The sequence below is a fragment of the Sporosarcina sp. AD_1 genome, from assembly GCF_057373025.1.
Genome location: NZ_JBPVIR010000003.1, coordinates 112,620 through 170,290 on the forward strand (window position 1 = coordinate 112,620; position 57,671 = coordinate 170,290).

54 protein-coding genes and 5 tRNA genes (2 of these 59 cut by a window edge) are annotated in these 57,671 nt (G+C 44.8%); 14 read left to right on the top strand and 45 right to left on the bottom strand.

Annotation, left to right across the window (positions count from 1 at the left end; all coding sequences use genetic code 11):
- The 27 genes from ACSW3C_RS06745 to ACSW3C_RS06875 all read right to left on the bottom strand — a co-directional run.
- A protein-coding gene (locus ACSW3C_RS06745) for a carbon starvation CstA family protein (protein WP_486561694.1) crosses the window boundary here: on the bottom strand, positions 1 to 1,027 show its 5' portion. 428 nt of this gene lie to the left of the window's left edge; 1,027 of the gene's 1,455 nt are visible here — the first part of the coding sequence; the start codon lies at positions 1,025 to 1,027; its stop codon lies beyond the left edge, outside the window.
- A 131-nt stretch (positions 1,028 to 1,158) separates the two neighbouring features.
- Positions 1,159 to 1,887 carry a LytR/AlgR family response regulator transcription factor gene (locus ACSW3C_RS06750; protein WP_486561695.1) on the bottom strand — a complete coding sequence of 243 codons (729 nt, stop codon included), beginning with the start codon at positions 1,885 to 1,887 and terminating at the stop codon, positions 1,159 to 1,161.
- Complete coding sequence (locus ACSW3C_RS06755) at positions 1,884 to 3,623, bottom strand: LytS/YhcK type 5TM receptor domain-containing protein (protein ID WP_486561696.1); 1,740 nt, start codon at positions 3,621 to 3,623, stop codon at positions 1,884 to 1,886. Before ACSW3C_RS06755 ends, ACSW3C_RS06750 begins: the two co-directional genes overlap by 4 nt.
- A gap of 158 nt (positions 3,624 to 3,781) precedes the next feature.
- Positions 3,782 to 5,206, bottom strand: a complete 1,425-nt coding sequence (gene aspA, locus ACSW3C_RS06760) for an aspartate ammonia-lyase (RefSeq protein ID WP_486561697.1) — start codon at positions 5,204 to 5,206, stop codon at positions 3,782 to 3,784.
- Between the two features lie 590 nt (positions 5,207 to 5,796).
- Positions 5,797 to 6,048 (bottom strand): hypothetical protein, encoded by a 252-nt coding sequence (locus tag ACSW3C_RS06765; protein ID WP_486561698.1) that lies wholly within the window; start codon positions 6,046 to 6,048, stop codon positions 5,797 to 5,799.
- Positions 6,049 to 6,372: 324 nt separating this feature from the next.
- Complete coding sequence (locus tag ACSW3C_RS06770; RefSeq protein WP_486561699.1) at positions 6,373 to 6,870, bottom strand: hypothetical protein; 498 nt, start codon at positions 6,868 to 6,870, stop codon at positions 6,373 to 6,375.
- 13 nt (positions 6,871 to 6,883) lie between these two features.
- Positions 6,884 to 7,279 (bottom strand): hypothetical protein, encoded by a 396-nt coding sequence (locus ACSW3C_RS06775; protein ID WP_486561700.1) that lies wholly within the window; start codon positions 7,277 to 7,279, stop codon positions 6,884 to 6,886.
- Positions 7,280 to 7,863: 584 nt separating this feature from the next.
- Positions 7,864 to 8,202, bottom strand: a complete 339-nt coding sequence (locus ACSW3C_RS06780; RefSeq protein WP_486561701.1) for a hypothetical protein — start codon at positions 8,200 to 8,202, stop codon at positions 7,864 to 7,866.
- Between the two features lie 16 nt (positions 8,203 to 8,218).
- The gene (locus ACSW3C_RS06785) at positions 8,219 to 8,407 is read right to left on the bottom strand and encodes a polymorphic toxin type 50 domain-containing protein (RefSeq protein WP_486561702.1); all 189 of its coding nucleotides are present in this window, start codon (positions 8,405 to 8,407) and stop codon (positions 8,219 to 8,221) included.
- A gap of 80 nt (positions 8,408 to 8,487) precedes the next feature.
- The gene (locus ACSW3C_RS06790; protein WP_486561703.1) at positions 8,488 to 8,781 is read right to left on the bottom strand and encodes a hypothetical protein; all 294 of its coding nucleotides are present in this window, start codon (positions 8,779 to 8,781) and stop codon (positions 8,488 to 8,490) included.
- A 117-nt stretch (positions 8,782 to 8,898) separates the two neighbouring features.
- Positions 8,899 to 9,420: a hypothetical protein gene (locus ACSW3C_RS06795; protein WP_486561704.1), complete on the bottom strand. Its 522-nt coding sequence runs from the start codon at positions 9,418 to 9,420 to the stop codon at positions 8,899 to 8,901.
- Between the two features lie 97 nt (positions 9,421 to 9,517).
- Entirely contained in the window at positions 9,518 to 9,892 is a 375-nt protein-coding gene (locus ACSW3C_RS06800) for a hypothetical protein (protein ID WP_486561705.1), read from the bottom strand.
- Between the two features lie 120 nt (positions 9,893 to 10,012).
- Positions 10,013 to 10,321, bottom strand: coding sequence for a hypothetical protein (locus ACSW3C_RS06805; protein ID WP_486561706.1), 309 nt, complete (start codon positions 10,319 to 10,321; stop codon positions 10,013 to 10,015).
- 11 nt (positions 10,322 to 10,332) lie between these two features.
- The gene (locus tag ACSW3C_RS06810) at positions 10,333 to 11,910 is read right to left on the bottom strand and encodes a ribonuclease YeeF family protein (RefSeq protein WP_486561707.1); all 1,578 of its coding nucleotides are present in this window, start codon (positions 11,908 to 11,910) and stop codon (positions 10,333 to 10,335) included.
- 407 nt (positions 11,911 to 12,317) lie between these two features.
- Positions 12,318 to 12,482: a hypothetical protein gene (locus ACSW3C_RS06815; protein ID WP_486561708.1), complete on the bottom strand. Its 165-nt coding sequence runs from the start codon at positions 12,480 to 12,482 to the stop codon at positions 12,318 to 12,320.
- 27 nt (positions 12,483 to 12,509) lie between these two features.
- A complete protein-coding gene (locus ACSW3C_RS06820; protein WP_486561709.1) occupies positions 12,510 to 13,898 on the bottom strand; it encodes a ribonuclease YeeF family protein in 1,389 nt (462 codons plus the stop codon).
- Complete coding sequence (locus ACSW3C_RS06825; RefSeq protein WP_486561710.1) at positions 13,895 to 14,200, bottom strand: YwqI/YxiC family protein; 306 nt, start codon at positions 14,198 to 14,200, stop codon at positions 13,895 to 13,897. Before ACSW3C_RS06825 ends, ACSW3C_RS06820 begins: the two co-directional genes overlap by 4 nt.
- Positions 14,201 to 14,269: 69 nt before the next feature.
- Positions 14,270 to 14,650, bottom strand: a complete 381-nt coding sequence (locus ACSW3C_RS06830) for a YwqH-like family protein (RefSeq protein ID WP_486561711.1) — start codon at positions 14,648 to 14,650, stop codon at positions 14,270 to 14,272.
- On the bottom strand, positions 14,647 to 15,174 hold the full coding sequence (locus ACSW3C_RS06835; protein ID WP_248510140.1) for a type VII secretion EssA family protein: 528 nt from the start codon (positions 15,172 to 15,174) through the stop codon (positions 14,647 to 14,649). The genes ACSW3C_RS06830 and ACSW3C_RS06835 overlap by 4 nt, the downstream gene beginning before the upstream one ends.
- A complete protein-coding gene (gene esaA / locus ACSW3C_RS06840) occupies positions 15,171 to 17,999 on the bottom strand; it encodes a type VII secretion protein EsaA (protein ID WP_486561712.1) in 2,829 nt (942 codons plus the stop codon). Before esaA ends, ACSW3C_RS06835 begins: the two co-directional genes overlap by 4 nt.
- Complete coding sequence (gene essC, locus ACSW3C_RS06845) at positions 17,996 to 22,474, bottom strand: type VII secretion protein EssC (protein WP_486561713.1); 4,479 nt, start codon at positions 22,472 to 22,474, stop codon at positions 17,996 to 17,998. Before essC ends, esaA begins: the two co-directional genes overlap by 4 nt.
- 33 nt (positions 22,475 to 22,507) lie before the next feature.
- Positions 22,508 to 23,680 carry a type VII secretion protein EssB gene (gene essB, locus ACSW3C_RS06850; RefSeq protein ID WP_486561714.1) on the bottom strand — a complete coding sequence of 391 codons (1,173 nt, stop codon included), beginning with the start codon at positions 23,678 to 23,680 and terminating at the stop codon, positions 22,508 to 22,510.
- An 11-nt stretch (positions 23,681 to 23,691) separates the two neighbouring features.
- Entirely contained in the window at positions 23,692 to 23,931 is a 240-nt protein-coding gene (gene yukD, locus ACSW3C_RS06855) for an ESX secretion system protein YukD (RefSeq protein WP_238083624.1), read from the bottom strand.
- Between the two features lie 79 nt (positions 23,932 to 24,010).
- Positions 24,011 to 24,304 carry a WXG100 family type VII secretion target gene (locus ACSW3C_RS06860; RefSeq protein ID WP_486561715.1) on the bottom strand — a complete coding sequence of 98 codons (294 nt, stop codon included), beginning with the start codon at positions 24,302 to 24,304 and terminating at the stop codon, positions 24,011 to 24,013.
- A gap of 484 nt (positions 24,305 to 24,788) precedes the next feature.
- Positions 24,789 to 25,871: an NAD(P)H-dependent flavin oxidoreductase gene (locus ACSW3C_RS06865; RefSeq protein ID WP_486561716.1), complete on the bottom strand. Its 1,083-nt coding sequence runs from the start codon at positions 25,869 to 25,871 to the stop codon at positions 24,789 to 24,791.
- Between the two features lie 165 nt (positions 25,872 to 26,036).
- Positions 26,037 to 26,411, bottom strand: coding sequence for a DUF5412 domain-containing protein (locus ACSW3C_RS06870; protein ID WP_486561717.1), 375 nt, complete (start codon positions 26,409 to 26,411; stop codon positions 26,037 to 26,039).
- A 4-nt stretch (positions 26,412 to 26,415) separates the two neighbouring features.
- Positions 26,416 to 27,558 (bottom strand): PstS family phosphate ABC transporter substrate-binding protein, encoded by a 1,143-nt coding sequence (locus ACSW3C_RS06875; RefSeq protein WP_486561718.1) that lies wholly within the window; start codon positions 27,556 to 27,558, stop codon positions 26,416 to 26,418.
- Between the two features lie 210 nt (positions 27,559 to 27,768).
- Between ACSW3C_RS06875 and ACSW3C_RS06880 the strand changes: the two genes are divergently transcribed.
- Entirely contained in the window at positions 27,769 to 28,830 is a 1,062-nt protein-coding gene (locus ACSW3C_RS06880; RefSeq protein WP_486561719.1) for an ArsR/SmtB family transcription factor, read from the top strand.
- Entirely contained in the window at positions 28,827 to 30,041 is a 1,215-nt protein-coding gene (locus ACSW3C_RS06885; RefSeq protein ID WP_486561720.1) for an MFS transporter, read from the top strand. Before ACSW3C_RS06880 ends, ACSW3C_RS06885 begins: the two co-directional genes overlap by 4 nt.
- Before the next feature lie 44 nt (positions 30,042 to 30,085).
- Here the strand turns inward: ACSW3C_RS06885 and ACSW3C_RS06890 are convergent, their stop codons facing one another.
- The 3 genes from ACSW3C_RS06890 to ACSW3C_RS06900 form a co-directional block, all read right to left on the bottom strand.
- On the bottom strand, positions 30,086 to 30,793 hold the full coding sequence (locus tag ACSW3C_RS06890) for a hypothetical protein (protein WP_486561721.1): 708 nt from the start codon (positions 30,791 to 30,793) through the stop codon (positions 30,086 to 30,088).
- Positions 30,790 to 31,602, bottom strand: coding sequence for an ABC transporter ATP-binding protein (locus tag ACSW3C_RS06895; protein ID WP_486561722.1), 813 nt, complete (start codon positions 31,600 to 31,602; stop codon positions 30,790 to 30,792). The genes ACSW3C_RS06890 and ACSW3C_RS06895 overlap by 4 nt, the downstream gene beginning before the upstream one ends.
- Before the next feature lie 98 nt (positions 31,603 to 31,700).
- Complete coding sequence (locus tag ACSW3C_RS06900) at positions 31,701 to 32,675, bottom strand: Rieske 2Fe-2S domain-containing protein (protein WP_486561723.1); 975 nt, start codon at positions 32,673 to 32,675, stop codon at positions 31,701 to 31,703.
- A 233-nt stretch (positions 32,676 to 32,908) separates the two neighbouring features.
- Here ACSW3C_RS06900 and ACSW3C_RS06905 point away from each other — a divergent pair, with 233 nt between their 5' ends.
- Positions 32,909 to 34,234 (top strand): uracil-xanthine permease family protein, encoded by a 1,326-nt coding sequence (locus ACSW3C_RS06905; protein WP_486561724.1) that lies wholly within the window; start codon positions 32,909 to 32,911, stop codon positions 34,232 to 34,234.
- A 47-nt stretch (positions 34,235 to 34,281) separates the two neighbouring features.
- Here ACSW3C_RS06905 and ACSW3C_RS06910 read toward each other — a convergent pair whose 3' ends face one another.
- Positions 34,282 to 34,476 (bottom strand): YwbE family protein, encoded by a 195-nt coding sequence (locus ACSW3C_RS06910; protein WP_486561725.1) that lies wholly within the window; start codon positions 34,474 to 34,476, stop codon positions 34,282 to 34,284.
- On the bottom strand, positions 34,460 to 35,080 hold the full coding sequence (locus ACSW3C_RS06915; protein ID WP_486561726.1) for a class I SAM-dependent methyltransferase: 621 nt from the start codon (positions 35,078 to 35,080) through the stop codon (positions 34,460 to 34,462). Before ACSW3C_RS06915 ends, ACSW3C_RS06910 begins: the two co-directional genes overlap by 17 nt.
- Positions 35,081 to 35,194: 114 nt before the next feature.
- On the opposite strand from ACSW3C_RS06915, the gene ACSW3C_RS06920 reads away from it, so the two are divergent.
- The 5 genes from ACSW3C_RS06920 to ACSW3C_RS06940 all read left to right on the top strand — a co-directional run bounded on the left by ACSW3C_RS06920 (position 35,195) and on the right by ACSW3C_RS06940 (position 41,311).
- Complete coding sequence (locus ACSW3C_RS06920; protein ID WP_486561727.1) at positions 35,195 to 35,818, top strand: hypothetical protein; 624 nt, start codon at positions 35,195 to 35,197, stop codon at positions 35,816 to 35,818.
- A 50-nt stretch (positions 35,819 to 35,868) separates the two neighbouring features.
- Positions 35,869 to 36,435 (top strand): RNA polymerase sigma factor, encoded by a 567-nt coding sequence (locus ACSW3C_RS06925; RefSeq protein WP_486561728.1) that lies wholly within the window; start codon positions 35,869 to 35,871, stop codon positions 36,433 to 36,435.
- Positions 36,413 to 37,993: a DUF4179 domain-containing protein gene (locus tag ACSW3C_RS06930; RefSeq protein ID WP_486561729.1), complete on the top strand. Its 1,581-nt coding sequence runs from the start codon at positions 36,413 to 36,415 to the stop codon at positions 37,991 to 37,993. The genes ACSW3C_RS06925 and ACSW3C_RS06930 overlap by 23 nt, the downstream gene beginning before the upstream one ends.
- 214 nt (positions 37,994 to 38,207) lie before the next feature.
- Entirely contained in the window at positions 38,208 to 38,654 is a 447-nt protein-coding gene (locus ACSW3C_RS06935; RefSeq protein WP_486561730.1) for a MarR family winged helix-turn-helix transcriptional regulator, read from the top strand.
- Between the two features lie 2 nt (positions 38,655 to 38,656).
- Positions 38,657 to 41,311 carry an MMPL family transporter gene (locus ACSW3C_RS06940; protein WP_486561731.1) on the top strand — a complete coding sequence of 885 codons (2,655 nt, stop codon included), beginning with the start codon at positions 38,657 to 38,659 and terminating at the stop codon, positions 41,309 to 41,311.
- 46 nt (positions 41,312 to 41,357) lie between these two features.
- Here ACSW3C_RS06940 and ACSW3C_RS06945 read toward each other — a convergent pair whose 3' ends face one another.
- Positions 41,358 to 42,929 (bottom strand): amidohydrolase, encoded by a 1,572-nt coding sequence (locus ACSW3C_RS06945; RefSeq protein WP_486561732.1) that lies wholly within the window; start codon positions 42,927 to 42,929, stop codon positions 41,358 to 41,360.
- A gap of 106 nt (positions 42,930 to 43,035) precedes the next feature.
- Between ACSW3C_RS06945 and ACSW3C_RS06950 the strand changes: the two genes are divergently transcribed.
- The 5 genes from ACSW3C_RS06950 (at position 43,036) to pstA (ending at position 47,915) form a co-directional block, all read left to right on the top strand.
- Entirely contained in the window at positions 43,036 to 43,476 is a 441-nt protein-coding gene (locus ACSW3C_RS06950; RefSeq protein ID WP_486561733.1) for a YtoQ family protein, read from the top strand.
- A gap of 465 nt (positions 43,477 to 43,941) precedes the next feature.
- Positions 43,942 to 44,757 (top strand): phosphate ABC transporter ATP-binding protein PstB, encoded by an 816-nt coding sequence (gene pstB / locus ACSW3C_RS06955; protein WP_486561734.1) that lies wholly within the window; start codon positions 43,942 to 43,944, stop codon positions 44,755 to 44,757.
- 236 nt (positions 44,758 to 44,993) lie between these two features.
- On the top strand, positions 44,994 to 46,004 hold the full coding sequence (locus tag ACSW3C_RS06960) for a PstS family phosphate ABC transporter substrate-binding protein (protein WP_486561735.1): 1,011 nt from the start codon (positions 44,994 to 44,996) through the stop codon (positions 46,002 to 46,004).
- 74 nt (positions 46,005 to 46,078) lie between these two features.
- A complete protein-coding gene (pstC, locus tag ACSW3C_RS06965) occupies positions 46,079 to 47,029 on the top strand; it encodes a phosphate ABC transporter permease subunit PstC (protein WP_486561736.1) in 951 nt (316 codons plus the stop codon).
- Between the two features lies 1 nt (position 47,030).
- Positions 47,031 to 47,915 carry a phosphate ABC transporter permease PstA gene (gene pstA, locus ACSW3C_RS06970; protein WP_486561737.1) on the top strand — a complete coding sequence of 295 codons (885 nt, stop codon included), beginning with the start codon at positions 47,031 to 47,033 and terminating at the stop codon, positions 47,913 to 47,915.
- Positions 47,916 to 47,997: 82 nt separating this feature from the next.
- On the opposite strand, the gene glmM is transcribed toward pstA, so the two are convergent.
- From glmM to ACSW3C_RS07030, 12 genes are all read right to left on the bottom strand, one after another.
- Entirely contained in the window at positions 47,998 to 49,350 is a 1,353-nt protein-coding gene (gene glmM, locus ACSW3C_RS06975; protein ID WP_486561738.1) for a phosphoglucosamine mutase, read from the bottom strand.
- A 39-nt stretch (positions 49,351 to 49,389) separates the two neighbouring features.
- On the bottom strand, positions 49,390 to 50,691 hold the full coding sequence (locus tag ACSW3C_RS06980) for a CdaR family protein (RefSeq protein ID WP_486561739.1): 1,302 nt from the start codon (positions 50,689 to 50,691) through the stop codon (positions 49,390 to 49,392).
- Positions 50,684 to 51,520, bottom strand: coding sequence for a diadenylate cyclase CdaA (gene cdaA / locus ACSW3C_RS06985; RefSeq protein WP_486561740.1), 837 nt, complete (start codon positions 51,518 to 51,520; stop codon positions 50,684 to 50,686). The genes ACSW3C_RS06980 and cdaA overlap by 8 nt, the downstream gene beginning before the upstream one ends.
- Positions 51,521 to 51,758: 238 nt before the next feature.
- Complete coding sequence (locus ACSW3C_RS06990; RefSeq protein WP_486561741.1) at positions 51,759 to 52,406, bottom strand: anti-sigma factor family protein; 648 nt, start codon at positions 52,404 to 52,406, stop codon at positions 51,759 to 51,761.
- Between the two features lie 13 nt (positions 52,407 to 52,419).
- Entirely contained in the window at positions 52,420 to 52,983 is a 564-nt protein-coding gene (sigW, locus tag ACSW3C_RS06995) for an RNA polymerase sigma factor SigW (RefSeq protein ID WP_207959096.1), read from the bottom strand.
- Between the two features lie 300 nt (positions 52,984 to 53,283).
- The gene (gene rocF / locus ACSW3C_RS07000) at positions 53,284 to 54,189 is read right to left on the bottom strand and encodes an arginase (RefSeq protein ID WP_486561742.1); all 906 of its coding nucleotides are present in this window, start codon (positions 54,187 to 54,189) and stop codon (positions 53,284 to 53,286) included.
- Positions 54,190 to 54,273: 84 nt separating this feature from the next.
- Positions 54,274 to 56,364, bottom strand: a complete 2,091-nt coding sequence (locus ACSW3C_RS07005) for a sensor domain-containing protein (protein WP_486561743.1) — start codon at positions 56,362 to 56,364, stop codon at positions 54,274 to 54,276.
- Positions 56,365 to 56,636: 272 nt separating this feature from the next.
- Positions 56,637 to 56,711: transfer RNA gene (locus ACSW3C_RS07010), tRNA-Gln, on the bottom strand.
- A gap of 71 nt (positions 56,712 to 56,782) precedes the next feature.
- Positions 56,783 to 56,857, bottom strand: a tRNA-Glu gene (locus ACSW3C_RS07015).
- Positions 56,858 to 56,869: 12 nt separating this feature from the next.
- Positions 56,870 to 56,954 (bottom strand) — tRNA-Tyr (locus ACSW3C_RS07020).
- 188 nt (positions 56,955 to 57,142) lie between these two features.
- Positions 57,143 to 57,218 (bottom strand) — tRNA-Thr (locus ACSW3C_RS07025).
- Positions 57,219 to 57,367: 149 nt separating this feature from the next.
- Positions 57,368 to 57,442: transfer RNA gene (locus ACSW3C_RS07030), tRNA-Asn, on the bottom strand.
- Positions 57,443 to 57,605: 163 nt separating this feature from the next.
- On the opposite strand from ACSW3C_RS07030, the gene ACSW3C_RS07035 reads away from it, so the two are divergent.
- Positions 57,606 to 57,671 carry the 5' end (the start) of a polysaccharide deacetylase family protein gene (locus ACSW3C_RS07035; protein WP_486561744.1) on the top strand. 594 nt of this gene lie beyond the right edge of the window, so the window shows 66 of its 660 coding nt (coding positions 1-66); the start codon lies at positions 57,606 to 57,608; its stop codon lies beyond the right edge, outside the window.

Here is a 57,671-nt window from a genome sequence, read left to right on the forward strand (position 1 = left end):
TCCGTGCGCTTCGGAATGCCGTATCTCCTGAAGTAATCGGCAACACGATAACGCCTAGAACTGCCAGCGTACCACCAATTGCACCTAGCATCATGGTAGACGCTTCGCTGACGATCAAACCAGGTCCGCCTGCCGTCAACATTTCGTTCAACCCATTATAACCATTGAACAAGGACATGCCAGCTGCCGCCCATATCATGGCAATAATCGCTTCCGCGATCATCATGCCGTAAAAAATCTTGCGTCCTTGGCCTTCCTTTTGTGTTGTCCGAGAAATAATCGGCGATTGTGTCGCATGGAAACCAGACAACGCACCGCAAGATATTGTCAAAAACAATAGTGGAAAGATCGGCAAATTATCAGGATGCAAATTCGCAAGTGTCAATTCTGGAATATCAACACCCTTAATAATCATCATTCCACCGACTCCGACAGCACTAATGATAAGCAAAGCGCCGAAAATCGGATAAAGCCTTCCAATAATCTTGTCAACCGGCAAGAGAGTAGCGAAAATATAATACGCAAAAATTAACGTAACGATAATCCCCATCGCCATCCAGCCGTTCATCAGTGAGTACAGCAATCCGGCAGGAGCCGAAACGAACACGGTACCTACTAGAACTAACAAAAGAATAGCAAACGCATTGACAACGTGCTTCATGAACCCGCCGAGGAACTTCCCTGCCAGTTCTGGCAAATGCGCACCCCGGTTACGAATGGAAATCATTCCAGTCAAATAATCATGGACGGCTCCAGCAAAAATCGCGCCAAAGACGATCCAGATAAAAGCGACCGGCCCGTACAGCGCACCCATGATCGGTCCAAAGATCGGGCCGACTCCTGCAATGTTCAATAATTGAATGAGCGAGTTCTTTTTCGTGCTCATCGGAACATAATCGACCCCATCTCCACTCGTATACGCTGGTGTCGCACGGTCTTCCTTCACGCCGAACATTTTCTCGATAAATTTACCGTACGTGAAATAACCGACAATCAATAATAAAATACCAAATAAAAACGTCATCATACCTATCTTCCCCTTCCCCAAATGATAGCGGTTTCATTCAGTTTAGAGGAAATCTTCCTACAATAGGACATATTTTCATAAGATGCTTTGAAATCAGCGCAACATGCCAGAATGGTAGATTATCGTGTATTTCAGGTTAGTTCCAGACGATGCCGTAAATCCCGGACATAATTGCGGCTCACCGACAATTTCTCGGCACGCCCCTCGACTTCCAGCTGGTATGCCCCATTAAACCATGGCGTCAAACGCCTGACATGAAGCAAATTGACGAGATATCCTTTATGAATTCTAAAGAAGGAATAGGAGGACAACCGGCTTTCCAGCTCCTTGAGCGTCATCCTCACGTCATATTCCTTCTGTATTGTGATGATCTTCGTCAATTTCTCATCCCGGAACATGTATAAGATGTCTTGAATCGGAATGTAATCGATTTCTCCATCGAGTTCAATGGCCAGCTTCCCCAACCGCAAATCAGGACTCTCTTTTGGCATCAGCTTCTCTTGAATGCGGATAATCGTTTGTGTCACTTGTTCTTCCTCATACGGCTTCAATAAATAATCTACGGCGTTAATTCGGAACGCTTCCGCCGCAAACTGGGGATATGCCGTAGCGAATACAACAAGCGGCACTTTTTTCAATCCAAGCAACGCCTTGGCCGCTTCCATTCCGGACATTTTCGGCATTTCCACATCCAGGAACAGAACGTCCGGCTGGAGCTGAATCGCCTTCATGATCGCCACTTCCCCCGAATCCGCTTCGCCCACAATTTGGATGAATGCATGTTTCCCGAGTAAGTATGCGAGCTCCTCGCGCGCATACCGTTCATCATCAACTACAACAACACGAATCGTCCGGTTCATACGGCCACCCCCATCTTCGGTATTTGAAATGAAATTTCCGTCCCTTTGTCTTTTTCACTTCCGATATGCAGTGCAGACTGATTGCCAAACGTCATGAGCAATCGGCGGTTGACATTGTAGAGCCCCATGCCGGTACCCGAATCGGATTCCATCTTTTCTGCGCCAAGCAGCACTCGTCTTTCCTCCGCGATTCCCTTTCCATTGTCCTGCACGATAATATCTATGGCGTCTCCAACATCCCGGATGATCAACCGCACTACACTATTTCGCTCCATATCCCGGATGCCATGTTTTATCGCATTTTCCACGAGCGGCTGCAAGGTGAGCGGCGGCACCGTTTCTTGCAGTACGGCTGGATCTACATCAATGTGGACTTGCAGTTTGTCGATAAAACGCGCTTCCTCTATTTCCAGATACGCTTTCACATGGGCCAGCTCCTGTTCCAGCGTTACCTTTTCCATCGTGGTCCCCATCAAGTTTTGACGGAGAAAATAGGATAACGATGTGAGCAGGCGTCTTGCTTCATCAGGATTTGTACGGATAAGAGACACAATAATATTCATCGAATTAAATAAGAAATGCGGACTGATTTGCGCTTGCAACGCTTTGATTTCCGCTTCCTTCGCAAGCTGGTATGCCCGATCGGCCTCCGCAATGGCGAGCTGGTTGCTTAGCAGGGCGCTGAGTCCCGATATCAGTTCAATGCTCACATCCGTAATGGCTTTCGCCGAAGGATAATACAGCTTTAACGTACCGACTGTCTCATCGCGCAATTTCAGCGGTGCAATGACAGCCGCCCCAAGCGGACAATCTTCCCTCACACAATGAATGGACATTTCATCTGCCACGACAAGCTGCCCATGCCGGAGCACTTCCTTTGTAATATGCGTCTGCAATGGACTGTCCGTCTGATGATGGTCATCGGCAATTCCGACATGCGCCATGATCTCCGTACGATTTGTCATCGCCACTGCACTCGGCTGCAGTTCTCGGAACAAAATATTACAAACCGCCAATGCCGTCTCCGAATTCATCCCTTTTCGCAAGTGCCCCACGGTTTGATCGGCAATCCGCAAGGTTTTCTGCGCTTGCATCGCCGTCGCCTTCTCCTGGTCTCCAATGACATTGTAAACAATCAGCATGAACAAAGCCGTCCCGATACCGTTCGCCAGGATCATCGGCAATCCAATCGTTTGCACGAGTGACAGCGCTTTTTCAAATGGATCCGATATTAATAAAATCAAAACCATCTGGATCGTTTCCGCAAGTGCGCCGATAGCGAAAGCAGCGACTGGTTTTGTATGCTTGCCGCGCTTATAAAACGCACTGGCAAGCAAGCCGGAAATAATGGTAGACACTCCGCAGGAAATCGCAGTGAACCCGCCAAGTGACATCCGGTGTATGCCCGCAATCAAACCGGCCCCAACTCCTAATCGGTATCCCCCTAAAAGCCCTGCAACGACAATTCCAATAACCCGAGAATTGGCGATGGCCTCGTCCATCGTCAATTCAATAGAAACGCTGTTAAAATGCAAAGTTTGCGTATTGAAAGCGACACCAAAATAGGTGCCAATAATGCCAAAAAAACCGAAAAACAGGATGGCAGTCATCTCTTGTTTCCGGTCCAATCGATCTTGGTGCACCATATTTTTAAAAAACCGGAAACGTGTTAAGATGAACGCCACCGCCACAATCGTGCCGACCCGTTCCAACATAATGACTAGTAAATCCAACACGTTCATTCCCCCAGCCGTCCATTCGTTTGTACACCATTATACGTTACCACTGCTCCGTTATAAATCATTATTTTCAGTAAACTAGTGGAAGGGCTATCTCTATCCTTTCAATAAAAAGAAGCCGTTCACCTCAAAATGAGATGGCCGGCTTCTTCGGATTATTTTAGCTGGAGATCAACTTGGTCCCGCTTTTTCAATTGAGTCATCTGGAATGGGTTCAACAACCGATCCAGTTCTTCATTCGTCAACACCTCGTAATGAAGGCAAAGTTCCTTGATTGGCACGCCTGTTTCAAACGACTCCCGCGCGATTTTCGAGGACATTTCATAGCCGATGTACGGGCTGAGTGCAGTCAATGTACCGATGCTCTTCTCCACATACTCTTTCATCCGCTCCGCATTCGCAGTAATCCCGCTAATGCAATATTCCCGGAACACCTGGATTCCGTTCTTCATAATCGTCAGCGATTGCAAGAGATTATAGACGAGCACTGGCTCCATTACATTCAATTCGAATTGGCCCGCTTCGGAAGCCAAACTGATCGTATGATCGTTGCCGATTACTTGGAAAGCGATTTGGTTCAGCACCTCAGCCATAACCGGATTCACTTTCCCCGGCATGATCGAGGAACCTGGCTGTCTGGCTGGAAGATTAATTTCACTGAAGCCGGCTCTTGGACCTGATGCCATGAGACGCAAGTCGTTGGCCATTTTCGAAAGGTTAATCATACAGATTTTCAGCGCTGAAGATAGCTCCGTATAGACATCGGTATTTTGCGTCGAGTCAATCAGATTCCCAGCCGATTGCAAAGGCAATCCGCTGATGGAGCTCAATTGATCAACTACCATTTCGATATAATCCGCATTCGCATTCAACCCGGTACCGATGGCAGTCGCTCCCATATTAACGGAAGAAAGAAGTGGTTTCGTCCGCGCGATACGCTCAATATCCCGCTCGATGACACTGCGATAAGCGCCGAACTCTTGTCCCAGGCGAATCGGAACCGCATCCTGCAAATGAGTTCTTCCCATCTTAATGATGCCGTCAAATTCCTGCTCTTTCCCTTTCAGCTCATCCACGAGCTGATCCATCGCTTCCAACAGCTCGTTCACAAGACGTTGTGCCGCAATTTTGATAGCTGTCGGAAATGCATCATTTGTAGATTGAGACATATTCACATGGTTGTTCGGACTAACGATGCTGTAATCGCCTTTTGGCTGGCCCATGATCTCAAGCGCGCGGTTGGCAATGACTTCATTCGCATTCATGTTAAATGAAGTGCCAGCGCCCCCTTGAATCGGATCCACGATAAAATGATCCACCAATTTCCCCTCAATCACTTCATCCGCCGCTTGAACAATCGCCACGACCAATTCCTTCGGCAAATCATTAACAAAGTGATTGGAGATGGCTGCCGCTTTCTTCACCACGCCGATGGCACGGATCAACTCCGGATGCATGCGTTCCTTCGTAATCGGGAAGTTCTCCGTTGCCCGCATCGTTTGAATTCCGTAATACACATCATTCGGAATCTCTTTCTCCCCTAAAAAATCATGTTCGATACGTCCAGCTAGTTCACTCATTATCCTGTTCCTTCCTCTCGATCATCGCCAAAAAGGCATTCCTTCACTATAGATGTATGATGTCTGTCCAATTCAGGCATTATCCAAATGCTTTCAGTTGGCGCATGATAGTATGATTTTACTCACGCCGCCCTTGTCTTCGTCCCTTTATCGGATCTTCGACCGGACCGCGCAAAGTCACCCCTCTAATGGTACGCCTTTTATGTTAGCAATGCCATGCTTTTTCGAAGGAAAGTGTAAAAACCATATGATATTTTTTTGAGACAATCCTAACTGCAGCAAACGCGCGAGCCAAGTTTGGTTGATTGGATAATTTAGAAGATAAAGGCTAAATATATACCCTCTATCTTTTTCATATTTTATGTTCAATTCACTTCACTTCCCAACAATTTAAAATTATTATCACCAAACTTTTCTGTTGTAGTTGGTGTTGCTACTAGAAGTATTTTCTTTTTTATCCAATCCTCGCACTAGGTATTCACCTTTCATGTGAAGCTTTAATTGTCATCAAAAGTTTCCTCTAAATATTTCATTATCTCAATCCACTAAGATAAAACTTGAAAGGCATAAAGCCAATCAAGTTAAACTCCTTAAGATTCAAATGTCATTTTCTCAGGAAATATACTGCTTTCCTTAACTAGACATCTTGCCATTCTCTGAGCCGCTCTATCGAAGTAAAATTGACTTGAATGATTAGGATTATTAATCGGTTCTAGTTCGGAGAACATTCTAGTTTCTTTGTTTAATTCAATCTTTCCCATTATCTCTTCTTTTGGGCCGAATCTATAAACCACAACTGATTCATCTTCGTAGTCTTTTAAGAGTAAAACAAAAGCTCCCATTTTTAATCACCTCTAATATAGCCAGCTTAACAAAGTGTACGTACTAAAGAATTTATTAAAACATTTTATAGGGCTTACAGGTGTTGTGTCCCTATTCTCCAAATAACAAGTGACTTATTCGGCATTCCATCCATAAAAAATACCTTAAGGAGAGTAATAGCTCTGATTATTAATTAAAGTTATGCCATTTAATTTAGCATGGTGGTTTATACTTTTAAGCAACTTAATAGACAGACAAACTGTACGGTATTTCTCTGTGGTTATCAGGGAATAGGTTTCATTTAAAAAAAGCCTTAAAGGAGAAAGACCTTTAAGGCTTATTGGTCATGGAATTAGTTTGCTTAAAGCCGTATTCAGAGAAAATGAGTCGTCTGAAATTTCAACCAGGCAAGTGTCATCGTCAGTTGCTGATTCGTAACCTATTCGTATCTTTGGGACATTGTATTTCTCCTTTATTTTAGACAAATGTTCTAAAAGAGAAACACACTTGTTCCTGACTGTTCTTGCATCCCCTTGTAATAAACTGGAATCAGGGAAATTTATAACGATCTCGCCATCATTCTCGTTGAAAGAAAAAGTGATCACTACATCCTCTAAAACAATTCCTTGTCGTAATTCTTTAAGAACAATACTGCCTGTACCAGTTGGAGAAAGAATTTCAGCAATACTTTGAATTTGATAATATTCCCTGTCTTCCTCAATACGTTGATCATAAAAATGGGAGGACTTAATATCTGAATCTCTAAAAGACATATTTTCTCTAAAAAACTCATCGACATCTTGTTTACAAATATCCAAATATATTATCTCTATGTTCTCCATCTTTTTCTCTCCTCTACTGATCAATAAAGCCTTTAAAGGTTCCATCCATATTTAGTCTTACTCCACGCCCATCAGAAAGTTTCTTCTCAAGGAATTGTATTCCGTAAGGATTCGTGACTTTTGTGAATCCACCAGGAGCGTTAATAATCTCCTCAAGATGTTTCAGAGCAGATTGATTTATTTGATTTGGTCCACCTTTGACTTTTCCCCATATACCTGGATTTCTTCCGGCATGCTTTTGAAAAGCGTGACCAACTACTGTCTCTCCACCTTTTTTGGCGGCTGTTGCTGAGAAAATTATTGTGTCATTATTGACTTTAATAATGTTACCCTTCCCCTTAGTCCCTTCCAACCCACCAGTCTTCTTCGGCTCCTCTACCTTTTCAACCTTCTTAATCTTCCCTCCCATTGCTTTCCTGCTCAATTTATAAGTTTTTCGGCTACCCTTGAGGATCTTTCCGTAGGGAGTCAGGAAAAAGGCAGCGGTCGCTTTTTGCGTGAATGTTGTGTCATTGTATGATAGTTTTAACATCTTCATGGATCAGGAAGTCAAGGGCACCTTTAACTGCACCTAGCACGACTCCGCCAAACCCAGGCGGGATCATGCCGCCGTCAATAAATAAAAGGCCGTTTATTCGACTCTAATGAATAAGCTATTTGAATATCAATAGTTTATAGGATTTTTTCTAATTGTGAAATTATTGAAACATAAAATAAAAACCCCCTTGATTTATTAAAAGGGGGAGTAGTATTCCAAAACAACTTTTACCTTATTATAACGCTTGGAGTGTATGTCGTTAGTTTCTATTACATCATTTGGTGTAATAAACACATAATGTCCAGCTTGGTTTGGCTCATAAATACCAGAACTTTCTTGAAGAAACCAATTTATATACTCGGTGTTTGTTAATTTTCCAGATCACTCTAAACATTTCTAAACAAAAAACCTTGAAAGGCTTTAGCCCATCAAGGTATATGTTTAAAGTAACATTTTTATTTTTGACTATCCCTTTTCCATACACTTTCTCCGTCAGTTAAAAAAACTGCACTTGGGGGATCATCATAAATTGAAATTTCAACTAATGAACCTTTCTTTTGTATTAACCAATTATATAAACTACTTTCTTCACTAGTAGGATGCGCTAAAATATCAATTACTTGAAATGTAACTGCATAATATTCGGAATAATTCACATCAACGTCATCCAACCCATTGTCTGTTTCAAAGAGTGTGTCTGGTTCACCAATAATCTTTAATCCACTATCCCACTCTATTATCAAGTCCCTATCTTTATACTCTTTTAACGCTTTTATTAACGGATCATATTCCATGTATATCCTCCTCTTATTACCTCTGTAATGGTTCTGAAGGCACTATATGCGCTCCGTCTTTTCCGAAATGAATCATTCCTCTAGTAGTTTCAAGGTATTCACCAGTATCACGATCACAGTATTTTCCAATCGGTTTACCAAAGTCTACTCTTTCTTTTTTACCGTTTGGCAGTAGTTGACCTTTCCCTGCAAACTTATCAAGCAATTCTTATGCTGTTTTATTAGCACCACAAACAAAAAAGAAACCTTGAAAGGCATCATACCAATCAAGGTCTGTAATTCATTTTAAAAGTTTATATATTTATTTCCAACTTTCTCTTTAACTGGGGTTGCCGCATTTTTAATTTTATGAATAAACTCATTTCTGTCTATTTCTTTAGTAAACCCTTTAAATTCAAAGTTATTAGCTTCATTTTCATACAATGCATCATATATACTTTGTATTTCTTCAAACATATTATTAATTTCTGTATCATTTTTAAGTTCCTCAACTAAATCATTTTCTACCAATTCATCATGTTCGTTATACACCCACATCGGAAAACATTTGTATTCTAATAATATTTTTATTTTTCCCACTCTCAAACTCCTTATGGTAATGATGTTGGATTATCACCCACTCTTACTCCTCAATGTCTTTACAGGTTGTGTGGTTAGATAATAAAGAAACCTTGAAAGGCAGGTACAATATAGTTTTTATAGATTTGCAGTCACATCTAAAGTTTTAAATGTTGATGGTGCATTTGCTTTAGAAGCATATAATTGAGGACTTTCCAAATTTGACATATTGAATATTTCACCATTTTTTAAGTCTATGAATTTTTTCAATCCCGCTATTAATTCTTTATAGTCAATTTTTGTATATATCTCAATAGGTAACGTGATTATTATATGTGAATATTTTAATCTATTCGTCCTACATATATATGCATTATAATCATAAGCAGCTGTTTCAAAATTATCCGGAAGACTATATATAGATAACGATGAAATTTCTTCTTTATTTTCAATTGCACTCAATAAGTTCTTTTCTTCTCTTCTTATAGGAGAAATTTTGCTACTTTTAACTGATCTACTAGAAACCGCCATATAATTCGGAACCAAATTTATTGCCTTAATAAAATTTAATACATAGTTATAAAATTCTAACCATTTATTAGAATCTAAGCAATCAATTTTACCATATAGTACTATTGATGTTGTTAACCTTTCAACCATTATATAACCTCATCTTTCATTATTTTTGTAGAAAAACTTGTAAGTATTTATCAAAAAAACCTTGAAGACAGTAAGCATTCAAGATTTATATACAGTCCTATTCCTCCAATTTTACATTGGTACATACTACTGACAACCACGGTTTCGAGTAATCAGCGGTAAAAATTCCTAAATGTTGTTGCTCGACTGAACTCCCTGTCAGTTCTTTAAAAAGAACAATCGTAAAGAGACTTTCTTTGTTTACTGAATCGAGGCATAAGGGAATTTCGCCGCTAATTTGGAAATCAACTTTTTGGCAGCCTTCAAAAATAATCTTCAATATTCTTGTAGTATCATACCCATCCTGAATATCCCAATAATAATCAACATTAACTATCAGGTCCATTAGGTTGTCAGACCATCTCACTTCAGTAACCACGCTATCCGTAAGGTCGAAATTTTTAATAATCTCTTGGAAGCTTGCAGCCAACACTTTCTCTCACCTACTTTTTAAAAAAAGAAATGCGTCGCGTCTCTTAATTCTTGCCTTTTAATTCTTCACCATTTATAAAACCTTGAAAGGCATCAAACCAATCAAGGTCTGTAATTTATTTTAAAAGTTTAATTTTTTTTCGATTATATATTTATTTCCAACTTTCTCTCTAACTAGGGTTGTCGCATTTTCAATTTTATGAATAAACTCATTTCTGTCTATTTCGTTAGTAAACCCTTTAAACTCAAAGTTAATAGCATCATCTTCATACAATCCATCATATATACTTTGTATTTCTACAAACATATTATCAATCTCAGCATCATTTTTAAGTTCCTCAACTAAATCATTTTCTACCAATTCATCATGTTCGTTATACACCCACATCGGAAAACATTTGTATTCTAAAAATATTTTGATTTTTTTCATTTTCAAACTCCTTATGGTAATGATGTTGGATTAGCACCCACAATAAACCCATTATTCCCTACAGTAATAGCGACTCTTTGTTTTTGGCCATTGAATACCACTTCGTATATTGGTCTCCCTTGTCCCCGACCTTGATATCCAACAACTTTACCCTCACTTAATGCTTTCATTAACAAATCTGGTATATCATTAGTTTTTATTCCCTTTGCTGCAAATTCATCTGCGTGTCTCATTACATGATAAAAACCTGCTTTTGAGTTTCCTTTTTCAAGCCATACTAATTTACCATTAGAAGTTTTAGTTACAGCCAATACATCAGCAGGATTATGTTTAACTCCACTTTCCGATAATTCCCTCAATAAATTCGATGGTTTTAAATTGCCATTTTCTATATCCTTAGTCCCTTCCAACCCACCAGTCTTTTTCGGCTCCTCCACCTTTTCAACCTTCTTAATCTTCCCGTCCATTGCTTTCCTGCTCAATTTATAAGTTTTTTGGCTACCCTTGAGGATCTTTCCGTGGGGAGTCAGGAAAAAGACAGCGGTCGCTTTTTGCGTGAATGTTGTATCCTTGTCTATGATGGTTTCAACATCTTCAAGGAACCAGAAGTCAAGGGCGCCTTTAACTGCACCTAGCACGAATCCGCCAAACCCAGGTGGTATCATCCCCCCACCGAACATAGGCTCCACTGGACCTTTGACTGCGCGAAAGTCCATGACGGGATCGCCGTCTGTCGCATAGGCTTGCCGGTTCAGTCCAACATTTTCTGATGGAGAATACTTGGCCATTTCAGCGTAAAGCTTCTCCAGTTCCTCTTTGTCACGGACTTTTTCCATCTCGTTGATTGTCGCTTCGAGGTCTTTTCCTAGCTGTTCCTTCGACTTTGATCCAGTCATGACACTGGCCAGCACATTGCCTCTGTAAGCCATGTCCGTCTGTAGGAGGTTTTTGGCGAGCAGCTCGGCCCATTGCCCCGTGTCGTAGTGAATATCGGACGTGTTTTCTGTAAATAGGCTGGATGCGTCCGCAATCCAGCGTTCCATCACTTGTAGATGGTTGTCGATGGCTATTAGTGCATTGGTTTGCTCTGAATCAAATGTATTTAGCTCCGTGACTGTATTATCGCGTTTTCGCTTCGCTGTGTAAATGCCGTCCTGTACATTGCTGTCGTCCAGATGCGGCAAGGCAACGATGTCGGCCACTTTGTTCATGATTTGATTCGCTTCGTCTGTCAGACTTGCGGTGATTCGGGCTATTTCATCCAGGCCCTGCTCCACTTCCCCTTCTAGAAAGCTCTCTTGGATCCATCCTGAAGGATGTGGTTCCAATGTAGTTAATGCAGCAGTCATTCGTTCCAGTACATTCACGAAGTCACTCTGCATCATATGGAAGAGCTGGATGAACGGCAAATGCACTTCATCATAGAACGAACGAATGGCTTGGCCGCCTTCTCCTTTAAATGCTTCATCTAACGCTACAAATGTCTCGATTGTTGTTTCGATTGCTTTCATTTCAGTTTCGAGCCGATTCAACGCACTCAGCATATTTCGCAATCCTTCTTGAAACGGTTGGACTGCCAGTATTTTCACTTTTCCCTCACCCCTATTTCATCACGGAAACCACTTCTCACACCCTCCAGGCGTTTCAATAAATTACTTGTATTTCCATCTGTACTTCTAAAAAAACAGGATGCCTAGGCATCCTGCCAGAGTGTAGACAAAGTTGATTTTAACTTTGTCTACACTTTTGTAATTGCTTTTTCGACTAATTAGCACACACCTCAGCCTGGCTTGAAAACGCTTGCCATTGAAGAAGGCAGTCTCAGAGCGCGACGTCCTGTCGCGACGACTGCAGACCTGCATCCATGCAGGCCCGCGAAGGCGAGCGAAGACTCGAATAGAACTAAAGTTCATGAGAGGACGAGCGAGCCGAGCAACAACGTATGAAAGCGTTTGTCAACAGGCTGACAGGATGCCTAGGCATCCTGCTATTTGGTTTATTTGAAGAATGGAATAAAGTACTCCAACAGAAGGATTATGGCGACAATCGCAATAATTTGGATTGCAGTTACGTGCCATTTTGTCTTTTTGTCCTTTTCCCACACATAATTGTTGAGGAAGACTACTGCTGCGATGACTAATGTTAATTGAATAGGACCCATTCTCCGCCTCCTACTGGAAACTGTTTGTTACCCCTTAAACTTTTTGGTAGTGACTTCTCCATCCGGGGTTATGACAAAGCGAACCCGATGTGGCCAATTCTTTCCTTCATCTTCACTAAGATATAAAATGACCTCTTTCGTCCCGATTGAAGGTACCGTCGTGCCAATAATTTCTCCCCATACTGGCACTTTCTTTTGGATTTCATAGGATGCGACCCCTTTGCCGATTGATCCCGCGTGAGGTAATGGCACTTTCTTATTAAATAGATCAACGGCTTTAGTCGAGCCGGGTATTTTCCCTAACACTTTGAATATACCTGCCGTTCCATAGAAATTAGCTACTGCTTCTGCGGATTTAGCAGAGTAGTAATTGAAGCGTCCCATCTCGGCTCCCTGTGTATAATACTGTAAATCCGGATTGTCTTTAAAAATGATGAGCTTTCCGTCTTTCACCATATAGTTGACATCATGTCCGTATAGATCCAGTTTGTCCGGCCGCACGCCGAGCGAATCGTAATTGATTGGCGCTCCTTTACTGACGACATGATTTCCATGTTCTCGTTTCCATATAATATTTCCTTCTGCCAGCTCTTCCAACGGTTTATCCGTTACTGCCATTCGTTCTTCGATGGACGAACGGTCCGACACCTTCAGCATTTCTTTTAAGTCTTCCAGCTTGAAATAGCCATTGCCTTCTTGTTCCTTCGTTTCTCCACTGGCCAGCTTCCCTCCGACCGGAGTTGTTCTATGATCCATAACGGTTTGCAAGGGTGTCGTGGAGGCATATTTAGCCCACTGTTCTGTAGGGAAGGACACATCGGTTAAGTTCTCTTCCATTAATCCTTGAATATCCGCTAGCCAAAGTTCCATTGTCAGCAAATCGGATTCAACACTCGTTAACGATTCAGTTTGTGTCCTATCAAAAGCATTCAAGTCGGCGATTGTCTGGTCTCTTCGCTTCTTCGAATTTCCGATGCCTGTCTGGACGTCGCTGTCATTTAATTGGGGTAAGGTGACAATGTCAGAAACCTTCGCAATAATTGCATTCGCTTCCTCTGTCAGACTCGCAGTCACCCTTGAAATTTCAGACAGTCCCTCTTCCACCTCTCCCAACAAAAAGCTTTCTTGAATATAGCCGTCCGGATTTGGTTCAAGCGCTTCGAGTGCACCTTTTATTTGGGAAAGGACGCTATAGAAATTGCTTTTGAAGAGTTGCATGAACTGAAGGAACGGCAGATGACATTCCTTGTAAAAGGATCGGATTGCACTGCCACCCTTCCCTTTTAACTCTTCTTCCAGCCCCACAAGTTTTTGGATCGTCTCATCTATTTTCTTCATTTCCCCTTCGAGACGATCGAGCATTTCCTTATTGTTTTCAAGCCCTTCTGATAAGGTGCTGACCTTGAGGATTTTCATTCGATCGCTCCCTTCAGACCCATTGCACTTCCTGCCGCGGCAATCCCCTTCCCGATTGTTTCGTCGGCGGCCTGCAGGAATTGAACTGAGTTCTCCGTTGTTTCTACATTTTTCAGCAGCAGCGTTTGGTAATTGGTCAGGAGTGTCTCCAATTTCGTTTGCAATTCAGTTAGTTTCGTTACGACATCCATTTGGTTTTGAGAGATGGCAGGTACGGCTGTAGGATCCAGCCCGTCTGTCGCCCCTTGGATTTCACCCAGTTTGCTTTCAACCTCTTCATAGACAATTTTCATTTCCGTCATGAGAAAGCCTCCTCTGTAGAACGTTCATCTAGCTTCATCTTTGTATACGGAGATTGACACGAACCCCGTTTATTTACTTCCTTGCTTGGCGGTTTCCTTTGCCGCCGCTTCCTTTGCCGCCTGTTCTGCCAACAACCGTTCAATCGTTGCCTGGATGCTTGCAATCTCGGCATTCAGTTCTGCAATTTTCGCATCGATTGCATCGTACACTTTTGTAAATTGATCTCCGGAAAGCTCCACATAGGAGGCGAGAATCTCCGCTTCCCGAATCTCATCAAATTCATCGGCGTGCTTGCCATGCCATGTCGTGAGGGTCAGTTCAGGCTCCATGCACTTCTTTTCGTTGTCGTGAAACTCGCTCTGCTTGCCGGAAAGTTCCCCTTTGCATGCTTGCAGCCTGGCCACATCGTTCATTAATTTCGCCTTCAAGGCAATATAGAAACCTATCAAACTGTTTTCCTCCTTTTCCTCTCCCTGACAGGGGATTCCTGTATGGTTTTTGGAATGAACACGGTGAAGAGTATGACCGTTCCGATCACGATCAACAAAACGAATAGCAAGGTCCGGCCGTTGCTGTCACGCTGTTGCTCCACGGGGATATACGAACTGACAGTTGCCTCATTCTTGCGGACGGCTGTCTTGGTAAACAGGCCAATTTCCTTCGACCTTGCCGCGACGGTGCTCCTCTCCCCACGTACATCGGTTCTGAACAGATAGGAACTGTCGCCACGTGCAGGCAACCGGCGACTCCCGTCGAAATGCAAGTTGAATTGCTTTTCGGGGAGTGTATTTTTCATTTCGATTTTACCTGCATCATGTAAGTAATCAGTGTTCTTGTTAAACTTCAATTTCTCATAGAGGACCGGCTCCAAATCTTCGATCGAGCCATCTGTGGCGGCCGATCCCCTAGCCTGCATACTGAAAATGACGCTGCACAGTAGCACCATCACGACGATGGATTTCGCTGCTTTCATATCTCCTCCACTACTGGCGGTTCCCCATTTTTTGGCCGGTTCACAAAATATGAAATAGTTAACATGCAAATCGCTATTGTCGCTACGATGGCAGTTCCCCAGCCAAAGAGTGTTTCAGGGTCATATTTAATGGAGATAAACACTTTTGAAACCAAATCAGGAATTTTGATTTCCGGTACGCCAAGCACGAGTAACGGCATAATATATAGTCCCATCAATACGATGGACGCAAGCCACCCGAGTCCCAGGCTTATATCGAGTGCCGTTTTGATAATAGCCGATCCAGCGAGAAGTAACAGAATGGTGAAAATGGTCCACTGGATGGCACGGTCGTCGCGTAGAATATACATATTCACGCTATATAAGCTGATGATCAAGCCCACTAGCAATGAAAGAATCGTAATCATTCCAAGATCCCATAAAACGGAAGCGCCTTTAATTCGATGGGCGAAAAAGCCGATCGCGAGACTGCTGAGCAGCAAGATGATAAAGAGGATAAGTGGCGGCACTTTGGTCATCTCATCTGCCACGACTGCCTCTCCTTTCACTTCCAATGGGTTCACTAAATAGTTGAAGACATACCCATTTTCCTGCCCATCCACGTAGGTATTCGCCAAATAACTTTGAATGTCATCTTTGAATGCTGACATCTCCGTTAGATTTTTCTGCCATTTATTTCCGAACGCTAATGAGCTCTCTTTTATATCATTCGCTTTTCCATAAAGATCGGAAGCATAATTGACCAAGCCGTTTTGCCGCTCGGATAGTGAAACCATCTGACTGCTTAAGGAAGCAAGCTGTGAACTGACATTTTGTTGGCCACCCATGACTTGCCCTTCAGATACATTTTGAGCGGGTTCTCCTTCTGTCGATTGCAGCTGTGCCAAAAGGGCGGATGCCTGCTCGTCGAGCGTATTCAGGTCGTTCTGCAGCTCAGTATGCTGCTCTTCCATTGATTTTTCATAACCGGACATGATTGCGGCAAATGAGGTGCTGACATTCTCCATGCTGAGTTCAGTTTCCGGAATGCTGGTGCCAAGATCTTTCCAGCTTTCCAATTCCTCTACATTGAGCTCCACAACCTCTTCCAGCATCTCCTTCGTCCTGTCATCCTGCAGCAACTCTTGCTTTGTTGTTCCTCCTTGACGCTCTTCCAGCATGAATTCGTATTGATCTAACTTCGCAAAATAGGCTAGAAGCGAGTCAAAGTTCACATGTGCATTATTTTGCTTGAAGACATTACCGAGCTGCTCTTTTTCTACAGCTGATAATGCCGGATTTTTCAGCAACTCCTGTTCTTTCAATTCAATGGCATATCGGATGGCAGCCTGATCCGGTGTATTGTTTTCCAAAATCGTTTGCAGGCTCTCATATTTTTCGGCCAGCATCTCAAACGAAGCCTGCAATTCATTGAACTCCGAGGACGCGGTTCTGTAGTCACCTGTGTCTGTACTAACCATCTCGTTAAGTGTTTGGGCCTTCGCCATGATGGCTTCGTTCAACGTTTGCATTTCAGATTCCAACTGGCTAATAGTAGTACCCAGCTGCTGGCTTGCTTCATCTTCTCCCAATTGGGATTTCAGCGAAGATAAGCCCGCTAGAATTGCCTGCATTTCCTGTTGTTCCTCCGCCAGATTCGGCGTTGTCCGACCGGCTTTTTCTGTTGTCTTCGCCGCCAGCTGTTCTTTAATAGCGGCCCAGTCTTTTACATAAGGGAGTCCGTCAATCTGCCCGGAACCCGTCGACAGCTCGCCTTTTTTCCCGGCCTCCACTTCTTGGCCGACTCGATTGAATAATCGATGGGCATACCGGTCAATTGCTGTTCCTTGTACCGTCAGCAACTCTTCCACTTGTCGGGATACTTGCTGCTGCCGCATTTCCGCCAAAGCGAGGAGCCGCTCTTTATTGGCATCAATCGCTTCATTCACTTCCGTGATGCGGGAATTCAACTCTTCGTTATTCTCCTCCAAGGTTTGCAAGGACTCGTTGTAACGCTCCGTCTGCACAGCGGCTGCCTGTTTAATTTTCTCCAGGCTGCTGCTCTGCATATGGAGGAGCAGTTCCTTTTGTTCCGCCTGATAGTACTTATACTTTTCAACGTATGAAATGAACTCCGACAGTTCGGAGCTGAAAGCTTCTGTGCTTTGAATATGAGATGCGTGGGCTTCGCCCGCATTGCCGATCAGGGACCGGAGCCCTTCCACCTGCTCCTTCTGCTGTCTCATCTTTTCCGCCAATTGTTCGGAGCCCGGCATGTAGTAGGCTGACATGGCGTCGAGGAATTCGGTCTCCTTCGTCAGGATCTTATCGAATTCTTTTTTGATATGATCCATTTCATTGGCGACATAGCTCCAGTAAAGGGTAGATATTTTTTCATTCACCCGATTGGAGGCTTCATCTATCTCACGCAGAACTCGTTCCTTTTGCAATCCGTCTTTTTGCCGTTGCACTTGATATGTGAATTCCGCTTTTTCAGGACTTTGCTCATCGTAAGACATGACGCGATTTGAAAAGTCGGATGGGATATAGACGATTGCATCGTACTGGTTGGATTTCAAGCCGTTTGTCGCCGTTCCTCGCCCCATCACTTTCCATTCGTACTCGGAATTGTCGGATAGGATGGAGACGACCTCCTTGCCCATCTCGACCGGTTCTCCATCTCTCGCAACGCCAAGATCTTCGTTAACAATCGCGATGATCCGCTTCTGATGGCCGTTCATATGCAATAGACTGCCGCCCATCAACTGAAAGAACAGGACGGGGACGGCGAGTATCACTAACAAACCGGCGATTAATTGTATTTTTTTTCGTTTGCTGCTATTCATTGCGCTATCTTCCTCTCCAGCTGGCATAAGGGCGTAAGTAGTTTCCAATCCTGGCCGTTAAGAATGTAGTGGGCATAGCCCATCGGCAACTCCGGCTCTTTCCGCTCGTAAGGGATTGTATATAAGGTCTGCTCTGATTTCCTCATGAACAGGACAGCCTGTCGAACCAGTTTCAGCTCATTCGTCAATACATCGTATCCTTTGGTCACTTCCGCATTGCTGATAGAGACGATTATATTGAAGCCTAAATGTGTATATTTTTTCATCAGCTTCGCCAAGCGGTCTTGGATGCCGGCATCGACTGTCTGCAAGAATCTCGTATATCCATCGATAATGAAATAGGAAGGCAGGATCGGAGTCTGTTTCCCTTTTTGGAGATTCTCCAAATAGACTTGTTCCGTCCGCTCAAAGTAAAGCTCTACTACTTGCAGCCAATCTGTAAGCCGCTCCTTCGTTTCCAAATAGTCCACTTCATGTCCCTTACCGAAATCGGCCAAGCCTCTGTCGAACGAGTCGAAAATGCCAATGAATCCTTTTTCTTGTTCGTTCAATTGTTGGAGGATCAATTTCAACAAGTTGGTCTTTCCTCTTTGCGGCTGCCCGATGATCAAGCAATGGTTTGTTTTTGTAAAATCAAGGACGATCGGCTGAACGGTATTTTCGTCCAATCCAATTGGTAGCTGTCCTGCTTTCAGACGACGATCCATATAGTCATAGAAATTGTTTGTCGTCAATTCAAGCGGCAGCATTGGAATCGGCTTCGGCGTTCGGCATCCTTCGTACTTCGATTTCAACGAACGAACTGTTTCTTTCATGGAATCGAGTACTTCCCAATCATTTGCACCAGGTGCCGGCAAGTATAGCTGGGCAAAATAGGATTCTTCCTTCTTGATTGCAGCTCTTCCCGGGAAAGGTTCCAGATCAAACGGCAGTCGCCCAACAACACCAAATGCCTCTGACGAATCCATTAAGTAATGAACGATCTTCGTCTTCAAATTATTCATGAGGGATTGGCGAATGGATTGCGCCCTTGTCGTACTGACAAATAAATAAATCCCGAGCGCCTGTCCGTCTCTGCCGAACTGATTAATCGCAAGCTCGGTCTCTTCCATTTCCTCTCTGACAATATCGTAGTTATCGATTACGATAAACCATAACGGGAATGGTTCGTCGGCCACTTCGTTATACATCCGAATCGTATTTACTTCGGCCTGCTGGAATGCCCGCTTGCGCTTTGTCATCTCTTCTGTGATCCGCTTGATCAGTTTCGTACGCTTCAAATCCTCCCCAAGGGTCAGATAATCCGCAGTGTGCGGTAGCTGCCTCAATGGCAGAAGCGAGCCATTACCGTAATCCAAAATATAAGCATGCGCCTGCTCCGGCGACAGCTTCTCACAGATGCCTAACAGCATCGTGAGAAGTGTATAGGATTTGCCGTAGCCCGGAGAGCCAAATACGCCGACATTTCCATCTTCCATTAGCTGATAGCCGATCTGAGTTTGACTCTGTTTCTCTGCTTCATCAATCATGCCGATCGGCACGGCTGCCGTATCCTTTTCAATCAAAGCCGGTTTTTCGATCCGCATAGCAAGAGGCGGCAGCCATGGACTTCTCAGCTTGCGGATCCCCATATCGTGTTGCACAGATACAATTTTCTCCGTTACCACTTCAATTTCAGTAATTTTCGCTTTGCCTTTATCGGAACGTGTCCGGATGCCGGATAGTGGATACAGGCCGAGATCGGTCACGATAGCGATCTCATCCTCCCCCTCGAATGTCTCCTCTAAATACGGAGACCGGCTATACGCGGATTGGAAAAGTTCGTACACTTCATTGTTGCCGACTTGCATATAGCCCCGGCCAGTTACTGTAATGGAAGCCGCGTCATTATTTTTCAAGATTTCCTTACTATCGGATTCGTCTTGCACCTTCAATGCGACGCGGAAACGGGCATTACTCCAGATTTGCTCATCGATGACACCACCTGGCTTCTGTGTCGCCAGTATGAGATGGACACCTAAGCTCCGCCCGATACGCGCCGTACTGACAAGTTCCCGGATGAACTCCGGTTCTTCACTTTTCAACTCAGCGAATTCATCTGAAATAAGCAATAAATGCGGCATCGGCTCTTCAGCGACCCCTTCTTTATAGAGCGCTGTGTAATCATCAATGTGGGACACGCTGAACCGGTCAAATAGGATTTGCCTGCGTTTCAGCTCGCTCTTGATAGAGGTCAGCGCCCGCATACTGAAGTTTTTGCTGCCTTCGATATTTGTAATTGTCCCTAGCAAATGCGGGATTTTTCGGAAAGGCTGTGCCATTCCGCCGCCTTTGTAGTCAATTAATAGAAAGGCGACTTCGTGAGGATGAAAATTCACGGCGAGCGATAAGATCAATGTCTGAAGGAATTCACTCTTCCCTGAACCGGTCGTTCCGGCTAACAATCCATGAGGTCCGTGCGCCTTTTCATGTAGATTCAATTCAACAAGCTCCGAATTCCCTTTCATACCGATCGGGACGGCAAGTGATTTCGCCGATTCATTAGATAACCAGAACTCATGGATCGGCAGCTGTTCCACTTCTTTCACGCCATACATTTCAAGAAAGCCGACCATTTTCGGTATGGAACTGACCATGCCGACTTGGTGGTTCAGCGTCTTCAACATCCGGGCAAACGTTTCATTCGTTCGGTCCTCCACCGTATCCAGGCGAAAGGGAATCCGGACAGCCCGTTTTTTATTCATGACGATTTCGCCTTCCCGCTCATTTAAATACCGGACTAGCGTTTTCGCGTTCTCAGGTATCCATTCCTGGGCGGATGCCGTAAAAATAACGGAAATCCCGAGTTCCTCCAATTGATTGCCTTCCAAATACTCCAAAATCATATGTTCAGCAATTAATTGATAATCAGAGATGATAAATACCAGATGAGGAGAATAGATCACCTTTCCTTTGTTTTCATCCACGTCCCGCTCCCTGATCATTTCATACAATGAAGACAACAGCTGATCACGCGTCTGCTCGTTATGAATAAATCCTTTCGCATGCATATGAGGAAGCGTGAAATGCGGAAGCCATTTCATCCATTTCACCTTTGGATAATCGGCGTGCTTGCAAATGTAAATAAACCGCACATCATGATAGCTATGGAAAAATGCAAGCTGGCCGAGAATTTGATTCAACTCTTTTCGGATAATCGAATCCTTCCCGATCAGGCCCACCATACCGGAAGCGAGTCCTGCCGTAATGGGTGCGTCCTGGATTTCCTTGAACGCTTCCTCCATCATCCGGGACTGTTCCAGCAAATCATCTGTATCCCGGTTGGCAAGCTCTGATGTCGACATCGTGATTCCGTAACTTGACGGCACACTGCCGGTTCCAAGGCGGAATTCGAACGCATCATGGCTATCCAGTGTCTTCTCCCAAATCCGGCCGGATAGTTGGTTCGTCATATGTTTCATTTGCTCGAAAGAAGGAAAGTGGAAAGCGAGCACATCCTTCTGTTTTTTTGCTAATGTATAAAGCTCTTCGCGCATATTGCGTAAATATGCGGTATAGACCCGCTTCCTTTTTTCGTTACTCTGTTTTCTTCTTTTCTTATCATTGAAATATTGAATCGTGGAAGTTATAAGCGTCACGGTGAACATGGTGACCGAAATGATAATGAAAATTCCACGTGGAATGAGAATCGCCACAAGACCAAGCACGATGAGCATAGCAAGAGGCGGAGCAACAATGAGCCACAGCCCTCTTCCTGTATACTCACTTTCCTGCGTTGGAAATGTGATTGTCACTCGTTCATCCGGCAAATCATAAATCATACGGGGGGTCCGGCGGTATTCAGGATAGAGCGCAGCCATTTCTGAAGCAGGCAGCTCCATTTCCGGAAGTACAGTTTGCACTGGCGTAATCGAACGGATTGCGAGCACATCCTCTTCCAGCAAACGAAGCTCCATCCCACCCCACTGGAGGATATCCCCGCAAGCGAGCGCCGGACTCCCTTCCTGTTTTTCTCCGTTTATGTATAGAGGACAGTTTTTTTCCATCTCGATTCGCCAACCTGTTGATAGTTTCAACAGTGAAAAACCGCCTGACGGCTTTCCGAGTGGATGCTCTGATTGGATGTTGCTAATTACCGCATCTCCATCCATCCGGACGGTTATTTCTTTTTCATCTCCGATAAAATACGCCTTTTCTTTCGATAACGCTTTCGTTAAGCGTAACGTCACCAATCGCCCTTTTCGTGAAACGGAAACACCGTCTTCCATTGATAAAATGCCGAGTCTCTTTCCGGATTCCCGTATCGCAAATCCATCCTTCACTTCCTCAATGACAATCGAACCTTGCGGAAATGGAAAATCCAGCATAGTGATATCATCATCAACGGAAGAACCGATCGTCATGCGGTCAAAATCGTATTCATTGATCGGCACCCGTTGGTAATGCCGATCATAGAACAGCCAGAGTTCCAACATTATCCTCACCTACTTTCCAATGGCGGTTTCTTTTTATTCCTCGTCCTCTTCTTCTACCATTAACTTTTCATACTCTTCTACTTCATGGTCAATATCTTGCAGCAGTTGCTGTTTTTCTTCCCCGGTCAAATCCCGATCTGCTTGGATTTCCTCCCGTCTTTTCAACAGCCCGTAGACGATCAATTCCCCGTCCTCCATGGACCGGGCCAAATCCACCGCTTCTTCCGCTTCCGCTCTCCCGATATAGATCCAGTACTTCAAATAATCCTCATCGGTCTGCAAGGTAATATTAGAGAGAACATTCTTTTTCTGTTCTTCATCCAGCCGTTCATTCGTCACGTAAGAAAGGGCGGCTTCGTACAGAACGACATAAGGCATTTTGTTCACCTGAAGAGGTTCCAGCGTCGTAACTACTTCACTGTACCGGTGCGCCAAAAATAAATGGTGGCTCGTCATATAGGCATCTGTCGTCGGTTTAGTATAGATAAAGTAATAACATACGAAAATAAGTGCAGGGACTAGCAAGGCACCTAGACTGATGGCTGTAATTTTCCACGACTTCCATTTCTTCTTCGGCAGCTTGATATAACGTTTTTCATTCTCCTCAATCAGCTGAATCTGTTTCTTGCAAAACACCCGCAGCTCTTCCGGATCTTTCGCAGACAGGATCGATTGCTCCACTGCATTTAACGGCAGAGCATCTTGGTATTTGATATAGTCGTCAAACGTTCTAGAGTTGCTTACCGCCGCAGCGACCGCAGCTTTTGTTTCGGCCCAGACGCGGTCTGGATTCTTTCCCATAGGCGGCAGGGCATCGATCATTCCGTAATGTACGAAATAAGGTGTCATTCCTGTGTTGTACACGATATTTTCAGGACAGACCGCTAGCGTAATGCGATCGTAAGGATGCTTTTCCACCTTCTCAATTAGTTGGTGAGCAAAGATCCATCTCGTTTTCATATTCTCTTGGCGCAACGCCTCAAACGGCTGATGCAATTCCGGAATGATTGCCGTTATGATCAATTCATCATCTGTAGTCGTGATCGCTTTAGGGATTTCCGGTTCGACTTCGCTTAGGAATTGGACGACCGACGGACTTTTGAGACCAATCCGTTCCCGTTGAAATGACAAGATGATTTGATTTTCTTCCCGGCGCACTTCCGTATCGATTACACTTTCGAAATAGGAGCTTTTCTGTTTCGACATCCCAATTCCCCTCACATGACTTCCACCCGGTCACCCGTCGTAATGCCGCACTCGGCCAGCGTCAGGTATCCCGGATACGCCTTATTTTTATTAACAACTCGAATCCAATGCCCTTCCCGCTGCTTTTCCGAAATGGAACGGACCTGCCAGGCGATATCGATCAACTTCTTCAAGCTATGCAAATCGGATAAGCGAAGGTCGAATTCCTCGGCTCCATATCGCTTCACATCAATCGTCACTTCTACATACACGAGACTTCTCCCTCCAAGCAAAGAAGCGCCTTCCACTTAACAGAAAGACGCTTCCGAATACGTAACATATGGAATGCATTCAGCCGCGAATTTGACTTGCAACTTGTTGATCCGCGTCTTGAAGAGCTTCTCCTGCGCGATTCAACTGGATTCCAATCTCGCTCAATAACTCTCTCATTTCATTGAAGTGCGGCTTGAGACGCTCATACTGTTCAGCAAACGCAACGCTGGAAGCACCTTCCCAGACCGATTGCAATTCACCGATCATCCCATCAAGACGTCCGATTTGAGAAGCGACCTCTCCAGACTCGTAGTTATAACGGTTTGCCATTGCCGATAGTTCTGCGGGTGTGACGCGAATAATTCCTGACATGCTTCATCTCTCCATTCAAAAATTTTTTTATAAAATAACTGCGTGGAATCACATAGCCCACGACAGATATTTCAACTATGAATCTATGAAAAAGCTAGGTACTTACTGTAATCAATAACACATCCTCAATTTCATTGTCAAAAAACTTTAAAAACGCGTAATTGCGGGATAGGAAAAGGGTAATGAGGTCTTGGTCATATTCTCCAATTTCCACCATCCTACACTCTGTCATCCCATGTCGAAATATAAGTATTTATTTCCAAAAAGTCACAAGTATTCTTGCAATTTTAGACCTTTTGATTCATTTATGGCGAAATCATGTACATGTTGGGCAAAGAGAAAATAGACCGGACACCTACTTCCATATTATGGTTACCTTTCCCGCCTCACTTCGTACTGTAAATGTATAACAAAAACTTAGGATTCTATCGTGAATACATAAAAAAGCATTTCAATGCACAATCGGCATTGAAATGCTTCGTCGTCAGTTGATGAACTTCCGTAATATTTCCTCGACAGTTCCTTCTGTTGTGGAATGGACCTGTTCACCCGCCCACATGGACATGAATTCCGGCTTCCCTTGTTTCCCCGCTTCGCTGCGTATCTTTTTCGTTAAATCGTTTTGAACTGGATAAGGCGCGATCGGTGCGTTCTGCATCATTTCGATAAATTCATTCTGAATGCCCCTCGCCATTTTTCCGGAGAACGTATCGGTTAGTACAGTGCACCCCGCTTCCGCCCGCAGAACAGCCTGTTTATACAGAGGATGTGCCCCGCTTTCTCGGGCGGCGAGTAAGGCGGTCCCGATTTGCACAGCTTGCGCCCCATAGTTCAGCATTTGGTTCATTCGAGCCCCATCCGAGATTCCGCCTGCTGCGATGATTGGTATGGATACAGCCTTAGCTACATCTTGCAGCAACGTTTGCAAAGGAATCAAAGGCAATCCAATAAAGGAACCTCGATGCCCGCCTGCCTCGCTGCCTTGCACGACAACAGCATCCAGCCCCGCTTTCTCGACTGCACGCGCTTCTTCCACCGAAGTTGCCGTGCCAATCAATTGGACACCCGCTTCTTTCAGGATTTTTATGTCACCTGGCTTTGGCAATCCGAATGTAAACGAACAGACATCCACTTCTTCTTGAATAATTACTTGCAGTTGCTGTTCAAATTGAGAAACAGAAAGCGTCACGTCCCATAATGGCATCCCCAGCTTTGCACCGATTGGCTGCAATGCCTCATATGCTTCCTCGTACAGCTCTTGTTCCATCTGCACTTCTTCTGGAACAAACAAATTCACTGCAAACGGCTGCTCCGTCCGCTTCTTTACTGCTTGAATAAACTCCCGCGTTTCATCTGCAGACAAATAGCCTGCCCCAATCGAACCGAGCACGCCAAAGTTCGACGATGCCGCCACAAATTCAGGCGTCGTCACACCCGCCATCGGAGCTTGGACGATTGGATGCTCAATACCTAACAGTTCTAACAGTTTCATTTGTGCACTCTCCCTTCTCTTCGGTAAATAAGAAATAGAAGCAACAGAGGTAGTAAAGGAAATAGCGCTATCCATTTAACTGCATGGTTGACTCCCCAAAAATAATACGAGATTGGCAAAAACATAACCGCACATAGAAGCAGGGCTCGCTTCTGCCTCGTCAACAAACCAAAAAAGAACAATAGAATTGATATGATCAATGCTGCCTGCCAGAGCACAACCGCCACAATCCATCCCCTCCTAGTCTTTTCTCCAGTCATACACATCTCGCCTGACATCCAACACCTTGCCGTTGATGCGCACTGTATGGCTATCCAGCCACTCAATAGAAGCTTCTTCCTCCCGATATTGCCAATAAATATTTTTCTTTTTATCTTTCTTCCTATGATAAACCACTTCAGCCCGCACCGCATAAGAAACGGTTGCTCCCCCATCGACCAAGTACGCTTTTACCGTATAATCACCACCGGGCGAGACCGACTCTGTTAAAAAGACCCCTTCGGGCAGCCGTTGCGTGTTGTAAAAGAATTGATACCAAATAATAGAGAGAACTGTAACGAAAATAAGGAGCGGTATTAAAATAACCAAGATAATAGTAGTTCTTTTCTTCATCATTTTTTTACTCCCCTACAGGTAGGTAGCCAGACTTCTCTACGATTTCCTGTCCCTGCTTTGAGCGCATCCATTCAATAAAAGATTCAACGTGGGGATTGTCAGTTCCTGCGGTTACGACACTTAAAACAGCTGGGATGGGATACACATTTTTCTTTATCATCTCGTTATTCGGTTCGATTTCTTCCACCTTTAACAATTTGATATCATTGTTTTTCATCATTTCAGTAGAATCATGCCATAGTGTAAAGCCAATCGCATTCTTGTGGTTCTGATAATCCAAGACTTCCCCTGTAGTCGTTCCTGTAGATGAAGCGATCTCTTCCTTCGGCGCATCCACGATCCGTTCATTCCCCATAAACCATTCTAGTGCTATTTGGCTTCCACTATCTGCAGGCTGTTGAAACGCACGGATCGGTTCATCCCTCCCGCCCACGTCTTTCCAGTTAGTAATCCATCCCGAATAAATTCCCCTTATTTCATCTTTCGTAAGGCTCTCCACGGGATTTTTGACATGAACAAAAAAGACGAACGCATCACTGCCAATCGGGACGCTTTTTAATTGCTTACCAGCACGTTCCGCTGCCTCCAGTTGGGCAGAAGAAAGATTCTGAACAAAAATCATATCCGCCTTGCCAGAAATCAGATTGTCAAATGCTTCTCCTGTATCATTCGACATCACCTCACTGTCGTGCGGATCATAGTCCTTTTCCGGATAAACCGCCTGTGCAAAAGCGGAGTATACCGGATATAACGCTGTGTCGCCATCGAGGACCGGCAAATCCTCTTTTATTGAGAAGCTCGAAGGTTCCTTTAAAGTCAACACATTAGATCCTTCTCGAAATGGAAGATACTCCAAAACTTCAACTTTCACTTCACTAATGACAGGTCGTGTCTTTTCATGCCAACGAGGGATCGCATAAACTGCAGTTCCGGCGATTAAAACAGCGGCCCCTCCGTAGATCAACCGCCTCTGCTTTTTCATTTTGAATGCGACCATGACAAGAATTGCTCCAATGGCCAGATAAACAGCCCCAATAAGCGGCTGCAAAAAAGCAAAACCCTTCAAATACGCATAAACCAGACCCACCCCTGCAAGCGGCAGCAGCGACAACATAATAAGTAGTACTTTGAATCGTTTCTTTCGCAAACTAATCCCCATCCCCTTGCCGATTGGTCTACTTACTTGAACCTTTTGGCTTTCAATTATAGTTAATTCCACTTTTTATTATTTTACCATAGGTAACTAAATTTACCATGAGGTGTTTTTACGCAAACCAAAATTATCGAACAAGTCGTCCAGTAAATATTGAACAATAAAACCAAATCATCTATACTCCATTAAAAGGAGATGTGCGTTATGAACACTTTATCGATTACCGGCAGAAGAAAGGAAACCTATATTGTCGAGCTTGAATACTCATTGCTTTGGGAAAGCGCGTTAGGGATCGCTGCCTTCACCAACACCCCGTTGCTTGATACGCTGGAAAAAGAGAAGTCCTTTGAGATGCTTCGAAAAAATATGCCCGACCCATTGCTTGCGGAATTGACATATGTCGAAGCGAATAACACATGGAAGAGTTTGCTGCAATTGTTGCACGTCTGCACGGAAAGCACATTGGAGGGATTTGCTGTATTCCTGGAAACTCTATCTGACAATGAATTAAAGTATCACTGTTTGCCTTTTACGGGAAGCAGGAACGAGTACACAAGAATTGCCGCCTCAACAGGAGATTTGAATGCTGTCAAACAGTTGCAGACTGTAACGGAAGACATTGGCTTTTTCCCTACTTACATAACGTTCATTCATGAAGTGAACGGAGACGACTTAAAGAAACACCTTACAAAGGTTCTCACCTTATGGCATGAAATTGTCGTTCTGCCTGAGGCGGATCAATTGTTAGCAATTGCCTCTCGGGATATGAAACAGAAGAGAATGATGCAGGAAAAGCTAAGTGCCGAAGAATTTGTTACGTGGGCGACAGGCGGTACTGAATATTCGCCCGAGCCGAGTGTCAGCCGGGTTTTATTAATACCACAAATGAGTTACCGACCGTGGACTATTGTCTCCGATATTGAAAATACGAAAGTCTTTTACTATCCCATTCCGAGTACCAGCATTCATCCGGACGATCCGTATCTTCCCGATTACCTGCTTATCCAGAAGTATAAAGCGCTGGGAGATGAAACACGGCTTCGGATGATTAAACTATTGTCCAAAAAGGATTACACGCTCAAAGAGATAGCGGAACAACTGAATATCGGGAAATCCACAGCCCACCACCATCTGAAACTGTTGCGCGCAGCGTCCCTTGTAGGAATCCGTTCTTCTAAATACGTGATGAAGCCAAAATCGATTACTTCATTGCCTACAGAACTGCAACAGTATTTAGATTTCCATCCAGTTGGAGAAAACGAATGAAGGAGAGGATCACCCGCAATAAAAATTTCCTGTTGCTTTGCACAGGGGGGACGGCATCCGAACTCGCCGGTGCCTTTGGAACATTCACCAATTCGGTTCTCGTCTATGAATTGACCGGATCCAAACTGGCACTCGGAACCATGTGGTTGTTTTACTATGTCCCGTCAATTTTGTTCCAGCTCATCAGCGGTCCTCTCGTTGACCGCTGGAGCCGAAAATGGATCATGGTCTTCTCCCAATGGACAAGGGGCGTCATCTTCCTTCTCCCCCTTTTCATCATGAATTTTGGGATTTTGGAGACCTGGCATATCTATACGGTGCAGATTGTTATTAGCTTTATTACCCCCCTTTACGTTCCAGCGAGCCAAGCAATCGTACCGACGATTGTCCCAAGTGAAAATTTACCTTCAGCTAATGCCGTTTTAGATGGGATTACAAGGATGATGCTGTTCATGGCTCCAGTTCTAGGCGGTATTGTAATTCAGTCGCTAGGTTCTTCCTTAACTTATCTATTGGTCAGCGTTTTACTTTTGTGTTCAGGTTTTCTTTTAGTCTCTCTACAGGAAGAACGAAACCCTTTAGCCATTCGCAAGTCGTGGCTGGGACAGCTGCGTGAAGGGTTTACATACTTCTTCCAAATGCGCATTGTCGTATGGTTGGGTATTTTTCTCGCGTTCGTCCAATTTGGGGTTGGCGTCACAATGGTCATCAATTTACCATACATCACGGAACTTTTAGGAGGAGATTATAAAGACTATGGATACTTTATGGCCGGGTTCCCATTCGGCTATATTCTCGGATCCTTTTTGATTGCCAAACTGCGAAGATTTAACAGACGATATCTAATGTTGGGCGCATTAGTAATTGGGGGTTTCACCTATATTGCCCTTGGGATTGTCCACTCCATCCCTTTTGCTATAGCCTTTGAAGTGATGGCAGGTATTGTTATGGCTATCTTCAGCATCCACAATCTATCCATCTGCCAACAGACCATCCCCAATAACATGATGGGAAAAGTCATGTCTGTCCGTTTAGCCGTCATAAAATCTGCCATGCTGCTTGGTATACTGGCAGGCGGTGCAATCAGTGAACTATGGGGCATTCGTCCGCTGTACCTGTCAATCGGCTCCATTATTGTGCTCGTCTCTTTAGCAGGCATGGCGATGCCCTATTTTTCTTTTATTGACAAGCCAACCGCCCAAAATTCATAAAAAATAGGACGGTCGTCTTGAAAGCAACCGTCCTAGCAGTGTGTTTATTCTCTTTTTAAAAATAATTTCATCGTCAGAAAAAAGCCTACTGTCACATAAACCATTACCCATAGCGTATCCAACCAAAAACCATCTCCAACTACATAGGGCGTGCCATCCGTAAAGTGAAGAATGACTTGATAAATAGCCGGAAACGGCAGCAACAGCCATTTGAAGAAGGACGCCTTTTCGACAATCCCTTCTGCTGCCAATGAAATAACGATGACGAACATCGCGGAAAGCCAGGCAAATCGTTTAGACTCTATGTTCAAGGTCGCGAAGAAGGAACCGACCAATATCCCGAAGGACGCACATATTATATGTCCGTAAATAGCCGCCATGAGCTGGACTGGCTGAATCGGCTCCTTAAAGATTGAAAAAACGAGCGGGTATACGAGAGCGAAAGCCCCCAAGACAGCAGCAGCCAGGAAACAGACGACCCATTTCCCGATCAAAAATGCACGCTTGCCTTTCAGCTGGACAATCAATAAGTTTTTCTCGGTTTCCTCTTCCAATGAAAAAACATTCATTGCTACCCATGTCATGACTAAATACATCGAAACACTTGTTATGACATAGCTGCTCATAATCGGAACACCACTGTATGTATAAAAAATAATGACCCAGGCTCCGAAAAGAGTGACAGGCGGTATGAAAGTCAAAGAACGGAGGTAGCTTTTCATTTGATATTGAATAAAACCCGGCTGAATCATGATTTCACCTTCACTTCCAATATGGAACAATCTGCTCCCAGCAGTTTTCGTAACAGGTTGTCACTCTTATCCTCTTCCACCGTAATGACCGCCGTCTTTCCGTCAAAGCGTATTCGGTCAGATGGCACGAACGCCAAATCCTGTTCGTCTTGGAACTTCACGCAGATCAGTCTTTGCGGTTTCCTTTGCCTTTGCGGCTGATAGACGCTCATTTTTCCAGTCTCTATTTGTAACGTCTCTGTCGCAACCTGTGTGATTGGGCCATCCTCATGTGCGGTGAAAATAATTGGGAGCTGCCCTCGTAATTCATGCAACAGGCCGACAAATGCTTTTTGCGCGTCTTGATCTAATCCAGTAAGGGGTTCATCCAGTAGAAGGAGTTCAGGCTGCATGAGGAGAGCCTGAATAATACCGACCTTCTGCTTTGTCCCTTTGAAGCAATTGGCGAGAGAGGTATTCTGAAATGAATTTAATCCGAATAGGTCCATGTACTTCGCAAGGAGCAACTCATTCTCCTTCGTCGAAGTATGGAAGGAAGCTGTCAATAATAAATATTCCTTCACTTTAAAGCGCAGCCCTTCTGGGAAATGCTCAGGGACATAGCCAATTTTGTTTGTGTTCCATCGCACGTCCCCATCGGTCGGTTCATAAATACCGGCCAGAATCTTCAGCAGTGTACTCTTACCCGAGCCATTCCCCCCCTGAACGAATAAGATGGTATCCTGTGTGCAAGAAAACGAAACATGCTGAAACAATCTGCGCCCGGCTACTTCTTTGCCGATATTTGTTACTTCCAGAACAACTTCCATTCCCATCCCCCGTTTAACAATCACTTAAAGCACTAGTATACAGTAAATCTATTGGAAAAATAAAAAAACACCGGATTTCTCCGGTGCCTTCTTCCTTCTTATGCAGTTCCCATTTTCACGCCGAGCTCTTTCAAATACTGACGATAGGCAATGCTCATGCGGTCACAGACAAGCGACAGTTCTACTTGGAGATCAAGTGGCAATTCTTCAGGTTTTTGATTTTCCACGACTGGCTTATCTTGTGCGAAAATTTCATCCTGGAATTGAATCAATGCTTCATCACTGAGACCTGTATCGTAATTAAATGACAGGATGCCATACGCCATGGAACGATCCTCGTCGATCGGGCGAACTGTCAGCAGGATGGTCATCAGCGTATTGTTCTCCTTGTCTCTCTTCGTAAAGCTGACCGTGAAAGGTCGATGGATTTCATAGGTGTAGTACACATATTTCGGGATACCCGAGCCATCCGGATCCGGCTGGAAAATCGCGATTTCATCGGAGAAAATACGGTCTCCTTCCTTGTGCACCTTGTAATCATGCACTTCCCGGTGTGATTCTGTACCCAGTGCTCCAACATGAACGACCGCAAGATGGCCAACATCGAGGAAGTTCTCGATAATGCGCGGCGGCTTTGCAACCACTTCTTGAGGACCCCAAATGACATGATGGTAGGTTTCATCGTTCATCGGCTTATATTCAAACAGCTCAGGATCATTACCCGCAAGGTTCACCCAGATCAATCCATACTTTTCTACGCATGCGTACGAAGTGGCCTTCGCTTTTTTCGGAATTGCCCGTCCTTCCGGAAGCTGTGGAATATGGACGCACGCCCCTTCATCGTCATACTCCCATGCATGATACGGACAGACGAGACAGTCATTTTTCACTGCTCCTAGCGAGAGGGCTGCCCCTCTATGGATACAAAGATCCTTGAAGGCGTGAACCCCTTTGCTATTGCGAAAAATCGCCAGACGTTCTCCCATTAATACGACTTGGATCGGCGACTCCTTGACGTCTTCTGACCGGCATGCAACGAGCCAATCTTCGAGAACTACTTGATCATCTATCATTTTTATCGCTCCTTCTGTCTGCTTCGCTCTTTGGTTGCTTTACGTATTTTTGACCTTTGCGGTTAATCAATCTATCTACATAGTACGGGAAAATTCTATAGCACGTCAACCCTAAACACGAACTATATTTAATACCAATATTTTTTTGTTCGTTTTTTATATACAAAACCGAATAAAAACTATATAATTCACTTGAAAAGTTCGTAATAAGCCAAAAAGAGAGGTTAGCAACTATGGAAAAGAAACCGGATGGCATTATTATTGGCGTCAATGAAAAAGTAAGCGCCCCAAAAGCCTTGGTTCTCGGATTACAGCACGTACTTGCGATGGACTTATATATCGCCCCGATCATCATTGCAGGACTTCTTTCTTTAACAGTAGAAAATACGTCTTTCTTTATCCAAATGTGTTTCTTTGCAACAGGCATTGCCACATTAATTCAAACGGGTGCCGGCATCAAGCTCCCTGTCGTGCAAGGGCCGTCCTATGTTCCGGTTGGCGCCATTGCGGCCATCGGCAGTAAATTGGGACTTGGCGCTATTGCAGGAAGTTTGATTCCCGGCGCTATTTTTATCGCCCTACTTGGCTATCCTTTGAAATGGTTCGCGAAAGCGGTCCGCAAAACAATTCCCCCACTCGTTGGCGGAACGGTTATTATCATCGTAGGAATTGCGTTAATGCCAATTGGCCTGAACAATATCTTTCTGGCGGAAGGCAGCATCGGTACGAATATTATCGTAGCTTCTGTTTCCGCTATCATTGTAATTGTTTGTATGCTGCTCGGCCGGAGACTTGGCGGCATTGGCACCTTCTTCCGCTTGGTCTCTGTCATTCTTGCAATCGTTGGCGGCACCATTACTGCAAGCATTCTGGGGACCGTTGATTTCTCACCTGTCCGGGATGCGGCCTGGTTCTCCTTGCCATCGCTATTGCCTTTTGGTAAACCGGTATTCAATACAGGAGCTATCATCTCAATGATTTTCGTCTATTTAATTATCTTGATTGAAACGACTGGCACCTGGTTCGTCGTCTCAACCGTAACTGGAGAAGAGCTTGACGAAAAGCGGTTGAATCGTGCTTCGTTCGGAGAAGGGCTCGGCTGTCTGGCTGGTTCGCTCGTCGGCAGTACACCGATGACTGGCTATTCTTCCAATGCCGGACTTCTTGCGATTACAGGCGTTGCCAGCCGGACCGTCATCATGGTCAGCGGAGGGATTCTCGTCTGCCTTGGCCTAGTTCCTAAACTGTCGACTGCGATTACATGCATTCCCGAACCTGTCATCAACGGGATTTTCGGTATTGTCTGTGTAGCCATTGTTACGAACGGCATGAAAGTCATTCAACCGATTGTGATTGATGACCGCAATATGATGGTCATCGGCATTCCAATCCTTTTGACAATTGCCGTCACGGTACTTCCGAAAGAAGTATTGGCAAATGTTCCGGACTGGGCCAACTATATCCTGTCATCCGGCATCACAGTCGGCGCGCTGGCTACGGTTTTATTAAACCTACTTATTCCTGTCGCTAAAAAGGAGACAGCACAATCAATTGAATAAGAAAAAAGAGTGCAAACACGCATTGTGTCTGCACTCTTTTCTTACGTTCATTCCAAAATATCACATACCCTGCCGACTTGACCATCAGCTAGGCGTACTTTAATGCCATGCGGATGAAAGCTGGAGTTCGTCAATAAATCTTTTACGATACCTTCCGTTTTTGTACCAGTCCGCTGATCCTTTTTTAAGATGACATTCACTCGCAACCCGGGCTTCACGTCACTTCTATTCCGTCCGTCCATTAGGCGTCTCTCCCTCTTTTTTAAATATGCATTGTACCACATGGGCTTTCCCTGTGTGGAGCTGTCCTTCCTCTCGATATACTTCTCCTATATGAAAATGTTTAATGAAAAAGCCTTCAAAGCTTTGCAGAAAGTGTACCGGATCAACTAGCAATGCCTCGTCACGCGGCCCGCCTGTTCCATAGCGCAGTTGATCTTTCGTGTAGAGCTCACTGATGTAAGAGCCACCCGGTCGGAGCGATTGCTGAATTCCCTCTATTGTTCGTTTCATCACTTTTCCAGGAAAATGGCCAAAGATGTGAACAATGGCATCCCACTGTTCGGATCCCCACTCCACATCAGACAAATCATGCAGCTCCGTCTTGACAGCCACTCCTTTTTCCGTTGCTAATCTCTGTGTCTTTACCAGACCCGACTCGGCATAATCCCATGCCGTCACATCAAAGCCAAGCGTCGCCAAATAAACGGCATTCCGTCCCTCGCCTTCCGCGATGCATAGCACTTTGCCTTTCGGTATCTGCTTCGCCGCCTCGATGACGAACTGATTCGGCTCTTTTCCATAAACATATTCCTCTGTATCGAAACGTTCGTGCCATGGATTCATCGATCATGCGTCCCTTCCATCTGCATTTCTTTCAGTGTAGCACGGAAGCCCACTGGATACGGTTTCCTCACTCCTACGATTAGTAAGGTTTTTTGGGGCGTTAGACTGGAGTTATTGGCGTTCATTTCGGTTTATTGGCTTTCGGCCAGAGTTATTGGCGTTCAGCCAGAGTTATTGGCGTTCGTTTCGGTTTATTGGCGTTCAGCCGGAGTTATTGGCGTTCATTCCAGTTTATTGGCGTTCAGCCAGAGTTATTGGCGTTCATTCCAGTTTATTGGCGTTCAGCCAGAGTTATTGGCGTTCGTTCCAGTTTATTGGCATTCAGCCAGAGTTATTGGCGTTCAGCCAGAGTTATTGGCGTTCATTCCAGTTTATTGGCGTTCAGCCAGAGTTATTGGCGTTCATTCCAGTTTATTGGCGTTCAGCTGGAGTTATTGGCGTTCATTCCAGTTTATTGGCGTTCAGCCAGAGTTATTGGCGTTCATTCCAGTTTATTGGCGTTCAGCCAGAGTTATTGGCGTTCATTCCAGTTTATTGGCGTTCAGCCAGAGTTATTGGCGTTCAGCCAGAGTTATTGGCGTTCAGCCAGAGTTATTGGCGTTCAGCCAGAGTTATTGGCGTTCGTTTCGATTAATTGGCTTTCAGCCGTGCTTTCTAGCGTTCACCCACGGTTTCTGGCGTTCAAACACTATTTTTCGCCGAAATGAAATTTTTTCACCACTCGACCCGTTATACTGAATGAAACAAATAAAGACATGCGCATGTCCGTTTCAAGCAAGGAGGTCACCATGGAAGAAGAGCAGCTTTGGATACGCCAAGTGTTGGCAGGCGATAAGCAAGCGTTCGCTAACATTATTAATCGATATAAAAACCCATTGTATGCGACCATTTTGCGGATGACTAAAAATCCGCAGGACGCTCAAGATCTTGTACAAGATGCTTTTATTAAAGTGTACCGCAATCTGCACAAATATGATGGAGGCGGCGCTTTTTCCGGATGGCTCTACCGGGTGGCCATCAATCATTGCATGGATGAGTTTCGAAAAAAGCGGTATTCCACTGTGCAGGTGCAATTGGAAGAAGAAGCGATCATCAACCCAAATCATCCTGAAATCGTGTTTTTGAAAAAAGAGAAAAGCCGTCAATTGGAGCGACTGATCTCCACTTTGCCGGAAGACGAACGACTCATCATTCTTCTCCGCTATGTAAACGAAATCAGTTACGAAGAGATTTCTGAACTAATGGGCGTGCCTTTGTCTACCGTTCGGAATAAACTGCATCGGGCAAAGAAAAAGATGAGAGACACCGTGAAACGTGAAGGAGGTTATTTTCATGAATTGTCCAACGGGGGATAAACTTTCACAATATGTTGATTTCTTGCTGCCAAGCGAGGAGCATGCAGAAATCAAGAGACATGTAGAGACATGCAGATCCTGTCAAACTGTTGTTTCTGCTTACCAAGAAGAACAGGCCTTCCTGGAAGAGACTTTGAAGACACCGGTGTTGCCTGATCACTTCGCAGACATGGTATTAGATCAAGTAGAGCCTTACGAACAACCCGTAACAAAGCGCCGATTCAGCGCTTGGAAACAGGTTTCTGCGGTAGCTGCCGGACTTCTATTAGCTGTCGCCATCGGTGCAAGTCTTAATCCTAGCTTTGCTCAATTCATCGGCGGCTTGTTCTCCACTGACCAAGTCGACAACGGATTAAAAATAGCAGCGGATGCAGGTTTGGCTCAGCGAGTAAATTTACAAACCGAGGATCAGGGGCTGACGTTTGTTGTAGAAGACGTCATTGCGGATTCGTCCAGAGTCTCGCTTTCATACAAAGTGTTGAATAAAGACGGCAAACCAATGGATACCGATTTACGTTTTTATGAGTCGGGCAATATGGTTACTGCAACAGATCAAAATGGCCAGCCACTGGAAGAATGGGGTACTGGCTGGCAAGAAGGAAGCGATTACGGCAACATTGAATTCTCCTTACGTAGTCATGGCGACGTGGAACGCATAACGGTTCGTTTTAATCTCGATGAACTTAATGGAATAAAGGGCAACTGGCAACTAGAAGTCCCTGTCGATTTGCATGAGAACCGCAAACTGACAAAGAAGACGGATTTAAAGAATGCCACTGGGGTCTATCACGGTGTCCAAATCGATCTAAAAAAGCTGCAGATCGCACCTTCTTCAATCGAATTATCGTACGAGACTGTTTTCACGAAAGAGGAACGCAAGAAGTCCGAAGAGGCAAAACGCAAGTTTGAGGATATGTTCGGTAAAGATAGCATTGATTCGCTTGTCTTCGGAAATAACACCTCGATTGCCTATCATATTGAAAATGCGAAAGGTGACGTTATCTACTATGCCGGCCGTTCCACAAGAGAGGAAACCGGTTTGCTGCGAGGAAGCGGCGAGGATATTGACATCACAGGAGGCACCGCTTGGATTGATTCCTTCGTACCTAAAGGCGAAGAACAACTGACCTTTGTATTGGATGGTGTCTATAAAACGGAGCCGACCGATCTTACTCTTGCATTTAAACCGAAAGACATTAAAAAAGATCCTGTTTCCTTCAGCTATAAAGGAAGCCATTTAACAATTAAAAGCGTGAAAAAGCCCCTTTTCAGCAAAGATAACTCTGTTGTGATCAAAATGGAAGGCGGCATGGAATCGCTAAATGATGATTTCGGCAGCTGGATTGCTGTAGACGATCAAGGAAATAGCTACACAGGTAACTTCAATGGTTCCATTTTCGATGAAAAAGATAAAAACGGACGCCATAAGGCAGAGTTGGATTTGGTGTTAGAAGGGTTGCAGGAAGTACCGGAGGAATTGACTCTTTACCTCGTTACAAAACGAAGCTATTATCCAGTTGAAAAACAATGGAAAGTCCCGTTGACTGAAAAAGAGTAATACGCGATAGACTGCTGCTTGCCAGATGGCTTTGCAGCAGTCTTTTCTATTTGCTTCTATTGGATGAACGGCTGTCACTAAATTGCCACAATCAATAAAAGCCCCACTCTGCCGCAACCCGTTCACTTTTCTTGCGATAACCGCCATGTTGGAAGATTGACGAATAGTAGTAGACCCCCTAAACTATATTTATTAGTTGAGGGGGTCTACTATATTGAAAGAGAAATTGAAAGAAGCCATTGATCTATTCGAAGAAGTTATGATTTACGGTTCCGAGCAAGTCATGAAATCTGTCGATATTGATATTTGGAAAGAATATTCACCTGAACAGATTCAAGTGCTTAAAATTCTTTCGACCCAAGGACCGCTTTCAAATGGAAAGCTAGCTGAAATCCAAGGGGTTCATAAGAGTGCTGTTTCTATTCGCTTGAGGAGACTAGAGGAAAAAGGATTAGTCACTTCCTCCAAGAATCCCAACGACCAGCGTACAAAGGTAATAGAACTGACTCCGTTGGGAGCCGAGATTCTCCGACAATCGAATGACGCAGTGTACGAAAGTGTCGTTGAGTTATTTAACGGCCATATCAATGAAGAGGAACTAGATACGTTCGTAAAAACGTTCCGTAAACTAAAAGATATTTTACAGATGAGAGGAATGTGACTATGAAACTCGTTTTAAAATTCAAGTGGCCGATTTTTATCGGTTTACTTGCGCTTACTACAGCGCTTTTCATTCTATCTCCCGATCTTGCCAAGCAAGCGGAAAATGCAGGCTCATTTCAGTTGCCAGATACAGCGGATTCGCAAAAAGCCGCTGACATTCTGGAGAAGGCTGGCGCTTCCGAAGAAACGATATCACTAGTTTACGCTCTTGATACACCAGTCGATGATGCACGCAGGCAAGATGTCTCTGCTGTTGCCAAGAAAATAGAATCCCTCGGCAAACCAGTCAAGGCTGTTCTAAATCCTTTTGAAAACGAAGAACTGGAAGCACAGCTTGTATCTGAAGACATGAAGACCATTCTCGTCCCCGTCACAGTAGATGGTTCCCATGAAGAAATCATTGATCTGGCGGATAAAATCCATTCTGACATCTTGCCGAAAGACGAAACTGTCTATCTAACGGGCGAAGCCATTATAAACAATGACGTGAATGTCAGTGCACAGGAAGGCTTAAAAAAGACGGAATTGATTACGGTCATCCTCATTTTCGGCCTGTTGCTCATTGTGTTCCGCTCTATCGTGACACCATTTGTTCCCTTGCTGGCGGTCGGGATTTCCTACTTGCTTAGTCAATCACTTGTGGCCTTCTTTATTGATTGGTTCGGCTTTCCCGTTTCGAACTATACCCAAATTTTCTTAGTGGCCATTTTATTTGGCCTTGGCACTGACTACTGCATCCTCCTGCTCAGTCGCTATAAGGAAGAGTTGCTCGCGGGCCATGAAGTGGAGGAGTCCATTCTTAATACGTATAAAACAGCCGGCCGTACATTATTCATCAGCGCGACTGCCGTCTTTATCGGTTTTGCGGCAATCGGTTTTGCTGATTTCCCGATATTCAAATCGGCTGTCGCGGTAGCCGTCGGTATCGCCGTATTGCTTGTCATCTTGTACACAGTCGTTCCGTTGTTTATGGTTTTATTAAAGGATAAATTGTTCTGGCCATCCAAAGGGGCCGCCTCCCATAAAGACAGTAAAATCTGGATTGCATTCAGTAAAGTGTCGGTTTCCCGCCCCCTTCTATCGATGCTCATTGTGGCGATCATCTCGATTCCATTATTGCTGACGTATGATAACGATCTTTCCTTCAACACAGTTGATGAAATCGATGACAGCAAGGAGTCGGTCATGGGGTTGAACCGGATATCGGAAGCATTCGGAGAAGGCGATTCATTGCCTGTCCAAGTCATTTTGAAAAAGAATGAACCGATTGTGAATGAAAAAGATGTCACGTATCTTGAATCCATCAGTAAAGATCTCGAGAAAGTGGATGGGGTTAAAAGTGTCAGGACGATTACACGGCCGACTGGCGAATTGCTTGAAGATTTGTACGTAGATCATCAAATTACATTGATGGCAGATGGGTTGGATGATGCCGTTGGTGGTCTAGCGGAGGTACAAAAAGGACTCAAGCAAGTACAAGGTGGCTTGAATGAAGTAACAGGCCAATTGCCTGCCGGATCAGCTGCCTCTTCAGGCGGTGCTGGATTGCGTCAAGCTGCGGGCGGCATCGGGAAAATAAATGAACAGCTTGGTCAAATTGCAGGCGGGCTGGAAAAAGGTATGCCAGCCGAACAAGCAGCCGGTGGATTGAAAGCAATGAGCGGCGAACTGAAAAAAATAAGCAACAGTTTGTATGGCGCCGCCAACCAGCTGGATGGCTCAACTGGACAAATCGGATCTCTTTCAGGCGGATTGACGGAGCTAGCCAAAGGGGTCGAAGCTGCAAATGGAGGCCTCGGTGAAATCCATTCAGGTCTTTCGGATTTATCTGCCATGCTTCATGATATGGGTGATTCCAAGAGCGTCCGGGATACCGGCTTGTTCATTCCTGAAGGAACGCTCGATAATAAAGACTTTAAACAAGTATTAGACCGCTATACGATTGACAATAAAACCGGGATCATTCTTGAAGTCATTTTAGAGCAGGATCCGTATTCAAGGGAAGCTATTTCGACTGTTCATGATATAAAAGAAACGATGGAGCGTTCTGTCATCGGAACACCTTTTGAAAAAGCGGAAGTTGCACTAAGCGGAATCTCAGTCATGAACGCAGACTTGAACGATATTTCGACGAAAGACTTTACCCGAACCGTAACCATTATGCTCGTTGGTCTGTTTGTCGTCTTGTTCATTCTCTTCCGTTCTGCCATCATGCCGGCCTATATGATTGGCTCGCTCCTGCTGACGTATTATACATCCGTCTCCATTACGGAGCTGATTTTCGTGAACGGCCTTGGCTATGACGGCATCAGCTGGGCCGTGCCATTCTTCGGGTTCATCATGTTGATTGCGCTCGGCGTGGACTATTCGATCTTCCTGCTCGACCGGTTCCGGGAAGAAAGCATTAATGGTAAAAATGTTCGCGATGCTTTGATTACTTCCATGGCTAAAATGGGAACGGTCATCATTACGGCGGCCGTCATTTTGGCGGGAACATTTGGCGCGATGATGCCGTCCGGCGTACTCAGCCTTGTGCAGATTGCAACGATCGTCATCACCGGCTTATTGCTGTATGGTTTGATTATCTTGCCATTGTTCATTCCAGCTATTACGGTGTCGTTCGGACGCGGCGTCTGGTGGCCGTATCGAGGGTAATAAAGAACTTAAAAGCACCCGATCCTTATGCGATCGGGTGCTTCTTTCATTTTTTATATACGATGTCACCGGCCACGACCGTCATGGCGACATCCGCATTCGGGATGTCTTCTGTCGGAATAGAGAACAGGTCTGCATTCAATACTGTGAAGTCAGCATCAAATTCTGGTGCAAGCTTTCCGCGTGATTCGGACTTCCCAATCGTCGCCGCACTGCCTGTTGTGAATAAACCAACCGCTTCAAAAGGAGTCAATGCCTCCTTCATCAAGTAGCCTTCATGCGCAGCGCCCGGTTTCTTGCGAGATATAGCCGCGTAGATGCCAAGCAATGGATCGACTTCTTCAATCGGTGCGTCCGATCCCGCCCCACAAATAAAACCTTCCTCAAGCAGCCGCTTCCATGCATAGGCCCAATCCAAACGGTCTTCGCCGAGCCGTTCCATGACCCATGGAAAGTCCGAAGAAACGAATACCGGCTGGATATCGAGAACGACAGGCAGCTTCTTCATACGTTCCACCAAGTCATCACGGAGTACATTGACGTGAATAAGCCGGTCGCGTTTCCCTTCTGGAACTGGATGCTTTTCGATTGCATCAAGCGCTTTATCCACAGCCGCATCCCCGATTAAATGAATGGCAACTGCTTCCCCGTATGCCCTAGCCAATGCCACATGAGCATCAATTTCTTCATCTGTCAGCACTGCCGTTCCAGAATTTGAAGGGTCATCCGCATAAGGTTTACTTAGCAAAGCGGTACTGCCTCCCAATGCGCCATCGACGAAAAACTTCATTTCACCCGGATGAATCCATGGCTCATCATATGCCGCTTCATCCTTCATCAATAGTTCAAACACAGTAGAACGGCGCAACAAATGCGCTCTGAATTTCTTCTTGTCATTTCCGATGACATTTTTGAATGCGTTTAGCGGATTTCTATAGTCTCCGTAATACCCTAAGTCATCCGTAACCGCTCCCGTGATTCCTAAAGAATGGAGGTCATCCACCGACTTCTCAAGCGCCTTTGTTAAAGACTGCTCCGTCGGCTCCGGCACTAAACGAAGCAGCCGGTCCATCGGGCCTTCCTTCAAGAAACCAGTCGGCTCCCCATTTGCATCACGCTCAATTACTCCATCCACCGGGTCTGGTGTATCTTTCGTAATTCCAGCTAACGCAAGCGCTTTGGAATTGGCAAGCGCCGCATGTCTGCACGTTCTTTTCAAGACCATCGGCGAGCTTGTCACTTCATCCAATTCCTGCCGCGTCAAAATCCGGCGGTCGGCAAAATTGTTTTCATTCCAACCTTCGCCAATGAACCATTCATCCTCTTGTATATCAGGGTAGGCATTGTTCAATAGATCCAGCATGTCATCTGCGGAAGTCGCTTTCGATAAATCCAGCCGGAGCAGCCTCTCCCCGTGTCCGATCATATGCATATGATTGTCAATGAAGCCTGGATATAGCACGGCTCCTTGGAGATCCACTTCAGCATCCGCTTGCGGCGCCAGTTCGTCATACGTGCCGACTGCTGTAATCTTTCCATTTTCCGTCAGCAATGCTTCCACGGTTTCGCCTTCTTGATTCATTGTGTACAGCGTTCCATTATGCCAAATAGTCTTCATTTCGGATCCCCCTCTTCTCCTTTTATTCTAAACTTTCATGCAACATCCGGCAATCCTTTTAGACCAGTGCTATAATGAAAGCATCATATTTGGGAGGGATCGTATCATGCGAATTACCGTGTACTTGGCAGGAGAAATCCACACATCCTGGCGGGAAGAAATCAAACAGAAAGTGATGACACTCCAACTCCCCATCGACTTCGTCGGACCGATGGAAGATCACGACCGCTCGGACAACATAGGTGAAGAAATCCTCGGTAAACAGCCTGACGCTGTCTTCAAAGACGCCGCCGCATCCAGCTTCAACAACCTGCGGACCGAAATCCTATTGAAAAAGGCCGACCTCGTCATCGCCCTTTTCGGCGAACAATACAAACAATGGAACACCGCCATGGACGCCAGCAGCGCCATCGCTCAAGGCAAGCCACTCATTTTAGTCCGTCCAGAAAAATTGCACCATCCGTTGAAGGGGCTTTCCCGCAAAGCCCATGTGACAGTGGAAACTGTCGATCAAGCCGTTAAGGCATTGCATTATATTTTTGATTGATTCCCAGCTGGCAAAGGAGGCCTGGCATTGAGTTACCGGGCCTCCTTCAATTTATTTAGAGCGAGGGGTTAATCGAAATTCATTTACCACCGGCTTGGACACCTTTACCACCGACTCTCAACCTTTTACCACCGACCTGCCCCACTTTACCACCGACTCTCAACCTATTACCACCGACCTGAGCCACTTTACCACCGATTCTCCCTTTTACCACCGACCTGAGCCACTTTACCACCGACCTAGCCGCCTTTACCACCGACTCTCAACCCTTTACCACCGACCTAGCCACCTTCACCACCGACTCTCCCTTTTACCATCACTCCCCACCTTCCCACTCCTCCATCCAGTTCCACCACCCTAAAATACACACCATTTACAAACTCTTAACAATCCCTTCATACAAGCTCAACAATCCGCGGGTACAATGAGTAAACAAACCTCAATAATATGGGAGGCCATTCAAAAATGGTAGTTAAAGAACGGATTAAAGAAGCGCCATTCAGTGTCGTGAACAACGAGACCTGGAAGAAACCGATTTATGAAACGCATGGTTTGAATTTATGGTATGGCACATCACACGCCTTGAAAAATATAGAGATGTATATAAATGAAAAAGAAGTCACTGCTATTATTGGGCCGTCCGGTTGCGGGAAGTCCACTTATTTAAAGACGTTGAATCGTATGGTGGAAATCGTGGCAGATGTGAATATTTCCGGCAGTGTCACATTCAAAGGGAATAATATTCTGGGCAATGCGATGCCTGTTGAGCTGCTTCGCGCGAAAGTGGGCATGGTGTTCCAGAAGCCTAATCCTTTTCCTAAATCCATCTATGAGAATGTCGCATTCGGCCCTCGCGTTCATGGAATCCGAAACAAAGCGATGCTCGATATGATTGTAGAAGACAGCTTGAAAAAGGCGGCTTTGTGGGATGAAGTGAAGGATCGCCTTCATAAAAGTGCATACGGGTTATCAGGCGGCCAGCAGCAGCGGCTTTGTATCGCACGGTGCCTTGCCGTCGATCCTGAAGTAATTCTTATGGACGAACCGACATCTGCTTTGGATCCAGTTTCGACTCATAAAATTGAAGAACTGATCAAATCTATCAAGAACGATGTAACTATTGCTATTGTTACGCACAACATGCAGCAAGCTGCCCGCATTTCTGATCGCACTGCTTTCTTCCTGAACGGAGAAATCATTGAGTGTGATCGAACCTCAACCATTTTTACAAACCCATCAGACAAGCTGACTGATGACTATATTAACGGCCGTTTCGGCTAAACCACAGCATCCGCGAATCAGCGGATGCTTTTTTTAATGGCGTTTCTAGAAAGAATACCCTAGTGAAAACTGCTTCCGCTGTAATACTTCTATACTGGTGTTTGCGAATTTATCACCTCCTCAAACCCTTTACGAAACCTTTACAAGTTTCCCATACTCGCTTTACAAACGGCCCCTATACTATGAATTGAAGGCGATGCCTTTAAGATAAAAGCCATTTAGGGAGGACAATTCGAATGAAGATCAACAAAGTTCTTTTATTCATGATCATTGCTGCATTTGCTGTCATCATGGCGGCATGCGGAACAGACAAAGAAAAAGAGGAAGACAGCTCCTCATCTGACAACAACTCCTCAGCAGAGGCCACAGGCAAAGAGGATCAGGAAAAAGCGGCAACACTTGAAGGAAGTGTTGTGATTGACGGATCGGGTACTGTATATCCGCTAATGGCACGCATTGCTGAAGAATATATGACAAACGAACAAGAAGGCGTTTCGGTAGAAGTCAGCCGCGCGGGAACGAGCGCAGGCTTCAAGAAATTCCTTGTAAATAATGGAACGGACTTCAATGACGCATCTCGCCAAATCAAAGACGAAGAAGCGGCAGAAGCAGAGAAGCTTGGCATCGAAGTGAAAGAATTGAAAGTGGCATTAGACGGTTTGACATTCGTTATTAATAAAGACAATGACTGGGCGAAGGAAATGACGCCTGAGCAGCTGATCAGCATTTTCCTTGCTGATGGCGGCGTAGAAAAATGGTCTGATATCAATCCAGAATGGCCGGATGAGAAAATCAATGCAATGGGACCAAATGAAAACCACGGAACCTATGAGTTCTTCTATGAAAAGATTTTGGACAAACAAGATATGAACAGCTCTGTAAACTTGCAACAAGAGTATTCGACACTTGTAAAACTAGTATCAGAAGATAAGAACGGTATTGCGTTCTTCGGTTTTGGCTACTACGTCAATAACAAGGATAAATTGCAAGCAGTGAACGTTGACTTTGGCAATGGACCTGTCGAGCCGGCTCTTGAAACGATTGCAGAAGATGGCGATTACGCAGACTTCACACGTCCTGTATTCACGTACTTGAACGTGAACCATGCGAAAGAAAAGCCACAAGTCTTGGATTATGCCATCTATGTCATGAATAACATCAACCAGTTTGCCGGAGAAACCGGATTTGCACCGATTCCGGAAGCTGAAGTGAAAGACAATGTAAGCTTCCTTGAAGGCCTAAAATAATCGATTCAAGAATGAGAGCTGCTATCAGCTCTCATTTCTTATCAAAACAGCAATTTGGAAGGAGTACTATCATTATGGTAAATGGCGGTTTCTCTAAAAAAGATGTTAGCATCCGTGAAGTAATTGATCATAACCGCAAAACCCAGCACATCAAACGCAAGGTCGAAAAGGGGATTCCTGTCGTTCTATTTTTAATTGCATCGGTCTCCGTTATTACGACAATCGGCATTGTGTTCACCCTATTATCTGAGACCGTTGAATTTTTCAAACGGGTTCCGATTGCGGACTTTTTTACAGGAACCGTCTTAAAACCGCTCAGTCAAAATCCTGAGTTCGGCGTGCTCCCCCTTTTAACAGGTACGGTTATTTCATCTCTTATCGCCATGCTGGTGGCGGCGCCAATCGGATTAATGGCGGCAATTTATTTAAGCGAATATGCATCGGCCCGTGTACGGAAAGTTCTTAAACCGATGCTGGAACTGCTCGCAGGCATTCCGACCATCGTTTACGGTTTCTTTGCTTTCACCTTTGTCACGCCCGTATTAAAGAACTTGATTCCTTCATTAGAATCAACAAATATATTAAGTCCCGGCATTGTTATGGGTGTCATGATCATCCCGATGATTGCTTCCCTTTCAGAGGATGCCATGAGTTCCGTACCGCAAAGCATGCGGGAGGGCGCCTTGGGATTGGGTTCCACTAAGCTAGAAGTGACAAGAAAAGTTGTTATTCCAGCAGCTCTATCCGGCATTATCGCCTCTTTTGTTTTAGGGATTTCACGCGCTATCGGGGAAACGATGATCGTGACAATCGCAAGCGGCAGCACGAAGAACTTCACATTTGACGTGACTCAATCCATGCAGACAATGACTGCTTATATCGTAGAAGTGACAGGCGGCGACGCACCTGCCGGATCGACTGTGTACTACAGTTTGTATGCTGTCGCCATGACACTATTCGCATTTACCCTTCTTATGAACTTGTTAGCTCGCTATGTCTCAAGGAAATTCAGGGAGGAATATTAATATGCAACTTAGCAATCAAACAGTGATGATGAAAAAGATGAAATACCGGATTGGAGCGAATAAATTCGCCAAGCTTCTCTTCATGCTATCCGCTTTTTTCGGATTAGGCGTACTCGCCGTTTTGTTTTATCAAGTGTTCTCTCAAGGGATTCAATTTATCAATTGGCAATTCCTTACCGGTAAACTTTCGACTCAACCAGAACGTGCCGGTATTATGGGTGCCATTCTCGGAACGTTTTGGCTCATGCTTGTCGTTGCCCCTGTTACAATGTTTCTCGGGGTAGGCACAGCCATCTTCTTGGAAATGTATGCAAAGAAAGGCCGCCTGGTCGGTTTAATTCAAACGAACATCGCCAATCTGGCAGGGGTTCCCTCTATCGTGTACGGTATTTTAGGACTGACCGTCTTCGTGCGGCTGCTCGATTTAGGAAGTGTCGTACTTGCAGGCGGACTTACAATGGCATTACTGATCTTGCCAATTGTTATTGTGGCAAGCCAAGAAGCGATTCGTGCCATTCCAAGCCAAATGAGCGAAGGTTCCTACGGCCTGGGTGCCACAAAATGGCAGACGATTCAACGGATTATTTTGCCGGCTGCCCTTCCTGGTATTTTGACAGGTGCGATTCTTTCCCTATCTAGAGCAATCGGGGAAACAGCCCCTCTAGTCGTCATTGGAATACCCGCCTTACTCATTCCTTTCCCGGGCGGTATTCTTGATCGATTTACGGTCCTGCCGATGCAAATCTACTACTGGACACTCGATTCATCGCTCGTAGCGGAATATGCAAACCTGGCATCGGCCACGATTATCGTCTTGCTCATTACCTTGTTCGTGCTCAATTCCTCCGCGATCATCATCCGGAATAAATTCCAAAAAAGCTACTAAAAAACCGTCAAACGACGGTTTTTTTCATTCTATTCCAAGAAAAAAAGCCGGTAGAACTCTCAGAGTTCTTCCAGCTTTTCTCTTATTCTTCTGTTCCCATTTCAGAACGAACCACATCTGCAATTCGTTGTACATAACGGGAGCAGTCGTGCTGATCCGGTGCTTCTACCATGACACGAACGAGCGGTTCGGTTCCTGAAGGTCTTACGAGCACGCGGCCGTTTCCTGCCATTTCGGCTTCCACGTCCTGAATCGTCTTTTTCACCGTTTCGTTTTCCGTAACGGCATTTTTGTCTGTCACGCGAACATTGATCAGTTCCTGTGGATAAACTGTCATCTCACTCGCCAATTCCGATAGTTTCCGGCCTGTCCGCTTCATGACATTGACAAGCTGAAGTGCGGTCAGCAATCCATCACCTGTCGTATTGTAATCAAGCATAACAATATGGCCGGATTGCTCCCCGCCCAAATTGTAATTGCCTTTTTTCATCTCTTCTACAACATAACGGTCACCTACTGCCGTTTTGACACTCTTCATTCCATGAACGTCTAACGCCTTGTAGAATCCTAGGTTGCTCATGATAGTGGAAACAATCGTATCCGACTTCAGACGCCCCTTCGATTGAAGGTGTCTGCCGAGGATGAACATGATCTGGTCACCATCAACAATTCGGCCCAATTCATCGACCGCAATGAGGCGATCACCGTCCCCGTCAAACGCCAAGCCAATGTCCGCGCTTTTTTCGACGACAAGCTTGCTTAACCCTTCCGGATGAGTGGAACCGACGCCGTCATTAATATTCAACCCATTTGGTGATGCACCCATGGTGGATAAATCTGCGTCCAGATCTGCAAACAGATGAGTAGCCAAAGTCGAAGTGGCTCCATGTGCACAATCAAGCGCCACATGAATATCCGTGAAATCCTCGTCTACCGTCTGCTTCAAGTATTGTATATATTTATGGCCGCCTTCGAAGTAATCCGTTACCGTTCCAACATCTGCTCCGATTGGGCGTGGCAGCTGGTCTTGTTGATCGTTCAGCAGCGCTTCGATTTCTTCTTCCTGCTCGTCCGTTAATTTGAAGCCATCCGCCCCAAAAAACTTAATGCCGTTGTCGGCAACCGGGTTATGGGAAGCTGATATCATGACACCCGCCTGCGCGTTCATCGCACGGGTTAAATATGCAACCCCAGGTGTACTGATAACACCCAGACGCATGACTTCGATTCCTGCCGACATGAGACCTGCGATAAGAGCACTCTCCAGCATTTCGCCCGATATCCGGGTATCTCTTCCGACTAATACTTGCGCTTTTTCGGTCAAGTCTTTGGTCAGTACATATCCGCCCAGCCTGCCTAATTTAAAAGCCAGTTCAGGTGTCAATTCTTTATTTGCAATCCCACGAACACCATCGGTTCCGAAATACTTTGTCATAATGATTCTCCCTTTCAACGCTATGCATTCTGTCTTTTATCAAGCTAAAACGATTTCCAATGTCACTTCTTCATCAGAAAGCTTCCATGCAATGGCATCTGGCATTTCTGCCTGTATGGGAAACGTCTGCTCCCCTTCCACATTCACTTTCGATGTATCGATGAAGAGGTTGAAATCGGACGTCTTTAGTGAATTGATGACATCCTGATCAGCAGTTACCGTCACATCGACAAGCCCATTTAGGGGTTTGCTGAATGTGCTTTTATATTGTGGTTGAAGCCCTCTTATTTCTATAGGTACATTTGAAAATTTTTTCGTTACTTTCATTTGCACGGTCGTTTCTGTTTCTGGTTCAGCTTCCGGTTCGGCTGAAGCTTCCGGAGGCGATTCATCAGAATTTGCCTCTTTCGTCACATTAATCGTCACTTTTATCTTTTCAGACGAAACGTTTTTGACCCCTTTCGGCTTTGGCAAAGTGACCTCATAAGTTCCCGACTCTTTAATATCCGCCACATCCACATTGACTGCCAGCTCCTTAATCGGTTCCAGGGCAGCACGAGAGCCGTACAGTTTCACTTCTTTGGCATCGCTCGTTATGGAATTAATGGTGATACCATCCGCAGGGGTCCCTTTCTGCTTTAATACGATCGGAACTTCTTTATGGTTTTGTTCTATTTGAACTTTCACGGTCACTTCCTCAGGGGACATGGTCACATTTAACTTATTAAGCTCTCGATCAAGCACTCGCACTCTTGCTTTTTGCTCAAACGATTTATCAATTCCCTTTTCTTTTGTGGCTGAAACCTTAACGAAACTGATCGATTCAATGACACTTTTCGCACCTGTCACTTCAATGCTCGAAGGCTCCACTTCCATTTTAACAACATTATAATCCTCTGCAAGCAATCGCTCGTTCAATTCTGGATCTACCCGGAATGATTGTGTAATCTTTTCTTCAATTTTCACATCGACCATAGCGGGATCAAGTGTTACTTTCAGCTTGTCTGATAGGTTTTCTGTTTGGATTTTAACTGTATGCTCACCAATTGTCCGATCTCTCAAATCCACTTTCAATGAAAAGTCCCTCAACAATTTTGTCGATTGAACGATATTGGCTGGACCTTCTATCTTCATATCTACTGTTTCCGGCACACCAGTCACAACTAGGTTTTCAGTATCATAATACACTTCCACCGGGACATCGCGAAGGATGTCCAGGGTATCACCTATCATCGTACTCGATTTATTTTCCTCTTCTGCCTGGACGGTGAAAAAGAAGAAAACAGCCAAAGCCAATGCTGTGAAGCGAAGAAACCACGGGCGGTCAAACAAGTTATCCATTTTTTCGCTTCCCCCATTTCCAGAAAGAAGTATTTGTCTGTTCTATTTCCGGTCCGAACCAGACAGTCCGCAATTGGTTCTCAAATTCCTCCATGGATAGGTTCCGGTTAATGTCCCCGTTGACCGTTATGCTGACAGCTCCCGTTTCCTCCGAAACTACAATCGTGATTGCGTCTGTCACTTCACTGATACCTAACGCGGCCCGATGGCGTGTTCCTAACTCCTTGGATATGAAAGGGTTCTCAGACAACGGCAAATAGCAGGCAGCCGCCGCAATCCGATTTCTCTGGATAATGACAGCGCCATCATGCAACGGAGTATTCGGTATAAAAATATTGATGAGCAACTCGGACGATACATTCGAATTCATCGGGATGCCTGTCTCGATATAATCACTTAATCCCGTTTCCCGTTCAATCGAAATGAGTGCACCAATTCTACGTTTCGCCATATAGCTCACCGACTTGCTGAAGGCTTCAATCAGGCGGTCACGTTCTTCTGCCTCTTGCAAGGCTGAACGTGAGAATAGACGGCCTCTTCCCAATTGTTCAAGTGCACGACGCAATTCAGGCTGGAACAAAATGATAATAGCGAGAAATCCAAATCGGAGTACCTGTTCCATCATCCACCTTAGCGTATCCAGTCCTAGAAATTCCGTAAGGATTCGGACAATGAGGATGACGAAAATCCCTTTCAGCAGTTGGACCGCCTTTGTTCCTCGTATGATAGTGAACAATTTATAGAAGACGAACCATACAAGAAGCACATCCACAATGTTTTTCAGTATTTCAGCCGGACTTGAATTCGTTAATGATTCCCAAATAGGCATGTGCTCCCCTACCTTCATTTCCAATTTCTTATTTTTTTATTATAGCATACAGATAGTTACGCCGCCCCTTACAGATTGATTACAGTTGCGTAAGATTCACTCACCAGGCAGTAATAGGATAAGGATATATTTCTGCATCTATTCCTTCCAGTTGGACATCTCTGCTTTGCCACTAAGCATGCTCCCGCAGCCGCAATAAAAAAAACGATCGGAGGGGCCCAAGAGCCTCCCCGGTCGCTTATTCGTTATCGGTACGCGAATCTCCATCCTTGCCATTATCGGAAGTTGGAAGTAGACCTTTCACAGTCGATTTGATTTTATACCAGAGCCAATCGAAAGCTTTGTCAATTTCTTCACTCTTCCCTGTGACAATGGCAGTGGAAGCCATATATTTAGATCCATTGATAACAGTCACATTTCCGTCAACCTCACCTTCAATCCGGATATTGCCGTTTTTCACAACGATATCCCCTTTGACGGTCTCCCCTGCTGGAACGACAACGGTCTCGCCTTCAATTACAAGGTTCGGTTGTTTCGTTACCGAGAATTGCTGATTGTTATAGCTCGAAAAGAGTGTGGCGCTCATTAGTATGATAAACATGGCTGCCGCCGCAATTAACGGGTGCCTGCGGAGCAAACGATGAATACCGGCCTTTGGCTTCTCTTTCGGCAGACGGTCCATGACACCTGAAACAAAACCCTCAGGCGCTTTAACAGGCTCGGCAAATTGCAGAAAAGAAACAGCGGACTGCAGCTCATCCATCATCTCTTTACATGATGGACACACCGCTAAATGCTCTTTCAGTTCACGCTCTTCATCCCGACTGATATCTCCGTCTAAATACGCGTGCATATAGTGGATCATTGACTCACGACACGTATTCATCCTTTTTTCCCTCCTACATATTACCCATCTGTTTCCGAAGTGCTTCCCTTCCGCGATGTACGCGGGTCTTAACGGTCCCTAGCGGCAATTCTAAAATATCACTGATCTCTTGCAACGGCAGCTCTTCCATATAACGAAGTATAATGACAGAACGATATTTATCAGGAAGTCTGCCAATTTCGTATTGGATACGTTCCTGTGTCTCCATCTTCTCCACTTCTTCTTCCGGCAAATCACCGGAGGCCGCAATTTGTGAGTACATATTGAGCCCTTCCGTTCCAGGTACTTCTGCATCCAGATAATAATCTGGCTTTTTTTTCCGGATTCGATCGATGCACAAGTTAGTTGCGATACGAAACAGCCAAGTTGAGAACTTTCTCTTTTGATCATACGTATGGATGTTCACGTATGCGCGTACAAAGGCTTCCTGGGCAATATCCTCCGCTTCCTGGCGATTGCCGAGCATCCGATAGCAGACCTGGTAAAGCCGATGCTGAAACATGGTGACGATCTCTTCGAATGCTTCATGGTTGCCTTTTAACACTTCATTTATTCGTTTATTGACCAATTCATCCAATGACTTTCATCCTCCGCTCCATGCGGCTGTGCCTTCTATACGAATGAAGGTATCAACAGGTTTCATTTTTTTCGATACTTTTATTTTAGCAAAGAGGAAGGATTTTTTCTTCCTTTTATCGAATATATTCTACTTTTCTAGCAAGACCTAACAGAAATTCTTTTGACTCACAGCTAATTAGTCGCATTCCCTAGATTAACCCACCACTGTAGCCAATATGTACCAACCGCATTTCCATGCATTTTATCACACTGCAAGCCGGCTATGCAAAAAACCCGCCAAAAGAGGCGGGTTCAGTTATTAAATCAATTTTTCTCCGAAAAGGGATCCCATTAAAGCAACAGCCACTTCAGCTGTTTTGTTCTTTTCGTCGAGGATCGGATTGACTTCCACGAATTCAGCGGAAGTGATCATCCCGGAATCCTCCAGCATCTCCATTGCAAGATGGCTTTCTCGATAGCTAATGCCGCCTGGCACCGGAGTACCTACGCCTGGTGTGTAAAGTGGATCCAAACCGTCCAGATCCAATGATAGGTGGACACCATCCACTTCACGGGATTGCAAGTATGCGATGGCTTCCTCCATAACAGCTGTCATGCCGAATTTATCAATCTCATGCATCGTGAACACCTTAATGCCTAACTCTTTGATGAGTTTCCGTTCGCCAGGGTCTACAGAGCGCGCCCCGATGATTACGATATTTTCCGGCTTCACTTTTTGGCCTTCCCGATGGAGATTGATGAGACGTTCATGGCCAAGCCCCATATTAACAGCGAGCGGCATGCCATGAATATTGCCTGATGGGGACGTTTCGGCTGTATTCATATCTGCATGAGCATCGTACCAAATCACACCAAGGTTGTTAAATGCATCTGCCAGGCCAGCGATCGTACCGATGGCAATACTGTGATCTCCGCCAAATACAAGTGGAAAACGGCCATTTTTCAATACTTGCGACACTCGGGAAGCAAGTTCTGTATTCGCTTGAATTACTTCATCCAAGTTTTTTAAACGCTCGTCCACTGGTTCCTTTTTTTCTACTGCGCTCACTTGCACATCGCCTTCGTCTTTCACTTCATGCCCAATAGCCTCCAGCCGGCCAACCGCATTAGCATAACGCATAGCACTAGGCCCCATATCGACTCCTCTTCTATTCTGCCCTAAATCTAACGGTACGCCAATGATTGATATGTTAAGGTGCTTCATCTAAAATCCTCCCTTTCTACATAACAACATTGTAAGACCTTCTGAATAATGGCTCAACTCGACATTTTCTCGAATATTTATGCGTTACAGACTCATCATTAATGAACAATCTTCAGCAGGAAGCGGTCGGCTATAAAAATAGCCTTGTCCCTCTTGGCAACCCAGCTCCAATAAGATCCGTGCCTGTTCTTCCGTTTCAATTCCTTCCGCAATTACATGGAGGCCCGCTGTTTCGGCAATCGTCACAATCGCTTTCACGATAGCACGGTTATTTTCATTCACATCGATATCCCGTATGAAAGACATGTCAATCTTAATCGTGTCAGCCGGCAATTCCTGAATATAGCTGAAGTTACTGTACCCCGTACCAAAGTCATCGATTGCCACAGTAATACCAAGAGACCGTATCGCCTGTAGCGTCTCTTTCATGTATAACTTGTCGGCAAATGAACTCTCCGTCACTTCAATTTCAATTAATTCAGGCTCGACTCCGGTATCGTGCAGCACTTTTTTAATCCGATCCACCGTTTCCGGATCTTCCAGCTGAACAGTCGACATATTAATGGCAACACGCACGGGTGGATAGCCCGCTTCCTGCCAGGCTTTCGCTTGCTTGCATGCTTCCTGTAAAATCCATTCGCCAAGCGGGATGATTAACCGACTCTCTTCAGCAAGAGGGATAAAACGATCAGGAGAAATTCGGCCGAGCTCCGGGTGATCCCAGCGGACAAGCGCCTCCACTCCTATCAATTCACCTCTTTCCAAATTCATCTTGGGCTGATATTCCAATGTGAAGTAGCCACGCTGCACACTCTTACGAAGTTCACTCTCCAATAAAATACGTTCGAGCGTTTTTGTTTCCGTGCCTGATTCATATACTTTTAAAGCGCTTCCTCCCATCTCCTTAACAAAGTGAAGGGCTTTTTCAGCATTTCTCACGAGTTCAGACGCATTTCCTGCGTGTTCTGGATAAGAGGCAATCCCGTAGCTCGTCGAAAGGGAATAGGTACGATTGTCAATGTGAATCGGCGTCTCCACAACTTCCTTGATCCGATGAGTCATTTCTTCCGCTTGGTTAGCATCACCTGACAAGGTAAAAGCAAACTCGTCACCGGAGATCCGTCCCAGCAGATTCTCCGCTCCTACCTGCTGCTGCAGCCTTTTAGCAATGACGGACAATACATAATCCCCTTTTTCATGGCCGAAGGATTCATTGACATACCGTAAGCGGTCAATATTCAAATGGACCAAACTGAAAGTCGATCCCGTTTTTTTGCAAGTCTCTACCTTATTCAATAACTGTTGCCGGAAAGAAATTCGGTTGTATAACGAAGTCAATTGATCCGTATGCTCCAGACTCTGAATAAGATTCTCGGTTTCTTTTCGCTTTGTCACATCTTGCATGGCGACAACCCAGTGTTGGAAATAGCGGCCTGGTTCTCGGATCGGGTTAACCGATACCTTCATGACGAGAGAACAATCACCACGCCCCGAGATCTGCAATTCCATTTCATCCGGCTGCCTATCCTCTGCCAACATTTCAAGAAGACGCTCGATGAGACCATGATCCTTTTTCTCTACAAATGAATACAACGTATCTTCATGGACGGAAAGCGGATACCCCAGCAACTTATCAAATGATGGCGACACATATTGGAAGCGGCCATGCTGATCGATAACAGCAATAAAATCGGATGCATTCTCGGTAATTAAACGGTACAGCTCTGCATTATCCAACATGCTCTGTTCCATTGTCTTTCTCTCCGTAATATCATAACGAAAAGCAATATATTGAACTGGCGAGGAGCCAGTTTCTCTAGTGATTGGAATTATTTTTGTATCCACCCAGTAATGCGTGCCATCTTTTGCGCGATTGCGAATTTCCCCTTGCCATATGTCTCCGCTCGTAATGGTCGACCACATGTCCCGAAAAAACGAGGGGGAATGGTATCCGGAATTAACCTTGCGGTGAGTGGAACCGATTAATTCCTCTGCTGTATACTGTGAGATTTCACAGAACAAGTCATTGACATATGTAATCTTGCCAGCACGATCGGTAATCGCAACAATCGCAGATTGATCGAGTGCATATGCGATATCCGCCAGCATTTCCACTGGACATTGTAAACTTTCTTCGCCAATAATGCTTTGCAACATCTTCACATAATCCTGCATACAACTACCTCTTCCTACAAGAGCTATTCACGTCTTTTCATATACTAAGACGAGGACTTAATACCTACAATATACTACATAAATGACGGGAAGGCTTTACCCATCTTGATAAATTTTATCAATTTGTGTCGAATTCGTGTAAAGAGAGCATGATTCGTGCATTTTTCATAGGAAATGCTACAGAGCAACCGATGGAATAACGCAAAGACACAAAAAAGCCCTCCCTAATAAGGAAGGACCTTCATTTATCTCAATATTAGAAATGTAAAGGTTGGCTGGGGTAGCTGGATTCGAACCAACGAATGACGGAGTCAAAGTCCGTTGCCTTACCGCTTGGCTATACCCCAATAATGAAATCTTGTTCATCCACTTTCTTACTATGGACCATTTAAAAAATTTCATACATTAAAATAAAAAATGGTGACCCCTACGGGATTCGAACCCGTGTTACCGCCGTGAAAGGGCGGTGTCTTAACCGCTTGACCAAGGGGCCGTATAAATAAAATGGTGGTGGGGGACGGATTCGAACCGCCGAACCCGGAGGGAGCGGATTTACAGTCCGCCGCGTTTAGCCACTTCGCTACCCCACCGTTTTAAAATCGCGATAAGCTTCGCATTATTGCGTCATCTGCTTTCGCTCAGTCAGTCACGTACGTTAGTACGCTCCTTCCTTCTCTCAATTGTTTCCTTGTCCTGCTCGCTTCTCCCAATTTTAAAAGGGCAGCGATAAGCTTCGCATTACTTCTGCTTTGCATATACAACGAGCTTTTTTTAAGAATGGAGCTTCCAGCCGGGCTCGAACCGGCGACCTCTTCCTTACCATGGAAGCACTCTACCTGCTGAGCTATGGAAGCAGAGTTGTCCATTGAGAGAATTCTTCTCTCCTAGGCACAAAACCTATTGTAAGGTCGGTCATTTTAAAAGTCAATAGTTATTGAAATATTTTTTATTTAATTCGGCAATAAAAAACCACTTCAGCAAGTGGCAGCCTGTAAAATAAAAATGGCTCCGCAGGTAGGACTCGAACCTACGACCGATCGGTTAACAGCCGATTGCTCTACCACTGAGCTACTGCGGAATATTATGTATTTACCACAAAATGTAGTATACCACATTTCTTGCTTTTTTCAACACTTTTTATGTGCTTGCCTTAACGACTTTTTTATATTATCACGGGGATTCATATTGGTCAAGCCTATTTCATAAAGTATTTTAATATCGTACTTCAAAGGGGTTCTACTATGAAGAAAATCATTATTCTAACTATCCTCATATGCGGGATTTTATTGCTCGTCCCGTTCACCAAC

What these genes read in the sequence shown, in the direction of transcription:
- ACSW3C_RS06750 (WP_486561695.1), bottom strand. Translation starts at nt 1,887, where the DNA reads ATGAACCGGACGATTCGTGTTGTTGTAGTTGATGATGAACGGTATGCG.
- aspA (WP_486561697.1), bottom strand. Translation starts at nt 5,206, where the DNA reads ATGAGTGAACTAGCTGGACGTATCGAACATGATTTTTTAGGGGAGAAA.
- ACSW3C_RS06765 (WP_486561698.1), bottom strand. Translation starts at nt 6,048, where the DNA reads ATGGGAGCTTTTGTTTTACTCTTAAAAGACTACGAAGATGAATCAGTT.
- ACSW3C_RS06770 (WP_486561699.1), bottom strand. Translation starts at nt 6,870, where the DNA reads ATGGAGAACATAGAGATAATATATTTGGATATTTGTAAACAAGATGTC.
- ACSW3C_RS06775 (WP_486561700.1), bottom strand. Translation starts at nt 7,279, where the DNA reads ATGGGAGGGAAGATTAAGAAGGTTGAAAAGGTAGAGGAGCCGAAGAAG.
- ACSW3C_RS06780 (WP_486561701.1), bottom strand. Translation starts at nt 8,202, where the DNA reads ATGGAATATGATCCGTTAATAAAAGCGTTAAAAGAGTATAAAGATAGG.
- ACSW3C_RS06795 (WP_486561704.1), bottom strand. Translation starts at nt 9,420, where the DNA reads ATGGTTGAAAGGTTAACAACATCAATAGTACTATATGGTAAAATTGAT.
- ACSW3C_RS06805 (WP_486561706.1), bottom strand. Translation starts at nt 10,321, where the DNA reads ATGAAAAAAATCAAAATATTTTTAGAATACAAATGTTTTCCGATGTGG.
- ACSW3C_RS06815 (WP_486561708.1), bottom strand. Translation starts at nt 12,482, where the DNA reads ATGGGTCCTATTCAATTAACATTAGTCATCGCAGCAGTAGTCTTCCTC.
- ACSW3C_RS06820 (WP_486561709.1), bottom strand. Translation starts at nt 13,898, where the DNA reads ATGAAAATCCTCAAGGTCAGCACCTTATCAGAAGGGCTTGAAAACAAT.
- ACSW3C_RS06825 (WP_486561710.1), bottom strand. Translation starts at nt 14,200, where the DNA reads ATGACGGAAATGAAAATTGTCTATGAAGAGGTTGAAAGCAAACTGGGT.
- ACSW3C_RS06835 (WP_248510140.1), bottom strand. Translation starts at nt 15,174, where the DNA reads ATGAAAGCAGCGAAATCCATCGTCGTGATGGTGCTACTGTGCAGCGTC.
- esaA (WP_486561712.1), bottom strand. Translation starts at nt 17,999, where the DNA reads ATGAATAGCAGCAAACGAAAAAAAATACAATTAATCGCCGGTTTGTTA.
- essC (WP_486561713.1), bottom strand. Translation starts at nt 22,474, where the DNA reads ATGTTGGAACTCTGGCTGTTCTATGATCGGCATTACCAACGGGTGCCG.
- essB (WP_486561714.1), bottom strand. Translation starts at nt 23,680, where the DNA reads ATGTCGAAACAGAAAAGCTCCTATTTCGAAAGTGTAATCGATACGGAA.
- ACSW3C_RS06860 (WP_486561715.1), bottom strand. Translation starts at nt 24,304, where the DNA reads ATGTCAGGAATTATTCGCGTCACACCCGCAGAACTATCGGCAATGGCA.
- ACSW3C_RS06865 (WP_486561716.1), bottom strand. Translation starts at nt 25,871, where the DNA reads ATGGATAGCGCTATTTCCTTTACTACCTCTGTTGCTTCTATTTCTTAT.
- ACSW3C_RS06870 (WP_486561717.1), bottom strand. Translation starts at nt 26,411, where the DNA reads ATGATGAAGAAAAGAACTACTATTATCTTGGTTATTTTAATACCGCTC.
- ACSW3C_RS06880 (WP_486561719.1), top strand. Translation starts at nt 27,769, where the DNA reads ATGAACACTTTATCGATTACCGGCAGAAGAAAGGAAACCTATATTGTC.
- ACSW3C_RS06885 (WP_486561720.1), top strand. Translation starts at nt 28,827, where the DNA reads ATGAAGGAGAGGATCACCCGCAATAAAAATTTCCTGTTGCTTTGCACA.
- ACSW3C_RS06890 (WP_486561721.1), bottom strand. Translation starts at nt 30,793, where the DNA reads ATGATTCAGCCGGGTTTTATTCAATATCAAATGAAAAGCTACCTCCGT.
- ACSW3C_RS06895 (WP_486561722.1), bottom strand. Translation starts at nt 31,602, where the DNA reads ATGGAAGTTGTTCTGGAAGTAACAAATATCGGCAAAGAAGTAGCCGGG.
- ACSW3C_RS06900 (WP_486561723.1), bottom strand. Translation starts at nt 32,675, where the DNA reads ATGATAGATGATCAAGTAGTTCTCGAAGATTGGCTCGTTGCATGCCGG.
- ACSW3C_RS06905 (WP_486561724.1), top strand. Translation starts at nt 32,909, where the DNA reads ATGGAAAAGAAACCGGATGGCATTATTATTGGCGTCAATGAAAAAGTA.
- ACSW3C_RS06910 (WP_486561725.1), bottom strand. Translation starts at nt 34,476, where the DNA reads ATGGACGGACGGAATAGAAGTGACGTGAAGCCCGGGTTGCGAGTGAAT.
- ACSW3C_RS06915 (WP_486561726.1), bottom strand. Translation starts at nt 35,080, where the DNA reads ATGAATCCATGGCACGAACGTTTCGATACAGAGGAATATGTTTATGGA.
- ACSW3C_RS06925 (WP_486561728.1), top strand. Translation starts at nt 35,869, where the DNA reads ATGGAAGAAGAGCAGCTTTGGATACGCCAAGTGTTGGCAGGCGATAAG.
- ACSW3C_RS06930 (WP_486561729.1), top strand. Translation starts at nt 36,413, where the DNA reads ATGAATTGTCCAACGGGGGATAAACTTTCACAATATGTTGATTTCTTG.
- ACSW3C_RS06940 (WP_486561731.1), top strand. Translation starts at nt 38,657, where the DNA reads ATGAAACTCGTTTTAAAATTCAAGTGGCCGATTTTTATCGGTTTACTT.
- ACSW3C_RS06945 (WP_486561732.1), bottom strand. Translation starts at nt 42,929, where the DNA reads ATGAAGACTATTTGGCATAATGGAACGCTGTACACAATGAATCAAGAA.
- ACSW3C_RS06950 (WP_486561733.1), top strand. Translation starts at nt 43,036, where the DNA reads ATGCGAATTACCGTGTACTTGGCAGGAGAAATCCACACATCCTGGCGG.
- pstB (WP_486561734.1), top strand. Translation starts at nt 43,942, where the DNA reads ATGGTAGTTAAAGAACGGATTAAAGAAGCGCCATTCAGTGTCGTGAAC.
- ACSW3C_RS06960 (WP_486561735.1), top strand. Translation starts at nt 44,994, where the DNA reads ATGAAGATCAACAAAGTTCTTTTATTCATGATCATTGCTGCATTTGCT.
- pstC (WP_486561736.1), top strand. Translation starts at nt 46,079, where the DNA reads ATGGTAAATGGCGGTTTCTCTAAAAAAGATGTTAGCATCCGTGAAGTA.
- pstA (WP_486561737.1), top strand. Translation starts at nt 47,031, where the DNA reads ATGCAACTTAGCAATCAAACAGTGATGATGAAAAAGATGAAATACCGG.
- glmM (WP_486561738.1), bottom strand. Translation starts at nt 49,350, where the DNA reads ATGACAAAGTATTTCGGAACCGATGGTGTTCGTGGGATTGCAAATAAA.
- ACSW3C_RS06980 (WP_486561739.1), bottom strand. Translation starts at nt 50,691, where the DNA reads ATGGATAACTTGTTTGACCGCCCGTGGTTTCTTCGCTTCACAGCATTG.
- cdaA (WP_486561740.1), bottom strand. Translation starts at nt 51,520, where the DNA reads ATGCCTATTTGGGAATCATTAACGAATTCAAGTCCGGCTGAAATACTG.
- ACSW3C_RS06990 (WP_486561741.1), bottom strand. Translation starts at nt 52,406, where the DNA reads ATGAATACGTGTCGTGAGTCAATGATCCACTATATGCACGCGTATTTA.
- rocF (WP_486561742.1), bottom strand. Translation starts at nt 54,189, where the DNA reads ATGAAGCACCTTAACATATCAATCATTGGCGTACCGTTAGATTTAGGG.
- ACSW3C_RS07005 (WP_486561743.1), bottom strand. Translation starts at nt 56,364, where the DNA reads ATGCAGGATTATGTGAAGATGTTGCAAAGCATTATTGGCGAAGAAAGT.